A 56,018-nucleotide genomic window follows, 5' to 3' on the forward strand; every position below is an offset into this window, starting at 1 on the left:
CCGAAAAGCCTTGCAGTGCGCCCCCATGGAAAATTGGAACGAACATAAAAATGTCAGGCAGATGCATACCGCCACGATATGGATCGTTGAGGATGACGGCGTCGCCCGGATTGAGGTCGTCGCCATACCTCTCCAGCACTGCGGCCATGGCCTCGGGCACGGCACCGAGATGCAGCGCGATGGTCTTGGCCTGCGCGACCATGCGGCCATGGCGGTCGCAGAGAGCGGCAGAATAGTCCATCACGTCCTTCACGATCTCGGAGCGTGCGGTGCGCACCACCGTGTAGGCGATCTCGTCAACGATCGAGTCCATCGCATTCTTGAGAACAGCGAAGGTGATCGGGTCGGCGGTCGTGCTCATTTGCTCTTCCTCAAGCGATGTCGATGATGACGTTCCCGACGGCATCGGCGCGGAAGCGGGCATCCGGCGGCACGACAATGGTGGTGTCATAGGATTCGATGACGGCCGGCCCTTGCTGAGGCTCCGTAGTCACGTCGCCGCGTGCCATCAGCCGGGTGGAAACGGGCGGCATACCGCGCTCGAAATGCACCATTCTCGTGCCGCTCAGGCCACGGGTGGCCGCCGCATCCACCTTCGCTGTCTGGAAGGCGAGTCGTTCGGCTCTGCCGATCGCCGTCAGCCGCAGCGCAGCCACCTCGACAGGCTCTCCGGTCGCGTAGCCATAGGTCGACCGGTAATCGGCGTAAAAGCGTTCGGCGAGACTGGCGAAGCCGGCCGCGAGGATCGCCTGCGGATCGAAGGGAATGGTCAGTTCCGAGGACTGCCCGACATAGCGCAGATCGGCGGCGAAACGCAGTTCCACGCCGTCGTCGCCGTAGCCCTCCTCGGCAAGCACGGTAAGTCCCTCGGCTGCAAGATCCTCCAACCGGGGCGACAACCAGGCGGCCTCGACATCGGTGATCTTCTTCTGCACGGCGCGCACAAAATTGTGCTCGACATCGGCGGTGAGCATGCCGGCGGCGGAGAAGACTCCGGACATGATAGGCGCAATCACACGTTTGACGCCGAGTATGCGCGCCACGTCCAGCGCATGCAGCGGACCGCCGCCGCCGAAGGCGACGATGGTCATGTCGCGCGGATCACGACCACGTTCAACAGTGACGGAGCGGATAGCCCGCGCCATGCTGACATTGGCGATCTGGCGCACTCCCTGCGCGGCTTCCTCGATCGAAAGCCCAAGCGGGATGGCCACATGGCGGCGCATTGCCTCGATAGCCCTGTCGCGGTGGACAGGCAGGCTGCCGCCGGCCAGCGCCTCCGGATTCAGGTAGCCGAGGCACATATTTGCGTCTGTCACGGTTGGCCGGTCGTTGCCGCGGGCGTAGCAAGCCGGACCGGGATCGGCACCCGCCGAGGCGGGGCCGACGGTGAGCAGCCCACCTGCGTCGATCGAGGCGAGCGATCCGCCGCCCGCGCCGACCTCGGCGATGTCGACCGCCGGAACCTTCAGCATGTAGCCGCCGCCCTTGATGAAACGGCTGGGCGACGAGATTCCGTCGCGGAACTCATATTCGGTGACCAATGCCGCCTGACCGTTTTCCACGATCGACGCCTTGGCAGTGGTGCCGCCCATGTCGAAGATGATCAGGTCGCCATAGTCGAAGCCGCCCGAGAGCGAGGCGGCTCCCGTCACACCACCGGCCGGCCCCGAAGCGACGGCGAAGACAGGGAGTCTGGCTGCTACCGGCGCTCCCATCATGCCTCCGTTTGAGGCAACCACCTGGAGCGGGGCACGAATGCCGAGTTCGGCGATGCGCCGGCGCAGCCGATCGATATAGGTCTGCATCTCCGGCAGCAAATAAGCGTTCACCACTGTCGTGCTGGTGCGCTCATATTCCTTGATCTCCGGCAGAACCTCATGCGATGCAGTCACCCGCAACTCGGGAAAGGCTTCGCGCACGGCAGCCGCCGCGGCGATCTCGTGAACGGGGTTCACGTAGCTGTTGAGGAAGCAGATCGCGACCGCCTCCACTCCCTCCGCGACAAGTTCGCCGCATACGGCCACCACCTCAGCAAGGTCGATAGCTGTGACGACCGAGCCATCGGCGGCAATGCGCTCGGATATCTCGCGGCGGTAGCGGCGCGGTGCCAGAGGCTCGGGTTTCTCCCAGGCGAGATTGAACATCTCAGGGGTGCGGATGCGGCCGATCTCCAGAACGTCGCGGAAACCCTTGGTGGTGATCAGTGCCGTCTTGGCCCCTTTGCGCTGCAGTATGGCGTTCGAACCGACCGTCGTTCCGTGCACAATTTCCTTCACGGCGCCAGGTTCGATCGCCAGTCGTTCCAGCATCTCGGCCAGGCCGGTGATCACTGCTTCGCCGGGATCGGCCGGCGTGGAAGAGGTTTTGTTGACGAACAGCGTGCGGCCGCCGCGTGAAAGCACCAAATCCGTGAAGGTGCCGCCGATGTCGATGCCGATCCTGACATCAAGGGCCTCGGGTGCTGGGGCATCGGCCATGCTGTTTTCTCTCCGCTTTTATTAACTGACTAGTAAGTCAATAACGGCCAACAGTCAAGAGACCCGAAGTCGATTCGCTGCCGCGACTTCGACTGCTGGCCCCCTCGTTTGTCCGACGCGGCCAAAGCCGGGCTCAACAAAAGCGAACAGCCTCCCCCCTCACACAGACCATCTACACATTCCGGCAAGCGCGGATCACCGACCGCAGGCGTGAGGCTCAGCAATACCGGACCTCGGGCTTGAACTTCGCCATCGCGCCGATTCGACCCACATGGCGGATGCCCGTCGGGCATCCGCGCGGGAGGCGAAATTATCCCCGACGATCTCCTGACCAGGCCGACGAAGCGCCGGCGCTCGATCGTTCCCATGGTTGCGAGCCATGTTTTGGAACATTGCGCAGTGCCGGCTGTTTTTGCGTTCGAATGGAGGCTAGCGATGAGCAATCTCGACCATGCGCTGTCGCTCGCCGAAGCAGCGCATCGAGGCCAGAAGGACAAGCTCGGCAGACCCTATGTCGAGCATTGCCGGCGCGTCGTCGAAGCGGTCGACGGGCTTGACGAGAAGATCGTCGCCTATCTGCACGATGTTCCTGAAAAGGCGAAGGGCTGGACGCTGGCACGCCTTGCAGCCGAGGGCTTCAGCCCCTCGATCGTGGCGGCCGTGGACGCCATGACCCGGCGCGAGGGCGAAGACGACGCTGCATTCGTGCGCCGCGCCGCCGCCAACCGCCTTGCGCGCAGCGTCAAGCGTGCCGATCTCGAGGACAATCTACGCCAAGCCCGCGAGGCCGGCTTGCCGACGGGGAAGTACGAACGGGGACTTGGCATCCTGCGGGACGAGTTCGAAAAAGGCGGCGACGGCACATGACAGCCGTCCTGGTTGTCGAAACATCCGATGATCGTGGATCCTGGCGAACTGAACCGAAACGCCGGCGGGCGCAGGCTGGCGAATAGCCGCTCCGATCCAATCGGATCGGCCATTGGCCAAAGCATGTCTCCCGCAAGTGTGCAGTCTCGGAAAAGGACATCCGCTGGATCAATATCTACCGCGTGTCGCGACACGCAGCAGCGTGGCTAGACGGCTGCGGAGTGACGCCCGGCGCCGGAGCCGAAATAGCGATCGAAGGCAGAAGCGATGCTTCGCACGAAGGGCCGGCCGCGCGCCATCACGACGAAGCGGTTTCCCTGTCGCGCGAAGATGCCGTCCTTGTCCGCTGCGGCAAGATATTCCGCTTCGATGATGATCGGCCGAGCAGCCTCGCCGAAGCGGCTCAACAGGTCGCAGCGCGAAAACGAGAGATCGCACATCAGCCGTTCGATCACCCAGGCGCGCATGCGGTCAGTGCCCGATAGCTCGAAGCCGCGGACAACGGCCATGCCAGCCGCCGCGACACGACGTTCGTAATCGGCGGAAGCCGGCGCATTCTGCACATAGCCCTGCGGCAACTGCCCTACCGCCGATGCGCCAAGGCCGATCAGGGCCTCGGCACTTTCGCAGGTGTAGCCCTGAAAGTTCCGCCTGAGCCAGCCCTCGCGGCAGGCAATCGCCATCCTGTCGCTAGGCCTGGCAAAGTGGTCGAGGCCGACCGCATTGTAACCCGACGCGGAGATCACCGACGCAGCGCATTCGAACTGCCGGAACCGCTCCACGGGTCCTGGAAGCGCAGCTTCGTCGATCATCGTCTGGTGCTTCTTCATCCAGGGCACATGAGCGTAGCCGAACAGCGCTATGCGGTCGGGGGTGAGCGTCAAGGCCTGGGCGACGGTCGCGGCGACGCCCGCCTCGCTCTGGTGTGGGAGCCCGTAGAGCAGGTCGAGATTGACCGATGTCGCACCGCGTGCGCGGACCGCATCGACCACGGCCTTCGTCGCCTCGAAGCTCTGCTCGCGATTGATCGCCTTCTGCACCCTGCGATCGAAATCCTGGACGCCGAGGCTCGCCCGCCTCATGCCGATCGCGGCGAGTGCGTCGAAACGGGCGTCGTCCATGTCGTTGGGATCGATCTCGACCGAAACCTCCGCGTCGGGAAGGAACCGGAAGCGACTGCGCAGTTGGGCATCCAGCGCGATCATGTCGCGCGGCTCCAGCATGGTGGGAGAGCCGCCGCCATAGTGCACCGCCTCGACGCGCGCTTTACCGTCGATCAGCCCGGCGACCGTCTCGATCTCCCGGTGAAGCGCCTGCAGGTAGCGCTCGAGCGGCGCATATCGTCGCACCTGCCTGGTGTTGCAGGCGCAGAACCAGCAGAGCCGGTCGCAGAACGGGATGTGGATATAGAGCGAAAGGGTCGCGCCCGCGGGAAGCTCGCCCAGCCAGTCCCGATAGGCGTCCTCGCCCACGCCGGCATGGAAATGCGGGGCAGTCGGATAGCTCGTGTAACGCGGCGCCGGCGCCGCGTATTTCCTGATCAGTTCCTCGTCCATGCTGGGCTCCTGTTCGGCAGCCCAGATTAGGAAACGCGACGGCGAGGGCCTTGACCTCGATCAACCCGCCGGCGGGGACAAAAAGCCGCGATGTCCCCCATATGTCGACAGCGGTGAACGATATAGTGTGCGGCTCAACCGGAAATCGCCATGAACATCCGACAGGACGTCCACAACTCCGATATCCCTGCCCTGTGCCAAGCCTGCGAGGCGAGGCATCGAGGCCTGTGCGGGGCGCTCGACCCGGCGCAGCTCATCACGCTCGCGAAGCAGTCGTGGAAGCAGAAAGCGGATGCCGGTGCAGAGCTCGTCGGCGACAGCGAAAAGGTGGCCAGCTATTCCAACGTGCTCTCCGGCGTCATCAAGCTGACCAAGACGCTGGCCGACGGCCGCCAGCAGATCGTCGGCCTGCAGTTCGCCCCCGATTTCCTGGGCCGCCCGTTCAAGTCCGAGAGCGCAATCAATGCGGAGGCGGCGACCGACGTCTCTCTCTGCTCGTTCCCCAAGTCATCGATCGAGCGCATGATGAAGGCCTCGCCCGAGCTCGAGCATCGTCTGCTGGTGCAGACCTTGAAGGAGCTCGACGAGGCGCGCGAATGGATGCTGACCCTCGGCCGCAAGACCGCGTCGGAGAAGGTGGCGAGCTTTCTGCTTCTGATCGCGCGCAACATCGACCCCTACCGGGCTGACAACGTGAAGGACGTGGTGTTCGACCTGCCGCTGACCCGGGCCGACATCGCCGATTATCTTGGGCTGACCATCGAGACCGTCAGCCGGCAGCTGACCATCCTGCGCAAGGACGGCGTGATAGCGATCGAGAACAACCGACATGTGACGGTGGGCGACTTGGAACGACTGGCAAGGCGCGCCGGACGCTGATCTGTTTCGAATGCGCCCGTATGCCGATGCATCCGGGCGGCCACGCAGGCGCGGCCCTTCCGGGTTGGCCGGTTTTCGCGCCGGCGGGCGTGGGCCACGAAGTAGCGCGCTCCAACGGCCGATCATCGGCCGCCGAGTCTGGCGGTTTCCGCGATCATCGCCACGAAGTCCTGCTCGAAGGCGATGTGACGGCGCAGCGATCCGAAGAATCCCCGCAGCATGAAGCCGAGCGCCTCCGCGCCCGGCATCGGCCGGGCGTCGCCAACCTGCAGCAGCGCCTCTGCGACTTCCTCGCCATAGCTCGCATCCTCGCGATGTTCTCCCGCCAGCCGGTCCAGCGAGCCGGCGACCGCCAGACTGCCCGGGGACAGACGTTCGCAGAGGGGAAACACCACGCCTTCCTCGAATCGGTGGGCATTTTCCAGAAGCGGCACCACCGTCCGGGCGGCGGCTTCGCATTCGCTGCCGCTCACATCGGCTGGCAGTCGGTCGGCGATCGCTTCCAGCCGGTCGCAAAGGGCAAGCTTGGCCGCATGCACATTTCGCAGCAGGATCAACGGATCGCCGGGCGCCGAGGCAATGCGCTCCGCATCTCCGTCATAGCCCGTCCCGATCCTCGCCAAATCCGTTTCCTCGCGCCACCGCCGTCTGTCGTCAAAGGCTAGGAGCGGCGGCCGCTGCCGCCTTGATCCAAATCAAGGACGTTGTCGGTCGCTCCGACGATGGTGCGCCCACAGGAATCGCCTGATCCGCCATCCTTGTGGGGACCGCATATGAAATACGGAGCCGAAATCGCCGGCGTTGGCCTTGCCGCCTTTCTCGCACTGCTCGGGGCAGCGTTCGCCGCGGACGACCTCTTCCGCCAGCACATGTGGGTGCTGTTCTTCGTGCTCGCTGCGGGCACTGTGCTCCTGCTACGCAACACCGGTTTCGCTCCGGCCTCCGATCGTGCCGTCGATCATTCGCCCTATATGGACGGGCCGGTCCGCTATGGCGCAAACGCAACCATGTTCTGGGGCGTGGCGGGCCTTCTGGTCGGCGTGATCGTGGCCCTGCAACTGGCCTATCCCGACTTCAACATCGAACCCTGGTTCAGCTTCGGACGGATGCGGCCGCTTCACACGTCGGCCGTGATCTTCGCCTTCGGCGGCAACGCCCTGATCGCCACCTCCTTCTACGTCGTGCAGCGCACAAGCCGCGCGAAACTCTTCGGCGGCAACCTCGCCTGGTTCGTGTTCTGGGGCTACCAGCTCTTCATCGTCATGGCGGCGTCGGGCTATCTGCTGGGGATCACGCAGAGCCGCGAATATGCCGAGCCCGAATGGTACGTGGATCTCTGGCTGACCCTCGTGTGGGTTGCCTATCTGGCGGTGTTCCTGGGCACGATCCTGAAACGCAAGGAACCCCACATCTACGTCGCGAACTGGTTCTACCTCTCCTTCATCGTGACGATCGCGATGCTGCACGTCGTGAACAATCTCGCGGTGCCGGTGTCGTTCCTCGGCGTCAAGAGCTACTCGGCTTTCTCGGGCGTGCAAGACGCACTGACCCAGTGGTGGTACGGCCATAACGCGGTCGGTTTCTTCCTCACCGCCGGCTTCCTCGGCATGATGTACTATTTCATCCCGAAGCAGGCGAACCGCCCGGTCTATTCCTACCGGCTGTCGATCATCCACTTCTGGTCGCTGATCTTCCTCTATATCTGGGCCGGTCCGCACCATCTGCACTACACGGCGCTGCCCGACTGGGCGCAGACGCTCGGCATGGTGTTCTCGATCATGCTGTGGATGCCCTCCTGGGGCGGCATGATCAACGGCCTGATGACGCTGTCCGGTGCCTGGGACAAGATCCGCACCGATCCCATCATCCGCATGATGGTGATGGCGGTGGCCTTCTACGGCATGTCGACCTTCGAAGGCCCCGTAATGTCGATCAAGGCGGTCAACTCGCTGTCGCACTATACCGACTGGACCATCGGTCACGTCCACTCCGGCGCTCTCGGCTGGGTCGGCCTGATCTCGTTCGGCGCGATCTACTACCTCGTGCCCAAACTGTGGAACCGCGAGCGGCTGTATTCGATGCGGCTGGTCACCTGGCACTTCTGGCTGGCGACCCTCGGCATCGTCGTCTACGCGGCCGTGATGTGGGTCTCCGGCATCATGCAGGGCCTGATGTGGCGCGAATACGACGAGCAGGGTTTCCTGGTCTATTCCTTCGCCGAAACGGTCGCGGCCATGCACCCCTACTACGTCATGCGCGCCGCCGGCGGCGCGCTCTACCTCACCGGCGCGCTGATCATGGCCTTCAACATCACCATGACCATCCTCGGCTACCAGCGCGAGGAGGAGCCGGTCGCCGGCGCCGCACCCAGCCTGCAGCCGGCCGAATAGGAGCCCGACCAAATGGCCTTGATGGACAAACATGCAATCCTGGAGAAGAACGCCACGCTGCTTCTGGCGGGCTCCTTCCTGGTGGTCACGGTCGGCGGCATCATCGAGATCGCGCCGCTCTTCTACCTGGAGAACACGATCGAGAAGGTGGAGGGGATGCGTCCTTATTCGCCGCTCGAACTGGCCGGCCGCAACATCTACATCCGGGAAGGCTGCTACGTCTGCCACAGCCAGATGATCCGGCCCTTCCGCGACGAGGTGGAGCGCTACGGCCACTACAGCCTCGCTGCCGAGTCCATGTACGACCACCCGTTCCAATGGGGCTCCAAGCGCACCGGACCCGATCTCGCTCGCGTCGGCGATCGCTACTCCAACGCGTGGCACGTCCAGCATCTCATCGAGCCGCGGTCGGTCGTGCCGGAATCGGTCATGCCCAGCTATGCCTTCCTGAAGGACAAACCGTTGGCAGCGAAGGATTTTTCTACCCAGCTCGTGGCCAACGTCCGGGTCGGCGTGCCCTACAACGACGACATGATCGCCAATGCCGGGACCGACCTCAGGGCGCAAGCCGATCCTGATGCCGACACCACCGGCCTGCTCGAGCGCTACCCCAAGGCCAAGGTCGGCGATTTCGACGGCAATCCGCAGGCGCTCACCGAGATGGATGCGCTCGTCGCCTATCTGCAGATGCTCGGCACGCTGGTCGACTTCTCGACCTATGACGAAGCCGCAGGCTACCGCTGAGGAACGTCGTCATGGATTACCACACGATGCGTGAATTCGCCGACAGCTGGGCCCTGCTTGCCATGACCCTGTTCTTCCTCGGCGTCGCCCTCTTCGCATTCCGGCCGGGCAGTCGCAAGGCGGCCGACGAGGCCGCCAGGATCCCTCTCAAGGACGATTGAGCCATGAGCGACAAGCATATCGACGACATCACCGGCGTCGCCACGACCGGCCATGAGTGGGACGGCATCAAGGAGCTCAACAATCCGCTGCCGCGCTGGTGGCTGTGGACCTTCTACGCCACCATCGCCTGGGCGCTGGTCTACACCGTCGCCTATCCGGCCTGGCCGATGCTGCGCTCGGCGACCTCAGGTCTGCTCGGCTATTCGAGCCGCAGCGACATCAAGGCCGAGCTGGCGGCGGCCGAAGCCGCCAAGGGCAGCTATGTCGAAGCGGTTGGCGCCAGGAGCGTCGGCGAGATCATCGCCGACCCCTCCCTGCGCGACTTCGCCGTCGCCGCCGGCGGTGCGGCCTACAAGGTCAACTGCGTCCAGTGCCACGGGTCGGGTGCGGAAGGCTCGCCCGGCTTCCCCAACCTCAACGATGACGACTGGCTGTGGGGCGGCACTGCCGACCAGATCTACCAGACGATCGCCCATGGCATACGCTTCGCGACCGATGCGGACACCCGGGTCTCGGAAATGCCTGCCTTCGCCGACGTGCTCGAGCCCGCGCAGATCCAGGAGGTCGCCGCGTATGTCGCGACGCTCGCCGGCGACGAGGCAGACACCGCGCTGGCGACGCCGGGCAAGACGGTCTTCGCCGACAATTGCGCGGCCTGTCATGGCGAGGACGGCAAGGGCAGTCGCGAGCTCGGCGCGCCCGATCTCACCGATGCGATCTCGCTGATCGGCTCCGGCCAGGCGGCGATCGCCCGGCAGGTGCGAGCCCCCCGGCACGGCGTCATGCCCGGCTGGAGTGCCCGGCTGGGCGACACCACGGTCAAGGAGCTTGCCGTCTACATCCACTCGCTCGGCGGCGGCGAATAGGCCAGGTCACCGGTTGACCTGCATCAACGCGAGACGGCGTCTCCTGCGGCTAGATGAAAGCACGTCGCTCCGCTTGGCTCTCGTCGGCTCCGCGGCGTGCGATGAAACTGCGAGTGCCCGACATGCTCAACCAGACTGAAGTGGAAAGGCTCGAAGCGGAGGCGGTGAATTCCGCCAAGGTCCGGCAACCTCTCTACGCTCCGCGTCGCAAGATCTTCCCGAAGCGCGCCTCGGGCAGCTTCCGGCGCTTCAAATGGCTGGTGATGCTGGTGACGCTCGGCATCTATTACCTGACGCCATGGCTGCGCTGGGACCGCGGTCCCTATGCGCCTGACCAGGCCGTGCTGGTCGATCTCGCCCACCGGCGCTTCTATTTCTTCTTCATAGAGATCTGGCCGCAGGAATTCTTCTTCGTCGCAGGCCTGCTGGTCATGGCCGGGGTCGGGCTGTTCCTGATCACGTCCACCGTCGGACGCGCGTGGTGCGGCTACAGCTGCCCGCAGACCGTCTGGGTCGATCTCTTCCTGGTCGTCGAGAGGGCGATCGAGGGCGACCGAAACGCGCGGATCAAGCTCGACGCCGGCCCCTGGACCGCGCGCAAGCTCGTGTTGCGCGGCGCCAAGCACGCCATATGGCTCTTGATCGCCGTTGCAACGGGCGGCGCCTGGATATTCTACTTCGCCGACGCCCCGACCTTGCTCCTCGACGTGGTCTCCGGCAAGGCGGCGGCTGTCGCCTACATCACCGCCGCGGTGCTGACCGCCACCACCTACACGTTCGGCGGCCTGATGCGCGAGCAGATCTGCACCTATATGTGTCCCTGGCCGCGCATCCAGGCGGCTATGCTCGACGAGCATTCGCTGACCGTCACCTACAACGACTGGCGCGGCGAGCCGCGCTCGCGCCATGCCAAGAAGGCGGCCGCGGAAGGCCGGCCCGTCGGGGACTGCGTCGACTGCAACGCCTGTGTCGCCGTCTGCCCCATGGGCATCGATATCCGCGACGGCCAGCAGCTCGAATGCATCACCTGCGCGCTTTGCATCGATGCCTGCGACGCGGTCATGGACAAGATCGGCAAGGAGCGCGGCCTGATCTCCTATGCCACGCTCAGCGACTACAACGCCAACATGGCGCTGGCGACCGCGGGCGGGACGACCGCGATCGATCCGGGTCGCGTCCGCGGCACCGACGGAAAACTCACCGACAAGGTCGCCCAGTTCCATATCCGCAAGCTATTCCGCCCGCGCACCTTCATCTATATGGGCGGCTGGACCCTCATCGGTGTCGCACTGCTCTATGCCCTCCTCGGCCGCGACCGGCTCGAGATCAACGTTCTTCACGATCGCAATCCGCAATTCGTCACGCTCTCCGACGGCTCCATCCGCAACGGCTACACGGTGAAGCTTCTCAACATGATCCCCGAGCCGCGCACCATCATCCTGACGATGCAAGGGCTGCCAGGCGCGAATATGAGCGTGATCGGCTCCGACCAGCCCGAAGACCGGTCGATCGCGGTGCTGGTGGAGCCCGACAGGCTGAGGACGCTCAAGGTCTTCGTGCGGCAGCCGAAAGAGTTCGTCGACGGCACCGACGCCAGCTTCAAATTCATCGTCGAGGACAAATCGAGCTTCGAGCGCGACGACTATGTCGCGACCTTCAAGGCACCGGAGATTTCGAGATGACCAGGCGCGGAAACGGCACGTTCACCGGTCGGCACATGCTGGCCATCGTGGTCGCCTTCTTCGGCACCATCATCGCCGTCAACCTGACCATGGCGATGGTCGCGGGCCGTAGCTGGACCGGCTTGGTCGTGAAGAACTCCTATGTCGCAAGCCAGGAGTTCAACCGGAAGGCCGAACAGGGGCGCGCCCAGGCCGCGCTTGGATGGCACAGCAGCCTGACGATCGGCAGCGGAGAGATCCGCTACCGGCTCGCCGACGCATCAGGCGCAACGGTCGCACCAAGCGCCGTAACGGTGACCTTCCGCCGCCCGGCCTATGACGGCGAGGACAAGGTCATCGCGATGCAACGCCGTGCCGACGGAACGTTCCGGGCGCCGGAAACCCCGCGCGACGGCATATGGATTGTCGAGACCGATGCCGAGGTCGGCAGGGACCTGCCCTATCGCGAGGTCAGCCGGATCGTCGTTACCGCGGGAGAGCTGGAATGAGCTGCTGCGCTCCCGGCGCCGAGGGTGCCCTCGACATCGAAAGGATGGGACATGGCCTGCCTTCGGCGGAAGAGCTTAAGCTGGCCGCCCGCGCGCTCGGCGACGGTCGGCACCAGGTCGACCTTTCGGTACCTTCCGTCCATTGCGGCGCCTGCATCCGGTCGATCGAAACCGCGCTCCGTAGTCTCGATCATGTCGAAAGCGCGCGCGTCAACCTTTCGACGCGACGCGTCGCCGTGCGCTGGCGGGGCGACGACGTGCCGCCGATCCCGGCCACGCTGGCAGGGCTCGGCTACGAGGCCCATCTGTTCGACCACGAGGGAACGGAAAAGGACGCAACGCTCGCCGAACTGATCCGCGCCGTCGCGGTCGCCGGCTTCGCCGCCGGCAACATCATGCTCCTGTCGGTGTCGGTGTGGTCGGGCGCGGAAGACGCCACCCGCGACCTCTTCCATTGGATATCGGCACTGATCGCCATACCCGCCCTCGTTTTCGCCGGCCGCATCTATTTCCGATCGGCATGGTCGGCGCTCAGGCATGGACGCATGAATATGGACGTGCCCATCGCCGTCGGCGTCTCGCTCGCCTATGGCATGAGCCTCTACGAGACTATCAACCATGGCCCGCACGCCTATTTCGACGCAGCGGTGTCGCTGCTGTTCTTCTTGCTGATCGGCAGGACGCTCGACCACGTGATGCGCAATCGTGCGCGCGCCGCCGTGCTCGGCCTGTCCAGGCTCGCCCCACGGGGCGCGGTGGTGCTGACGTCAGACGGCCAACGGGACTACCGGCCGGTCGGCGAGATCGAGCCGGGCATGCGGCTTGCGATCGCCGCCGGCGACCGTATCCCCCTCGACGCGCGGGTGATCGAGGGCCGCTCCGAGATCGACGCCTCATTGATCACGGGCGAGAGCGATCCACAGCCCGTGTCCATCGGCACCACCGTCCGCGCCGGGACGCACAATCTGACGGGTCCACTCACCGTCGAGGCGCTCGCGGCTGTGAAGGATTCATTCCTGTCGGAAATGCTGCGCATGATGGAGGCGGCCGAAGGCGGACGGGCTGGATATCGCCGGATCGCCGACCGCGTCTCGAGCCTCTATGCGCCCGTGGTACATCTCACCGCCCTTCTCACCTTCCTCGGCTGGATGGCGGTTTCCGGAGACTGGCACCGCGCGACAACCATCGCGATCGCGGTGCTCATCATCACCTGCCCCTGCGCGCTCGGCCTCGCCGTGCCCATCGTGCAAGTCGTGGCGGCACGCCGGCTCTTCGAACATGGGATCATGGTCAAGGACGGGTCGGCCATGGAGCGGCTGGCCGATATCGACATGGTCGTCTTCGACAAGACGGGCACGCTTACCCTCGGCCGCCCCCGCCTCGTCAACGCGGCCTCGATCCATGCCGAGACGCTCTCCGTCGCCGCGGCTCTCGCGCGGCATTCGCGGCATCCGCTCTCCCTGGCGATCGCAGAAGCCTCTCCGGTCGCCAACGGACCTCGTCTTGCCGATATCGTCGAAATGCCCGGGCTGGGAATCGAGGCCAAGGACGGAGGCAGCACCTGGCGGCTCGGGCGAGCCGAATGGGCAACGGGTGGCAACGGGGAACCGGGGAACCGGGGAACGGTCCTGGCGCAGGATGGCATGAAGCGTGCCGCATTCGTTTTCGAGGACGTGCTTCGCCCCGATGCACGCGCGGCCATCGCTGAATTGAAGGAAACGGGGCTGCGGATCGAGATGCTCTCGGGCGACCGCGCAGACATCGCCGAAGGGGTGGCCGGCGCGCTCGAGATCGAGAACTTCGCCGCCGGACTGCTGCCTGCCGGCAAGGTCGAACGGCTGGCTGCCCTTGCCGCCCAAGGCCGCAAGACGGCGATGGTGGGCGACGGGCTGAACGATGCGCCGGCGCTGGCTGCCGCCCACGTCTCGATCGCGCCGGCCACGGCCGCCGACATAGGGCGCAACGCCGCGGATTTCGTTTTCCTGCGTGAGAGCCTGTCGGCGATACCGCTTGCCGCCGCCGTGTCGCGGCAGGCGGGCCGTCTGATCCGTCAAAACCTGGCCCTGGCGATCCTCTACAATGCGATCGCCGTGCCGATCGCCATTCTCGGCTTCGTCACGCCGCTCGTTGCGGCAATCGCCATGTCGGGCTCGTCGCTGCTCGTCATCGGCAACGCGCTGCGTCTCGGGATCGGCCGAAAGCGGCCGGAGCAGGCGGCGACACCGCGGAACGCAACCCGCCCCGCAACGCTGGCGATCGCACAATGACCACCCTCGCCTATCTCATCCCGGTCGCGCTGTTCCTCGGCGGGCTTGGCCTGGGCGCCTTTCTTTGGGCGCTTCGCAGCGGTCAATATGACGACCCCGACGGCGCTGCGGTGCGTATCCTGGCCGACGAGGAGTAGCGTCGGATAGCCGGCCAGGCGTCCAACCGCTCATTGCTTCGTTGCGAAGCCACGCGCATCACGACGAAGTCGGTTTCGGATAGAAAGCAGGCTGCCACGGGATTCGTACCATGACAGCATCGAGCCGGCCCGACCTCAGCGACATCCATGCAGGTGACTGGGTTGATCGCAGGTTGCCTTCGGCATGGCGGCCATACACGCGGCTCGCGCGCCTGGATCGGCCAGTCGGCATATGGCTCGCCCTCTTTCCCTGTCTGGCCGCGCTCATTCAAGCCTCGCACGGATTTCCGGCCTTCCGGCATTTGATCGTCTTCTCCCTCGGCGCACTGCTGATGAGAAGCGCCGGTTCCACGATCAATGACATCGCCGATCGCAAGTTTGATGCCCATGTCGAGCGGACACGCTTTCGCCCGTTGGCCAGCGGCCGGCTCAGGACCCGCCAAGCTGTAGCCTTCCTGATGGTCGAACTTGCGCTCGCCGCGTCACTCCTGTTTTTCCTGACCCCATACACACGCCTGATCGCAATATGCGTGCTGCCGCTCGTATTCGTCTATCCGCTCTGCAAGCGATTCACCCACTGGCCCCAGGCCGTACTGGGGGCAGCGTTCAATTGGGGAATGCTGATGGCATGGGCGGAGGCGGCCGGGCATATCCCTGCCGGCGCCATCATCATGTGGATCGGCGCCATCGCATGGCAAATCGGATATGACACTGTCTACGCCTACGTGGATCTGAAGGACGACACTCGCCTCGGCTTGAAGTCGACGGCAATCCTGTTCGCTCAGCGGGGAAAAGCCTGTATCGGTCTGTTCTATGCTCTCACCGTGGCGTCATGGTCGCTGGGAGGTTGGCTGTCGGGCATGTCGCTTCCATATGCCGCTGGAATGATGGTGATCGCCGCGCATCTCGCCTGGCAGGCCTGGCGCATCGATCTTCAACGCCCTGAGCTGAATTTCAAACTGTTCCTGTCGAACATTCCGACCGGCGTGTTCCTGTTGTGCTCGGCGCTCATCGGGACATGGTGAGCGACGACAGATGCCGTGAAGTCGCTCTCCTCCTCCAATCGGGCCGATCTCGACTGGGGTCACCGCCCCCGGAACCGCTGTTCCCGGCGGAAATGCAGCAAGGGCCGCACACCGGGCAGTCCGGGGCTTGCGCTCAGTGCGAAAGCAGGACCGGCAGGCGCAGATCGTCCAGCACCGCCTCGGTGGCACCGCCCAGAATGAAGTCGCGAACGCGGGAGTGGCCGTAGCCGCCCATGACGAGCAGCCCTGCGCCGAGTTGGATTGCCTGTTCCTGGAGCGTCACGCCGACCGGAGCATCGCCGGCCTTGATTCTTGTGGCTTCGGCTTGAAGACCACGCTTGCGCAACCCATCCGCCAGGCGCTCGCCTGCGTCGAGCTCGGCCAGCGGCTTCTCATCGATGACGGTGATTACCGAGACCGCTTCGCATCTGGCCAGGAGCGGCTGTGCGTCTGCCACCGCCCGGGCCGCGACGCGACTGCCGTCCCACGCGATCGCGACATGCTTCAAGGTACCGATATCGCAGTGTTCCGGTAGCAGGATCGTTGGACGTCCCGCGCCGAAGATCACCGCTTCCGCCAGGGTCCGAGACGTCGGATTGCCCTTTTCCCAACCGACCAGATCGAGGTCGAAATAGCGTGCACTCGTGGCCGCCTTCTCGTAGAGAAAGGCGGGCCCCGCCGACACTTCCTCGGTCGAGAGCGGCACGCCGGCAGCCGAGGCCTGGTGTTCGACACGGTCCAGCAGGTGCGCGCCCCTCGCCCGGCTCTGCTCCTCCGCCTGGCGGATCTTGTTCGGCAGATCGAGCAGCAGGTCCGACAACGCATTGGAGACCGGCGGGATGTCGACATTGACCACCAGCACGTGGAGGTCGGCCCCGAACTGCCTTGCGACGGCCACCGCATGCGCGGCCACGGCATCGGAATTCGGATCGGGATGGGTGACCAGCGGAAGGAAGGCTTTCAGCTTCATGACGATTCTCCTTGACCGGACATAGCTCGGCGCCCTGGCTCGGCGATAGGCGGCCGAAGGCTATTTTGGCCGGAAAGCCGGCGCTTTGACATAGCGCAATTGGCCGGTCGGACCCGTTGTCAGCCACTTGGCGGGCCTGAGACTTGTTATTCATCCCGAGGGCGATTGCGCGCGCCGCGTCCCGACAGGATCGGCTTGATCGGAGTCAATGACATGGCCACAATTCTGGAGTTCACTCGCCGCAGCTGGTCCGATTGGGCGTTGTCGGCGTTTCGCGCAGCATATCGACGAAACAGGCTGCACTGACCTTCCGACGCCCGTTGTGGCCGCAATCGAAGACAGCTGTCCTGAGAGGCAGGTGTGACGATGTTGATCAGGACACTGTCGGTCCTGGAATGCACCAAGTTGATCGCGGCAAGCCGCGTGGTGCGTCTCGCCTGCTGCAGGGACGGCCAGCCCTATGTCGTGCCGATCCACATGACCTATGCCGACCGGCACCTCTACGGATTCTCGATGCCCGGCCGCAAGATCACCTGGATGCGCGACAATCCCCGTATATGCGTCCAGGTGGACGAACCGGGTCCAGGCAGGGGATGGAAGAGTGTCGTGGTGCTGGGCCGCTACGAGGAACTGGATGATACAGCGGAGAACGAGCCGGAACGCATCCATGCGTGGCGGCTCATCAGCAGCCGGCCCAACTGGTGGGAGACAGGCAGCCTGAGCCCCGTTCATCCAATCGTCTCAGACCACTACGAGCATGTCTTCTTCAGGATCATCATCCAAGAAATCTCTGGACGCGAAGCCATCGACAGGGACGAATAGCACGCCTGCCGATCGGCACCGGCATAACTGGCTGCAGGCGCATTCCCGGGATGGCAAACCCCTGCCGGACATTCTGCGTTCGCCGCTCCGTGGCGGTTTCATACGAGATCCATCGGCCGACTCGCGAGGTGGCGAGGTGGAAATGAAAACCGACGAACTGACGGTGCGCCGTCTGCATTCCGTCTGTTGAGCCTTGGCCTGTCCCTCAGCGGCGATTCCGCAAATTCAGTCTCGCCGTCGATCCGCCGGAGGCTTGCTTCAAGATCAGCTCGCGGTGTGGATATGGTATTCCTATTCCGTGCTCCTTGAATGTGTCCCACAGGGCGATCAACACTTTGCCGCGCACATTGGTCAGGCCTTGCTGAGGATCGTGAATCCAGAACCGCAGGACGAAATCCAGCGAGGATTCGCCGAAGCCCGTAAGCCAGCAGACCGGTCGCCGGTCGGCCTCCACCCGCGAGACGCTGATCGCCGCTTCTACCGCCAGTTGGCTGACCTTGTGGGGATCAGCCTCGTAAGAGACCCCGAAATGCACGTCGAGCCGCACGAGATTGTCGCTGAACGACCAGTTGATCACCCGCTGGGTGATAAAATCCTCGTTCGGGATCAGGTATTCGCGGCCGTCTCGCGTCACCACCGAGACAAACCTCGCCCGCAATTCGCGTATCCAGCCGAATGTGTCTTCAAGCGAGATTGTGTCACCCGGCTTGATCGACTTGTCCATGAGGATGATGACGCCGGAGATGAAGTTCGAGACGACCTTTTGCAATCCGAAGCCGAGGCCGACACCCACGGCGCCGGAAAATACAGTCAGCGCCGTCAGGTCGATCCCGACGGAGGAAAGTGCGACCGTACCGGCGACCAGCACAAGGCCGATCTTGGCGACCTTGCCGATGAGAACGCGGATCGAGGGTGTCAGCTCTTCGGAGCTCCGGACGCGCTCGTCGACATAGTTGCCGACGATGACCGCAAGCCAGACGGTCGCGACAAGCAGAAGCGCGGCCTTTACCAAAGTGAGCGCCGAAAGGCGAAAATTGCCCAGGGGAAGTGCAAGACTGTCCAGGAAAACCGATGCTTCGTCATCGATGCCCAGAATGACAAGGGCGGCAAAAATCCAGGCTAGCCAGCCGAGGGTGCGTGCAACAAGCCGATTGTGGATGATGCGCGACAGCACCGACACGAACAACCAGGCAACGGACAGGGAGAACGCTATGGAGATGAAATAAGTCCGGCTTGGCCAAGTGACGCTGCGCAAGAAGGTGAGAACAGCGAGCAGGAAGACCGTGAAAAGGATCCAGTCCGTGCGCCGCAATAGCGCGATGACGACCCTCAGCAGTCCGGGATGCCCTTTGATCCGGCGTGCGCCGTCCTCGAGGATCGGCTCGACGCGACGCGCCAGAAGCTTGGCCGCCAGGAACAACAAGGCGACGACGACGAATTGATAGAGGAGCCAAGGTGTGGCGGCATAATCGAGCCATCCGCGGGCCCAGACCAGCGATTCATCGACGGCGTTGCGTAAATCCAGTTCCACACAACCGTTATGGGGCAGAGACTGTGGACGGCAAGCTTCGTCCCCGGCGGATCGTTCGGCGCAGCACGCAAAGCCGCCGGCAGGTGCGGCGCTGCCATGGCCACCTTCATCCCAGGGACAACCGCCTGCTCGAGGGAGAGACGGCCACGCCCTGCGTGCACCTCGGTTGCCATGTGCATCTGGTCGCGGCGGCGACCGACCTGTCGATCCTCCTCCTCACCGTCCCGCCGATCCAGATGGCACCCAAGCCGATCGGCGCCTCCTGCCGCAGCAACATGCAGGGCACACTCTGCCGGTCACGCCGCCCACATCCTGCCGGCACGCCTTCTTCGGTCGAACGCCCAGCGGACGATGCAGCACACCGACTGTACCGTCCTCGTCGGATTGGGAGTGCATCTGGCGGCACAGAAGAGCTGAAGATCGCCTGATATGGTCGGCGGCCGGCCTTGCCGGCCGCGTTCCGGCACTCAGCGGGCCATGAGGATGGGCAATGGCGGTTCTGCCAGCATCGATCGGGTGACACCGCCGAAAACGCGCTCGCGCAACCGCGAATGACCGTAACCACCCATGACCATGAGTTCCGCGTCCATGTCGGCGGCGCGGCGAGCAAGTACGGCGGCGACGGACTGGCCGGAGCTCGGCAGCCTGTCGACGGCGACTTTCACCCCGTGGCGCGCCAGGTAGGCCGCGGCATCCGCGCCGGGCTCCGCGCCCTGGCCGGTCTCGCCGGCCACCGGATCGACCAGGACCAGCCGGACGTCGTCCGCCGTTACGAGCATGTCGAGCGCCTCACGCACGGCACGCGCCGCCTCCAGGCTGGAGTCCCAGGCCACCAGCACCCGCTTGGGGCGCAATGTCGGGCGCGAATTCTCGGGCAGGAGCAGGACCGGTCGTCCCGATGCGAACAGCGTGCCCTCGACAACCTTGGGCCGCAAGACCTCGGAGTCCAGCAGATCCGGTCCGACAACCACCAGATCGGTGTAGCGGGCCTGCCGTCCGACCACGTCGTCGACTGCCGCAAGGTCAGGATAGTCGCTCGCCACATCGGCCGACAGCGCGCTGCCGGCGAGGAACTTCGTGATCGAAGCCACCCTCTCCTGCAACCGCTTCAGTTCGGTCTGGCGTTCCTGCGCCCAGACCTCCGCGCCCATGGCCGCATCACCCATCGGCGGCGGCGACGCGACCCCCAGAACCAGAACCGACAGATGCGCCTCTATCGGCTCGCACAATGCGATGGCATGATCGAGATCACGATCGCCGCTATCGAGGCGGGCAACGTTCAGAATAGTTCTGTAAGCCATGAAGCTGCTCCTTTAGACGCGAAGAAACCCGTCTTCAGCCGCTCGTCTAACACGCAGGTCGGGATGGTATCTTGACCCAGGTCAACTGTTGGCCAGCGCAGCGCGCCATTGATCCGGATCAAGGCGCGAAGCCGACCGTGACATAGGCTCATGCGGTGGAACGCCGTGCCCGAACAGTCGCCGCAAGGTTGCTGTTCAATCTCGCAACCGGCCTCGCCTTTCCGGCGTTCAACACCAGAGGCACGGGAAATGGATCGGAAGGCTGGGCCATGATCATCGACAACCAGAACGACGCCACTGCGTTCCTTATGGAAGCAGGTTTGCCGGGCGAGCCGGTCGAACAGATAGAGACGCATATTTCGCGGATTTTCCTGGCAGGCCAGCGCGCGTTCAAGATGAAACGCGCCGTCCGCCTGCCCTATGCGGATTTCTCGACGGCCTCGCTTCGGCTGGCTTTCTGCCAAAAGGAGGTCGAACTCAACTCGAAGACGGCACCCGGCCTATATCTCGGCGTACGGCGTATCACGCGGGAAGCGGACGGCGCGATCACGTTCGACGGTGGCGGCGAACTCATCGATGCGGTGGTCGAGATGACCCGTTTCGATCAGGAATGCCTGTTCGACAGAATGGCGGCAGCCGGCAAGCTGACGCCCTCTCTGATGACCGGCCTGGCACGGACGATCGTCCACTTCCATCGGACGGCGCCTGTCATCCATTCGGGCGGCGGCGCCGACAACATCGCAGGGGTTCTCGACATCAACGAGGCCGCTTTCGCCGGAAGCAAAGTGTTCGACGACGCCGAGGTGGCTGGATTCAACGCCGCTTTCCGCAACCGTTTGATGCGCCATTGCGAACTTCTCGACCGTCGCGAAGCGGCCGGTAAGGTGCGGCGCTGCCACGGTGACCTTCATCTCAGGAACATCTGCCTGCTCGACGGAGAGCCCAGGCTGTTCGATTGTATCGACTTCAACGATCAGATCGCCACCGTCGACACGCTTTACGACCTCGCCTTCCTGCTGATGGACCTTTGGCACGGCAGCCATCGGCACTTCGCCAACCTGGTCATGAACCGGTATCTGGACGAATCGGACGATGACGACGGTTTTGCGCTGCTGCCGTTCTTCATGGCCGTCCGCGCTGCTGTCCGGGCCCATGTGACGGCGACACAGGCCGAACAGGGCGGGGCTCAAAGGGACAAGCTCATTGCGGACGCCAGGACCTATTTCGATCTTGCGATGTCTCTGCTCGAAGTGACGCCAGCCAGGCTGATCGCAATCGGCGGATTGAGCGGGTCGGGCAAGACCACCGTGGCCGAGGCGCTCGCCCCCTCGGTCGGCGCGCCCCCCGGAGCCCGCATCGTGGAGAGCGACAGGATCCGCAAGGCCATACACGGGGTTTCGGCGGAGACCAGGCTCCCGGACAAGGCTTATCGGCCGGAAGTATCGGAAACCGTCTACCGGCAGATGGCATGGCGCGCCGAACTGATACTTGCAGAAGGCGGCTGCGTCATCGCCGATGCAACTTTCGAGAAGGAGAAGAACCGCCACCTTATCAGCGATGCCGCAGGCCGGCTCGAACTGCCGTTCGTCGGAATCTGGCTGGAAGCGGAGCCCGCATTGTTGTGGCGCCGGGTCAGCGAAAGACAGGGCGGCCCGTCCGACGCGACCATCGACATCCTTTCGCGGCAGCTCGACCGGACGTCCGGCGCGATCGAATGGCATCGCGTGGATGCGAGCGCGTCGCCGCAGGAGGTTGCCGATGAGATCCTGCGCGCCGGCGCGGGTCCGACCATCCATGCCCGCCGCGCAATGGCCTGATCTGGACCCGACATCAGCAGCCACCCGCCCTGGAGCGACGCCGCCGGTTTCGTCGAACTTCGCTCCCGCGAAAGTGCTGCCGCCCGATCCCGGACAGGGACCGGACCCGGCTTAATTCCCGGGAAGGTCGAGCGTAGCGAGCGACACGCCTCCTTCGTCAGCATGATGCCGCACGACAAAACCAAGCTCGCGCGCCATGCCGAGCATCTTTTCGTTCTCGCTCAATATGATGCCTTCGATGCGGCCTATCCCGTCGGCGCGGGCATAGTCGATGAGCTTGGTCAGCAGGGCCCAGCCGAGCCCCTGTCCCTGCAGGTCGCTGCGCACCAGCAAGGCATATTCGGCCACCTCGCGATCGGGATCACAGGCCAGGCGCCCGATTCCGGCGGCAGCGCCACTGTCGGCCTCGAGCGCGACGAAAGCCATCTCGCGGTCGTAGTCGAGTTGAGTGAGCCGTTTCAGCATGTCGTCCGGAAATTGCTTGCGCGCCCCAAGGAAGCGCAACCTGATATCCTCCGGCGAGACCTTTGCGAAGAAATCCGGATAGAGCGCGAAATCGGCCGGCTTGATCGGCCGGATGAGATAGCGGACACCTTTGGCCGAATGCTCCTGTTCCCAGCCGGCCGGATAGGGGCGGATGGCAAGTCCGGGATTGGGACCCGGCGTCTCGACCGCGCCGGGATCGATCTCGACGCGGGCGTCGAGCGCAATCACCCCATCGGCGTCGGCCAGCAGCGGATTGATGTCCATGCCCGCGATACAAGGGAAGTCCACGATCATCTGCGACAGGCCGTTGAGCGCGGTGGTGATTGCCCCCATGTTGGCGGGTTTGCGATCCCGGAACCCGGCGAGAAGCCGCCCGATGCGCGTCCGCGATATAAGATCTCCGGCCAGCACGTCGTCGAGCGGCGGCAGAGCGATTGCCGTGTCGTCTATTACCTCGACGGCGACTCCGCCCGCTCCAAACAGGATGACCGGACCGAAGATCGGGTCGCGGCTCATGCCGAGGATCAGTTCCTGCGCATGCTTTCGCGCGATCATCGGCTGGATTGCATAGCCCTCCATGTCGGCATCGGGCGCATGGCTGGCGACCCGGCTGCGGATCAGCCCGGCTGCCTCTTCCGCCGCCGCCGCGGTCTCAATATCGAGCACCACGCCGCCGACATCGGATTTGTGCGAGATTGCCTTGGACAGAAGCTTGACCACGACCTTTCGGTTTCGTTCGAGCAGTCGGGCCGCCGCCCTGCCCGCCTCTGCCGGCGACCGCGCCACGATCGTCTCCGGAACCGGGATCGAATAGGCCGCTACCGCCGCCTTGGCCTCGGGCTCGGTCAGCATGCGCCGACCCTCTTTTGCCGCCTGACGGAAGATTGCCAGCACGGCTTCGCGATCACAGGCGACGTCCTCGCTGCGGCTCGACGGCACGCGCATCAGCGCCGTCTGCGCGCGTGCCCAATCGGTAAGATAGGAGACGGCGGTCGCGGCATAGTCCGGTGTCTCGTAGCTCGGCACGCCGGCATCCTGCAGGATCTGTCGGCCCTGGCGGGCCGTCTGCCCGCCGAGCCAGCAGGTCAGCACCGGCTTGCCGCCGATCATTCCGTTCGTCGTCAGGGCCGCGACGGCCGCCGCTGCTTCCGTCGGGGAAGCGAGGCCCGTCGGACAGTTCATGACGAGCAAGGCATCCGTCCCTGGATCGGCGGCGGCGGCTTCGACGGCCGCACGATAGCGCTCGGGCGTCGCGTCTCCGATGATGTCGATGGGGTTCGCACGCGACCAGGTCGGCGGCAAGGAAACGTCCAGGCGCTCGATGGTGGCGGGCGTAAGCTCCGCGAGTTCTCCCTTGCAATCGATAAGCTGATCCACGGCCAGAACGCCTGCCCCGCCGCCATTGGTCACAATTGCAACCCGGGATCTCTGGAGGGGCCGGAACAGCGCCGTCGTCTCTGCGGCGTCGAACAATTCGCCCAGTCCGTGAACCCGCAATATGCCCGCTCGCGCAAGAGCCGCATCGACGACCCGGTCGGCGCCGGAGAGTGCGCCGGTATGGGTGGCGGCGGCCTTGGCTGCCTGCTCGTGCCTGCCGGACTTGATCGCGATCACGGGCTTCAGCCGCGCGGCGGCGCGGGCCGCCGACATGAATTTGCGCGGATTGGGAATCGTTTCGAGATAAAGCAGGATCGCCCGCGTCTTCCCGTCTCGCGCCAGCAAGTCGAGATAGTCCCCGACATCGACGTCGGCCATGTCGCCGAGCGAGACGATCTGAGAGAAGCCGACATTGTTCTCGGCCGCCCAGTCGACCAGCGACGTGACGATCGCCCCGGACTGGGACAGGAGGGCCAAGCCGCCCGGCTGCGCCGGCATGTGACCGAAGCCGGCATTGAGCTTGACCGGCGGGATCATCAGCCCAAGTGTGTTGGGGCCGATGATGCGAAAGAGATAAGGCTTTGCTGCATCGAGCATCGCCTGACGCAGGCCGTTGCCCGCAGTCAGGCCGGCGGTGATGACAACGGCCGCCCTGGTACCCTTCTCGCCCAGTTCCCGCACGATGCCGGGGACCGTTTCGGGCGGTGTGACGATGACGCCCAGATCGGGAGCATCCGGAAGAGCCGAGGTCCGGGCGTAGCATCGCCTGCCCGCGACCTCGCGATATTTGGGATTGACCGGCCAGATCTCGCCCTCGAAGCCGCCCTCGACGATGTTGCGCATGACGGTCGCGCCGACGGACCCTTCGCGGGTCGAAGCACCATAGACCGCGACCGATCCGGGATGCGCCGCAAATTCGAGATTCCGAACAGTCATATCCACTGCCCTCCGTCTTTGAACACATCTCTCATGCCAAGGCGTGGATGCTGACGCATCCAAGCGCCCCAATCGCCAGCGCGGCCCCTCCGGACCGCTTGGCTTTCGCTCCAATGGGCCACGCGGTCGCGCGCTCCAACGGTCGATATCATCGACATTTGGTCTAATCTCAATTGAGCCTCATCTTTGCGACAGATCAACTCGCAGGGTCCTCCATACGCTATTGTGCCGATGGAACCGGATTGTCCGACCGGCGTCCGTGCTGGATTGTCGCTTCCGCTACATGACCGTTTCGAGAGGAGCCGTCCATGACCACGTCAGAGCTTGCGGTCTGCAGCAACTGCGGCAGCGTGAACAGGTTGCCGACGTTCCGCAGAGCCGAAGAGGCGAGATGCGGCAAGTGCCGCAAGCATCTGTTTTCCGGTCATCCGGATGATGTCGACGGCGCGACCTTCGAACGGCAGATCACTCGAAGCACACTGCCGGTCCTGGTCGATGTCTGGGCCCCCTGGTGCGGCCCTTGCCAGGTTATGGCACCGGCCTATGAAGCGGCCGCCCGGGAACTCGAACCGCGCATTCGCCTCATCAAGCTCAACTCGGACGCCGAGCAGACGGTCGCCGCGAAACTCGGCATTCGCGGCATCCCGACAATGATCCTCTTCCACAGGTCAAAGGAGATAGGACGGGCAACCGGGGCGATGAGTGCCGGTCAGATCGTGCGCTGGGTGCGCGAACGCATCCCCCTCCATCCGGCTGACGCTTGACCAGGATCAAAGCACGCGAGGCTCGGGCGACCTAAGCAAGCCGAAGAAAGGAAGGATTCCATGACAACGCTGCAAGACCTCACGCCCCGGTTCCGCCATGTGCGCCTGCTGCTCGCCCGCGAGAGGGACCACCCGACCGGCGAGCCGGAACAGGGCTACGACCTTCTCGTTCCGCTCGACGACGAGGGGCGGCTCGATGCGGCCGAATGGAAGGTGAAACAGGCGCTGTGCCGTGTCAGACACTTCCAGGCCGGGCAGGACGACCGTATCGGTCGACTTCGGCGCAAGCCGGGCGGGCAATGGTATTTCGACTATGTCGAAGGCGAGCGCGACGACGAGGTCGGCTTCCGCCTGGGAGAGGAACGCTTCGTGACGGGGGAATATGTCTCCATCGGCAGCAACGGCGCGATGCACACCTACCAGGTCGCACGGGTGGAGAAACCCTGACGGCACCAGGCCCGCCGTTCATTCCGACCGGTCATTTCCTGCGCGCGCTGCCCCGACGCGCCGCTTCTTTTCGGCGCCGGCGCAGGATCTCGTCGGTGCCGGTCAGCTTCTTGCCTCCCCCGGCTATCAGCGTGGAAACCACCGACACCGGGTCGCTGGCAGGGAACGTATCCCTCAATCCCTCGGCGAGCTGTTCGTCGAGGGTTTCCCGATCTTCCGCCCGCCCTTCCGTCCGTCGTTTGATCTTCACGGTCATCGTGTGATCCTCCCATCTGGACTTTCAGCTGCGCGCTGAGCCTGAAGCCTCCGCCAGCCCGCTCGAATGCCTGACGGTTGCGATTCTCAAGGAACCAGGACCGCGGCTTCGGTCAACCTACCCGCGCGAAGGTCACCGAGCGCCTCATTTGCCCGCTCCAGCGGGTAGACGACCGTGTGGGTGCGCACGCCGGCCCGACTTGCCGCGGGAAAGAACTCGACTGCGTCGCGCCGGGTCAGATTGGCAACCGAGACGAGTTCGCGTTCCTCCCAGAGCAAACGATAGGGCATCGAAGGAATGTCGCTCATATGGATGCCGCCGCAGACCACACGGCCGCCTTTGCGTACAAGGCGCAAAGCTCCCGGCACGAGTTCGCCGACGGGTGCGAAGATGATCGCCGCATCGAGCATCACATCGGGCGTCCTGTCCGAGCCGCCGGCCCAAACGGCCCCCAAAGACCGGGCGAAATCCTGGGCCTGCAGATCCCCTGGGCGGGTGAACGCGTTAACCTCGCGTCCCTGCGCGACACAGAGCTGGGCCACGATATGGGCCGCCGCGCCGAAGCCGAACAGCCCTATCCGCCGGCCCTCGCCTGCCTTTTTGAGCGAACGCCAGCCGATCAGACCCGCGCAGAGCAGCGGGGCGAGCGCGACGGGATCCGCATCCGGATCGAGGTCGAAGGCATAGGAGGCGTCGGCCACGACGTGCGTGGCGAAGCCGCCGTCGCGCGTATATCCGGTGAACAGCGGATCGTCGCAGAGGTTCTCCGCGCCGGCCACGCAATAGGCACATGCCCCGCATGTATGGCCAAGCCAGGGCACGCCGACGCGCCGCCCCAGCCGCGAAGGATCGGCGCCGGCGCCGATCGAGTCCACGATGCCGACGATCTCATGTCCGGGAACCAGCGGAAGTTTCGGGTTCGGCAGATCTCCGTCGACCACATGAAGATCGGTCCGGCAGACGGCGCAGGCTTCGACCCGCAGCCGGATTTCACCCGGGCCGGGCAACGGATCGGGCCGCTCCACGGATTTGAGCGGTCGCCCTGCTTCTTCCAGCGTCATTGCCTTCATGGCATCATCAGGACCTCGTGCGCCCCGGATGATAACAGAAAAGCGGTACCAGCGGTTGCTACACTGGCGATCAGATTCGGCAGGTGATCGCGAATCCTCAGCTCTGCCCAACCGGCCGGCTCAAGACCGGTCTGCCGACCGCGCCCATGCACGCCTCTCAGTTCTTCAAGCGGTATCCGGTCCGGAATATCCAGATCGTGACGGCCAGGCAGACGAGCAGGAAGCCGAAGGTCGCGGCGAGGCTCACCTCGACCGCGACGTCGGCCGTTCCGAAGAAGCTCCAGCGGAAGCCGCTGATCAAATAGACGACCGGGTTGAACAGCGACACCGTCCGCCACGCAGCCGGCAGCATATCGATCGAGTAGAAGGCGCCGCCCAGGAATGCGAGCGGCGTGACGACCAGCATCGGTATGAACTGCAACTGTTCGAAGCCCTTCGCCCATATGCCGATGATGAAGCCGAACAGGCTGAAGGTGGTCGCCGTCAGAACGAGGAACAGGATCATCCAGAACGGATGCCGAATCTCGATCGGAACGAAGAACGAGGCTGTCGCCAGGATGATGAGACCGAGCACGATCGACTTGGTGGCGGCGGCTCCGACATAGGCCAGAACGATTTCCACATGCGAAATCGGCGCCGACAGTATCTCGTAGATCGTGCCGACGAATTTGGGGAAATAGATGCCGAAGGAAGCGTTCGAGATGCTCAGCGTGAACAGTGACATCATGATCAGCCCCGGCACGATGAAGGCGCCGTAGGGCACGCCCTCCACGGCCTGTATGTGCGAGCCGATAGCGGTGCCGAAGACGACGAAGTAGAGCGAGGTGGTGATAACGGGCGTTACCAGGCTCTGCAGTAGCGTGCGTAGCGCGCGCGCCATCTCGAAACGGTAGATCGCCCAGACGCCGCGAGGGTTGAAGATCATGCGCGCCTCGCTACCAGACTGACGAAAATATCCTCGAGCGAACTTTGATGCGTCGCGAGGTCCTTGAACCCGATGCCGAGCTTCTCCAGCTTGCGCAGCAGATCGGGAATGCCGTTGTCTTCCTCGTGGGCATCGAACGTATATTCGAGCTCCCCACCTTCCGCATTGAGGGCCAGCGGCCATTCGGAAAGTTCTGGAGGGATGGCGTCGAGCGGCTCCTGCAGGCTCAACGTAAGCTGACGCTTACCTAGTTTGGCGATCAGCGCCTGCTTGTCCTCGACCAGGATCAATTCGCCCTTGTTGATGACGCCGATGCGGTCGGCCATCTCCTCGGCTTCCTCGATATAGTGCGTGGTCAGGATGATGGTCACGCCGCCGTCGCGCAGCTCGCGCACGAGCGCCCACATGTCGCGGCGCAGCTCGACGTCGACACCCGCGGTCGGTTCGTCAAGGAACAGGATCTCCGGCTCGTGCGCCAGGGCCTTGGCGATCATGACGCGCCGCTTCATGCCGCCCGACAGCGTCATGATCTTCTCGTTGCGCTTTTCCCACAGTGAGAGCGCGCGGAGAACTTTTTCGAGATGCTTCGGATCGGCCGGCTTGCCGAATAGGCCGCGGCTGAATCGGACTGTCGCCCACACCGTTTCAAAGGCGTCCGTGGTCAGTTCCTGCGGGACGAGCCCAATCTTGGAACGCGCGGCACGATAGTCACGGGCGATGTCGTGCCCGTCCGCAGCGACTGTCCCCTCGGAAGCGGTGACAATGCCGCAGACGATGCCGATCAGTGTCGTCTTGCCGGCGCCGTTCGGGCCGAGCAAGGCGAAGATCTCGCCCTTGCGGATTTCCAGATCGACCTTCTTCAGCGCCTGGAGGCCGCCGGCATAGGTCTTGGAGAGATTCTTTATCGACAGGATCGGGCGCATCGGAGGCTGACATAGGTTGGCTGCGGCAAAAAGCCAATATGGCCACCGCGCCTTTCCTGCCGTCAGCCGTCAAGCGTCCGATGAGGCACGCCATTGCCTAATTGTCGGGCCATTCCGCCGGAAAGTCCTGCGCAGCATACAGAATACACAGAATCTCGACCGTTCGCTGCTCTATCCGGTAGATGATGACCACCCGACGCTCAAAATTGAGAGCCCGCAGACCAGCGGCCAGGTCGTCCCGGCGCGGCCCACGTTCCGGCATCTGCGACAAACACTGACAGTGCTGCTGGAGCCGTCGCACGAAAGCGATCGTTCGCTCCGGACTGTCCCGCACGATGAAGTCGTCTATGCTGTCAAGGTCGGCCTCAGCCAGAGGGTGGAACGTGACCCTAGGCGTCACGACCCGCGGCTTTCATGCGTTCGAGGTGCTTGCGTTCCAGCCGCGCGAAGACTTCGTCAGCGGGAATGCCGGCACGAGGATCATCGAGAGCTGCGCGTACCTTTTGGCGCATGATTTCGAATGGCACTGCCATGCGCACCAGCAAACCTCTGACCGTCACATTGGACAAGCAGCAGCGCAGCGTGGACGAGCGATTGGTAACAGGCGCCTACGACTCCGCCAGCGAGGTCATTCGTTCAGCCCTTCGAGCCTTGGATCGCGAGGAGAAGGCTATAAACGTTTCGTCCGGCATGAATGTTACACTGTCATACATATCTCGGATAGAGGGCCGTCGTCTCGGCAGCGCTTTGCATATTCGGGCAGCGGCCGTCTCTTCGATCAATGCACCGCCGCATACATGATCTTCTCCTCGGTCGCCTCTTCGGGCGAGAACTCCTCGACGACGCGGCCCGAACGGCAAACCAGGATGCGGTCGGAGATGTTGAGGATCTCGGGCAGATAGGAGGAGATGACCACGATCGCGAGACCGTCATCCGCCAGTTGGTTGATCAACTGGTGGATCTCGGCGATGGCGCCGACATCGACGCCCCGGGTCGGCTCGTCGAAGATGATCATCCCGGGCTTCTGGACCAGTGATTTCGATATCACCACCTTCTGCTGATTGCCGCCCGACAATTCGATGACACGCGCATTGTGGTCGATGGCCCTGATGTTGAGCGCCTTGGTCCATTCCGTCGCAAGCGCGCGCATTTCGGACATGCCGACCACGGTCTTTTCCTCCAGGCCGGCGGCCAGTTTGCCCATGAAGAGGTTCTCCGCGATCGACATGGTTTCGAAGAAGCCCTCGGTCTTGCGGTCTTCCGTGACATAAACGATGCCGTCCCGCATCGCCTGGCGCGGCACGCGATAGCGGACGGACCGGTCCCTCAGGCGAACTTCTCCGCCGTTGAAGAAGTTCCGCTTGGCGACGCCCGCGACGATCTTGGCCGTTTCTGTGCGGCCGGAGCCGATCAATCCGAACATGCCCGTGACCTGGCCGGAATAGACGGAAAAGGAGGTGTTGCGGACGATGTTGCCCATCGAAAGGTTCTGGACGCTCAGCACCTTTTCGCCCGTTGATCTCGCCCCGCCGCCGGAGTGCTTGCGGTACAATGCGCTCGAGAGCGTTCGGCCGACCATGGCGCGGATGATCTTGTCGCGGTCGAAGGCGGTCTTGACATCGCTCGCCACCAGTTCGCCGTCGCGCAGAATGGTGATGCGGTCGGCGATCTGCAGCGCCTCCTCGATGGCATGCGAGATGAAGACGATCGAGACGCCGCGACGTTTCAGCCGCTCGACCAGCGCGAAGAAATGATGCTTCTCCTCCGGCGTCAGCGAGGCGGTGGGTTCGTCGAAGATGATGACGCGCACATTCTTGCGCACGGCGCGGGCGATCTCGACCATCTGCTTGTGGGCAGCACCCAGGCTCGACACGACGGCGGTCGGATTGACGTTGAAATTCAGCGACTGGAGGAAGGTCTGCGCGGCGATGTTGAGGCCGCGTATACGGTTGAACAGGTTCTCGTCGCCGAGATAGAGGTTCTGGGCCACCGTCATCGACGGCACCAGGCTGGTCTCTTGGAAGACCATCGCGACCCCGCTGTCGAGTGCCTCGGCAGGCGTGGAGAAATTCACCGGCCTGCCGTCGAGCAGCATCTCGCCTGAGGTGAGCTGCGCCACCCCGCACATCATCTTGGTCAGCGTCGACTTGCCGGCCCCGTTCTCGCCGAGCAGGGCATGCACCTCACCCTTGGCGAGCGCGAAATCGACGTCGGTCACAGCAGGCACGCCGCGATATTCCTTGGTGACCTTCCTCATCTCGATGAGCGGCTGCATGGTCATTCTCCCGCCTGCATCCAAGCCGGTGTGGCGATCAGCAGATCGAGGGCGACGATCGCGCCGCCGCCCAGGCTTGCGGCCAGAAGCCTGCCACCGGCCTCGACACAGCTCGCGATCCCATGCCTCGTGCCGTCGGCACGCGAATGGAAGCTGCCGGTCGGACGGAAGTCGCGGTCGAGCCGCACGACAAGGCCGTAGGACCGGGTCGGCGCCCATGGCTTCAGCATGCCGAGATGCTTCTGCGCTCCGCCCTGCAGCGGTTCCAGGAACGTGCTGGATGCCTTGAGCGCCGGAGCCGCCCAGTAGTCCGGCTCGATGTCGGCCATCATGCGGCGAAGGAATTCGGGTTCCCGTTGCACGAACTCTATGAGTTGGTTGCGCGGGGCGAACACCGACAGCCAATAACCGCCTCCCGAAGCCGGCGCCAGCCGCGCCGGATAGCCGGGCAGGTCTTCGAGCACCAGCCTTGCCGGCCCGCCGTCCCGGTCGAAGAGAACGATCCGGTGACGCCAGCTCTCGCAGACCGCGATCGCGCCGTTCTGGGCAGCCGCGAGGCCGTAGGGCCAGCTCATCCGGTCGCCGATCAGGCTCGCCTTTCCGCTCGCCAGATCAACGCGGGCGACCCAACCTGTCGCGCCGCGCAGCATCAGGTCATGTTTCCATTCTCTCGCCGGCCGCGACGCCGACCCTTGCGCCACGGTCAATTCGCCAGCGGACGCGAAGAGCAGCGCCGTCGTACAGACGAGGGGGCGGTCGGACAGGCTGTCGATCACCTTTCCGTCGTGAGCTCCTCCCCGCAACAGGACCCGCCCGTCATCGAGACCGATCGCCAGCGCGCCATCCACGCCGGCGCCGAGCGCCGTGACCGTCCGGTCGAAGCGGTACAGTTCCGATGCTTGCCCGTTCGAGACGTCGAGAGCGAGCACCACGCCGCCGCTCGAAAAATAGCCGCGCGTCCCGTCGAAGACGAGGTTGTCCGGCGCTTCGGCGGCGAGCAAAGCGACGGCTTCCTCCAATGTCCGGTTGGGGCGAAGGGCGCCGTCCATCGGCGGCACGGTGACGGCCGCTTCGCCGCTGCCGCGGAAATTGTCCCAGATTCTGCGAACCGCGCCGATCACGACTTCTTCCCCCAATAGGACGAGAGCGACGTCCAGTTCGGGTCGGCTCCGGGAATCTTGTACCGGCCGACCCGGTTGTTGTAGATGCCGCCGAGATAGAGATAGCCCTTGTGCTCGCGTATCGAGGTGATCATCGGATGCGCCTCGCCGCCGAGGTCCCAAAGCACGTCGAGCACATTGCCCTCGGCATCGAACTTGATGACGCAGCCGGTGTTCATATTCGGGTAGAGCCATTCGTCGCGCGCGACCTTGAGGACCATGCGGCGGCGGAACTGCGGCATTCTCAGCGCCAGGTCGAAGACCGGAGAGCGCATGCCGCAGAGCGCGCACCAGAAAGTGCCGTCGGAGGCGCGGTTGATGTTGTCGGGGTAGCCGGGAAGGTTGTCGATCACGACTTCCTTGCGGCCCTTCTTGGGTCCGTCGAACCACCAACGGGTGATGCGGCACCCCCAGGTCTCGGCGAAGAGCAGCGACTGCCCGCCGGGCTCCACGCAGATGCCGTTCGGTAGCTGGAGGTTCGGCAGCACCGTGCACGAGGAACCGTCCTTGGGGTCGTAGCAGATGATGCGGCCGTTGCCGCGCGCTTCAAGCGCGTCGACCATCCAGTCATACATCTCATAGCGTACCGTCGCTTCGGAGAAGAAGATGCGGCCGTCGGGAGCGATGTCGAGATCATCCGCCAGCCTCAGGCGTGAATCGTCCACGACGGACAGCAGGCTGCGATTGGTCTCGTCGGAGAGCTTCACGACCTTGCGCCCGGGATTGGGCGTGATCATGTAGAGGCCCATGCCGCCCACGCAGCTGTGCAGGTTGCCCTTGGCGTCGAAGGCCATGCCCAGCGGGTGGCCGCCGATATGGGCGAAGTTCTCCCAGCGTTTGTAGTCGGGCGCGAAGAAGCGGATGATGTCGCCGTGCCGGCTTCCGCAATAGAGGTTCTCGTCCTTGTCGAAGATGACGTCTTCCGGACCATCGAGTTCGCCGAGGCCGATGGCTTCGACGCCCCGCAGCCTGTCGTTCAGTGCATAATCGGAGTTGGAACCTTCCGCCGTCTCCGGCAGCGGCGGCAGCCTGAAATAGGTCGGCGAGACATAGGCGCGCGCCAGCACCTTGTGGCGGTTCTTCAGCCAGCGCACGTCGATGGCGACGGCGAGCAGCAGGATCGAGCCCAGGACCAGCGAGCTTGCGCCGCTGCGCAGTCCCATGCGGATCAGGCTGTTCTGGACGAGCAGCACGATGATGGTACCGAGCACGGCCTTCACGACAGAGCCGCGGCCGCCGCCGAGGCTGATGCCGCCAAGCACCACGGCGGTGAGCACGGTGACCTCCATGCCCATGCCCACGTCGGACCCCGCGCTCGACAGGCGCGCCGCATAAAAGGACGCGGCAAGGCCGACCATGAGGCCGGAGATGACATAGGTAGCGCAGACCGTGCGGCGCACCTTTATGCCGGCATTGTAGGCCGACCGGCGTGATCCGCCGACCGCTAGCACATGCCAGCCGAAACGCACGCGGGTCAGCACGATATGGGCGATGATCGCAACGACCGCGGAGACGACGAGGCTCGCTGGAATGCCGAAGACGGAGCCGATCGCCATGAATTCCCACGCCGCCGAGGCATTGAAGCCGCGGCCTATGGTCATCGCATATTGCAGGAGAAGCATGTCGACGATGGCGCGCACGATGATCAGCATGACCAGCGTGGTCAGGAAGGCCCGGAGCCGCAGGTAGCCGATGAGGATGCCGTTGACGAGGCCGACCAGCCCGCCGACCAGCATGACGGCCGGGATACCGACAATGAGCGGCAGTTCCAGATAGTTTATCAGGGCAAGGGCCGCGAGATTGCACAGCGCGAAGTTCGAGCCGACGCTGAGGTCGATGCCGCCAGCCATCATGACGAAGGTCATGCCGACGGCGATGAACAGATATTCGCCGAAGACCCGCGAGATGTCGGACAAGCCCGAGGCCGACAGGAATTCCGGCATTTCGATGCCGAAATAGACCAGCACGACGCCGAGGATCAGCACCGGTATGGCATTGTCGATCCAGGTCTTCGCCAGCACCTCGCCGACCACATGGTCGGGAACGAGGCGATATCGCCAGCGCGCATAGGTTTCCGATGCCGACATCCGAAGCTCCGTCTCGGCGCAAGATGGGCCGCCATGCGCCTGTGCAATGATCTGATTGCGGGCGACAGCCGCTGCGAAGTAAAAAGCGACGACGCGGCGGAGCCGCGTCGCCAGTCAGGGCATGATCATCAGCCGCCGGAAGCCTTCAACTCGTCCAGCGTCCAGCAGGACGACGGCGTCAACGTCTCCTTGGTGATGCGCTTCAGCGGCGTGTAGAGCGCGAAGGGCGCGCTGCCCGGGGCCGGCTTGGTCTGGAGCAGGATCTTCACAGCGGAGTTCAGGTCGCGCGCCTGGCCCGGCACATCGTAGCTATAATAGGCATCGAAGTTGCCGTTCTCGATATTGTCGCAGGCGGCTGCCTTGTTGCCGCCGCCCGAGGTGACCAGGAACACCTGTTCGGACATGTTGGCCTCGCGCAGCGCCGCGGCGGTTCCGACGTCCTGCCCGTCCCACAGACCGAGGATACCGCACAGGTCCGGGTGCTGCTTCAGGATGGTCGAGGTGATGGCGTGGGCCTTGGTCGCATCCCAGTCGGCGGCCTGCGTGGCGACGACCTGGATGTCGGGATGCTGTGCGAAGACGTCGGCAGCACCCTGCCCCGAAATGGTCGCGGTGGGGGTCGCCAGCATGCCCTGGATGAAGGCGACCTTGCCGTTCTTGCCGCTCTCCTTGCCGCAGGCCTTCACCACCTCCTCGGCCTGCTTGACGCCCATCTCGTACCAGTCGGTACCGACATAGGCGTCGCCGTTGGTGACCGACTTGAGATTGATCTGGACGACGTTGATTCCCGCTGCCATGGCCTTCGGGACGATACGGTTATAGGCCTGCATGTCGAGCGGATGGAGGATCAGCACGTCGGGCTTCTCGGCTATGAAGCCGTTGGCGGCCTGGGTCCCGGCTTCGGTGTTCCAGTTGGGGTCCCGCACCTCGACCGCGTAGCCCAGCGCCTTGGCCTGGTTCTGCAGGCCGGCATTCCAGCCCTCGGTCAGGTCGAAGCCCATGGAAAGAGGCACGAAGCCGACCTTCTTGCCCTTGAGCGTGTCGTAGTAGGTTTTCGACTGACCGTCATCGAAGGGCTCCGAATGAGCCGGCGGCAAGACCGCCGTCAGCGACACGGTTGCGGCGAGCGCGAGCAGTTTCAGGCTTTTCATTTGCTTTCCTCCACTTGTCTGGTCCTTACTGGCGCGGCCGTTCCTCCACGGCCGCGGCGGGTCAGATACGGCTGCGCCGATCAGAGATACGGCTGCGCCGATCAGATATCCCCATGCTGCGCCGTCTGTTCGTCCCGGGGATTGAGAAGCGTGTCGATCACGATCGCGGCGAGCAGGATCACGCTCTTCAGGATGTTCTGCATGGTGTAGGTGAGGTTCATGATCGTCATGCCGTTGAGCAGGATGCCGATGAGCAGCGTGCCGACGATCACATTGCGGATGCCGCCCTTGCCGCCAGAAAGGCCGATGCCGCCGAGCACGACCACGAGGATGACGTCGTAGACCTGGGTCGACAGGGCGACACGTGTGTTCATGCTGGAAACCGCGGTCGCGGTGACGATGCCGGCCACGAAGGCGATCACGGCGATCAGCACATATTGCACCACCATCATCGGCCGCACGGGGATACCCGTGATACGTGCCGCCAGCGGATTGTCGCCCATGCCGTAGATGAAGCGGCCCGGCTTCAGATAGCGCAGGAACAGAAAGGCCATCAGCGCGATCGCCGCGAATATGACGACCGAAGTCGGGACCCCGAGGATGCGGCCGCTGCCGATACGATAGAACCAGCCGTCTCCCGCCGGCAGGTAGACCACGTCGACATTGACGAGCCATGTCTTGCCGAAGCCGTAGACGAGGATGCCCACGGCCAGGGTGGCGAAGATCGCCGGGATCTCGACATAGGCGACGAGCACGCCGTTGATCAGCCCGACGAGGATGACGAAACCCAGCGCCCAAAGAAGGGCGACCGGGATGGGCGCGCCGTTGTTGAGCATGTCGAGCAGCCAGGCGACCGAGAGCGCCATCGTGGCGACCATCGAAAGGTCGATGCCCCGCCCGATGATGGCCAGCGCCATACCGACACCCAGGATACCCAGGATGGAGACGTTCTGGACCAGCGACAACAGGTTCCCCGGGTCGAGAAACCCATTGAGCGAAACCGAGAAGAACAGGAACAGCGCCGCTGCGATAAGCAGGACGATGCGCTCCTGGTTCAGGCGATGGATCATGACGGCGCTCTCCTCCCGAGACCGCAGCCCCATGCCACCACAGGCGCCGGGGCATCATTAAATGAATTATGTTCACTACGAGGTAGATTTGTCAACGACAATACAGCGTCCGGCAAAAGCAAAAATTCCATGCAAGGCTTGAAAATGGCGTCGGAACCCAACAAAGGATGAACCACAGGACATCGTGCATAAAATGAATGTAATTCACCAACGGTCATCCAAGGTCCGAGCCCGAGGTTGTATGGCTCCGCGCTCCTGCGACCCGGGAGCCCTGTCGCCCAAGGGCTTGTCTTCGCTTGGCCGAACTCTTCGCCGCCGAAGATCGAGCTTCACGCATCTGCTCTCTTTTCCAGGGCAGCTCTGCGCAACCTGCGGTATATGGATCACGATGAGGGACGCGAGGATTCGGCCCGACTTGCGAAGACGGTCGCCGAATCCTAGGAAGGACATAGGCGCTCGCTTCACGCGAGCCGGCACCAGAATGGCGAACAGGAGACGTCTCATGGCGCAGACGGGCACAAGGCGGCAGGTCAATCGCCTGCCGGCCGAGCGTCGGATAGCCGATATCATGCTTGCCGCCCGCGCGGTGTTCACCGAGAAGGGCTACAATGACGCGCTGATCTCGGACATCGCCGAGCGGGCCGGCGTCGTGGAAGGCAGCATCTATCGCTTCTTCACCAACAAGCGGGACCTTCTGGTCAGGGTCGTCGAGCATTGGTACGAGGAGATGATCGCCAGCGACGACGAGCAGTTCGCCGGCGTGCGCGGCACATGGAACCGGATCCGCTTCATCATCCATCATCACCTGGCGTCGATCCGGCGCGAGCCGGCGCTGAGCCGTTTGGTCTTCCAGGAGCTTCGGCCCGATCCGGACTACCGTTCGACGCGACTCTTCCAGCTCAACCAGGCCTATACGTACCGCATCATCGACGTGGTTAAGGCAGGTGTGGCCGAAGGCGAGTTGCGCACCGACATCTCGCCGTCGCTCGTCCGCGACATGGTCTATGGCTGCATCGAACATCGCACCTGGGCATTCCTCCGCAACGAAGGCGACTTCGAGCTCGACACGACGGCCGATGGCATCACCGACATCGTCTATCGGGGCCTCGTCGTGGATCGCCAGCCGCTCCATGATCCTGTCTCCGACACCTTGTCGCGCCTGGAAAGCGTCACCGCCCGCCTCGAGCGCCTGGCTCCGTCCATTTAGAGCGGGTAGCCAGCAAGCTTCCCGTCCTCGATCCGCTCGATATATTCGGTCATTCCGTACCCCTGCCGGTTGTCCCATTCGAAGCGAGTGAAGCCTTCCGCGATGCGCGACACGAGTATCTCGCCATCGGCCTTGCGCCGGTTGCGCAGCGGAGCGAGCTTGATGATTTCGCCGGTGATCCTCGCCTTCCGCTTTGCGGTTCTCACGCCCAGCACCAGACGCGCAGGGTCCTGCGCCTGCGTCCACTCGGTCGAAACATCCATATCGACGACCTCCTCATAGTCGCCGTCGACCAGAAGCACGCCCTGGCGGCGAGAGACGCCGTTCTTGTCGGTGATCTTGAGCAGCATGAAGCCATCGCCATTGGCGAAATTGGCGATGAACAGGCGGTAGTAGAAAATCGCCTGCCAATAGCGCGGGCCCCAGGAGTGATCGCGCCAGCCGCGGCCGTCGATCGGCCAGCTTTCATGACCGACCCGGATGTCGCCCCGAACTCGCCCATGCTGGTTGAAATGGCCGAACGAGAAGTCGCGGCCGTACATCGTCTGTACGGTTTCGTCGACGGGTTCACCGCCATGGATCGGCGATTCCGCCTCATGCACCCAGGCGACCTCGCCCGGCAGCCTCGGCCCCGACGCGAACAGCGTCTGCGGTTCACGCAAGGCCTCGGGATCATCGACGATGATCAGTTCGCCGGCAAAGCGCATCGACACTTTTCTGAAAGGCTCGATCACCGAATAGGAAAGGCCGCCAGCGTCGAAACGCTCATTGCTGGCGATCGCCGGGCGCTGGAACTGGCAGGCGATGCGGCCGTCGGGCAGATAAAGACAGACCGACAGTTCCGCATAACCCTCGTTGACGCGGTTGCCGAGACGCATCCAGCCGCCCACGGGAGAGGCCGTGTTGAAGCCGTTTGTGTAGACGCTTTCATTGAAATTGCTCGACCCGTCGGGCTGATGCATCAGCTCGTCCTCGGGTCGCATCACGAACTTCTTCGCCATGGTCTGATCCCTCCTGCTGGCCATGCGCTCAGTCGGCGCGAACCACCACCTTCATGCGGCCGCGCTGCACGACCTCTTCGTTTTGATTGACGACCTCCAGCACGAAGGTCGCCAGGTTGCGGCCGGGCTTCGACGTCGGCCGCAACTCCTCGACCGTCACGCGCGACCGGATCGTGTCGCCGAGCTTCACTGGCCCCGAAAAATCCCAGTTCAGGTTGACCAGGCCGATGACCCGCTCTCCCAATATGCCGGTATGGGTGAGCATCCCGATCGCCGTGGCCATCCCCAACGGCCCATGCGCGATACGCGTGCCGTGAGGCGTCGTCCTGGCGAAGACTTCGTCCACATGGACGGGCGTGAAGTCGCCCACCAGTCCGGCAAAGAGGTTGACATCCCCCTCGCCGATCGTCCGCCCTGGCGTTACCAGCTTCACACCTTGTTCTAGAGAGTTCATGATCAAAGCCTTGTTTTCACTTACTTTCATCAAGCGTAGCGAGCCAGTTCGACACGGGCAAGCGCCTCGCGGTGGACCTCGTCCGGTCCGTCGCCAATTCGCAGGAAGCGTGTCTCCGCGAAGGCTTCGGCAAGGAAGAAGTCCTGGCTCAGCCCGCCGCCGCCATGCACCTGGATCGCGCGGTCGATCACCGCTCCGGCCATCGTCGGCACCACGATCTTGGCGATCGCGATGTCGTTCCGGGCGGCCTTGTTGCCGATCGTGTCCATCATCCAGGCCGCCTTCAGCGTCATCAGGCGGCCCTGCTCGATGTCGCAACGCGACTGGCCGATCGCCTGGCGCACCGCCCCCATCTCGGCCAGCGTCGAGCCGAAGGCCGTCCGCGATGCCGAACGCTTGCACATGATCTCCAGCGCCCGCTCGGCGAGCCCGATGAAACGCATGCAGTGGTGTATGCGGCCGGGGCCGAGCCTGCCTTGCGCGATCTCGAAGCCGCGCCCCTCGCCGAGCAGCATGTTCCCGGCCGGGATACGCACATCCCTGAACACCACCTCGCCATGGCCGAGCGGCGCGTGCTCGTATCCGTAGACCGACAGCGCCCGCTCCACCGTGACCCCTGGCGCGTCCATCGGCACCAGGACCATCGACTGCTGCTTGTGTTTTGGCGCGGACGGGTCGCTTTTGCCCATCACGATCGCCACCTTGCAGCGCTCCGACGGCGCGCCGGTGACCCACCATTTGCGGCCGTTGATCACATAGTGGTCGCCGTCGCGCCGGATCTCCGTCTCGATATTGGTCGCGTCCGACGAAGCGACCCTGGGCTCGGTCATGGCGAAGCAGGAACGGATTTCGGCCTCGAGCAACGGCTTCAGCCAGCGCTCTTTCTGCATGTCAGTCCCGTAGATCGACAGGATCTCCATATTTCCGACATCTGGCGCGTTGCAGTTGAAGATCTCCGGCGCGGCGAGGGACCGGCCGAGCACCTCGCACAGATGGCCGTATTCGTAGTTGGAAAGGCCCTGCCCTTCGGAGCCGTGATTGTAGAAGAGGTTCCACAGTCCCTGCGCCCGCGCCTTCGCCTGCAACTCGCCAAGCAGCGGACGCGGAGCCCATTTGTCCTTACCCTCGCGCGACGGCGCCAGGAGCGCGTGCTCGTTGGGATAGACATGTTCTGCCATGAAGGTCTCGAGCCGCTCCCTGAGCGCCCTGGCCCGATCCGAAAGCTCTGCGAACATCGATGCTCCTCGCCTGCGGCGCCGCGCGCCCTTCCGGACGCTTCCAGCGTCGCTTTGACATTGTTCATTCCCCGCACCGCGCCCTTCGGCGGTCGGCACGCCGGCGCCGTCAGGCGCCGCCGATCTTCTCGCGCTTCACCACGATGCCGGCGGCATCGCGGTCCCATGTGTCAGGCGTCAGGCCCTCAACGCGAAGCTTGACCTTCTCGATCTTGGCTGTCGGCGTTCGCGGCAGGGCATCGACCACGCGCACGTAGCGCGGGATCATGAAGTGGGCCATACGCGGCCGCAGGAACTCGATGAGATCGGCAGGGTCGAAAGCCTCGCCGCCGCGCAAGGCCACGACCGCCATGACCTCGTCCTCCGCGATCTCGCTCTTCACGGCGACTGCCGCCGCCTCGCGAATGGCCGGGAAGGCCAGCACTTCGGATTCGACCTCGAAGGACGAGATGTTCTCGCCGCGGCGGCGGATCGCATCCTTCAGACGGTCGACGAAGTAGAAATTGCCTTCGGCGTCGCGGCGGAAACCGTCGCCGGTATGGAACCAGCCGTTGCGCCAGGCCGCCGCCGTCGCTTCCGGATTGCCGGCATAGCCATGGTTCATCGCCCAGGGGCAATCGGTGCGCACCACCATCTCGCCTACGGCGCCGATCGGCACCTCGCAGTCGTTCTCGTCGACGATCCTCACATCGACGCCCTTGCGCGGCCGACCGGCGCTGCCAAGCGCGGTCGGGTTGGCCTCGGACACGATCGGCATCGATATCTCGGTCATGTTGAAATGGGTGTGGATGTCCGTACCGAAGCGGGCATGGAACTGCGGCGCGGTGTCGTTGAGCGGCACGTAGGTGCAGGTGCGCAGCGTGTGTGTCTTGTCGTCCGGACGCGGCGGACGCTTCAGCAGGAAACCGCCCATCACGCCGAGCAGGATCGTGGTCGTGATGCCGGTCTTGCGCACGGTCGGCCAGAAGGACTCCGTATCGAAGGCGTCGACCATCGATATCGAGCCGCCATGAATCAGCATGGCGGTGACAGGCATCACCCCGCCCGAATGGAACATGGGCAGGTTCACCATGTAACGGTCGTCACCGGACAGGAACGGCGCGGAGACCGCCATGCTGTAGAGATGGACATAGGACGACAGCACGCCCTTGGACGGGCCGGTGGTGCCGGAGGTGAAGATGATCGACTGCAGGTCCCAGGGCGCGATCTCGCGATCGAGCGCGGGCGGCGTTTCGTCATCCGATTCCATGGCGCCGGCCGGGTGCAGGACGAGGTCGCCCACCGGTTCGGCCTGGCCGCCCAGCACCACGATCTCGCGCAGCGTCTTCCTGTCGATGTCGGCGAGCCTGCGATGCAGATCGGCGTGGACTATGGCGAGACGGGTCTCGGCGAGCCCGATGGCGTGCTGCAGCAGGGTTCCCTTATAGGCGAGATTGAGCGGCACGAAGACCGCGCCGAGATAGTTGAGACCGAACCAGATGCGCAAACAATCGGGCCCGTTGGGCAGCCATACCAGGACGCGCTCGCCCTGCCTTACGCCGAGCTTGCGAAGCGCATTGGCGGTGCGGATCGCGATGCGCTGCATTTCCGCATAGGTCCATTGCCGGCCGTCCGGGAAGATCGCGAAGATCTTGTCGGGCTGCTCGGCCGCCCAGCGCTCGATCATGTAGCGCTGGATGCACTGCTCGGGCTTCGGCATGCGAGGATCGACGTGATACCCCATTCCTGACCTCCCGGCCCCTCTCTGGGCCTCGAAAAACGCTATCGCGCCGTCTTTGCGTCCGTGCCGCTGGCAATCTCGGCAAAGAGCGGCTTGCGCGTAAGCTTCATCTCGCGGGCCACATCGTCGTGGATGTGCTGCTTCAAAAGGCCGAGCGCCTGCCGCCGGGCCTCGCCTTCGCCACAGCCGTCGTGGATGGCGCAAAGCACGTCGCCGATCGCCGCGTCGAGCCTGTCTCGCTCTGCCTGAAGCGCGCCGGTCGACATCGTCGCGGGCGGCGTTCCCGCCGAGGCAGAGGGGAACTCGGGCATGAGTTCGCCGACGCTGCGCAACAGTGCGGTCTTCTCCGACACCGCCTCCAGGATCGGCTCACGCGCCCATTCGATGCGTGGCCCGATATTGTTGAGCAGGTCGATGACGCCGACCGCCTGGCCGCGCGCATATCCGTCGGTTACGTTCGGGATCACATCTGCCCGCAGCGTCGCCACGATGCCTTCGATCAGCCGCTCCAAGGGAATGTTCATGCAGCGCGCTCCATGGCCGTTTCCAGTTGCAGGAGCATGCGCGGAATCTGGGCGCCCATGCCGGCCATGCGCAGATCGTTGAAACCGCGCTCGGCGAAGCAGTGTGTCGCCCCGTAGTGCATGACCGCCAGCTTGTAGGTGCCGAAGGCCTCCCAGTAGCGGATCGCCGACAGGCTGACGTCGATGCCGGTCAATGCGGCATAGCGGTCGCGCAGTTCCTCGCGCGGGAAGAAATGGCACATATGAGGCGAGCGACCGCGCCAGGCCTGCAGGCAGATCCAGCCGAGGTCCTCGATCGGGTCGCCGAGCCGCACCAGTTCCCAGTCGAGCATGGCCGTGATGCGGCCGTCGGCTTCAAGGAAGTTTCCGATGCGGAAGTCGCCATGCACGATGGCGATCCTGGGGGCGACGGGCGCGTTGTCGCGCAGCCAGATCGCAGCCATTTCCAGCATGGGGACACGACGCGGCGACCAACGGCGCAGCAAGCCTTCCCAGAGGCCGATCTGATCGGAGGCCGTGCGATTGACGTCGGTCGAGCCGTCGATACCGGCGACCGGCGTCCCCCGCCAGTCGAAATTGTGGAGCGACGCGAGAGCCTCGACGAACTGGCCGCCGAGATCCTCGCGCCTGCGATCGTCGAAGGCGGGGCCGCCATCGTGGGTCCAGGGGATCGGCGCTTCGCCGGCGACCAGGTCGCAGACGAAGAAGGGCGCACCGAGCACGTCGCTCTCGTCGCGGTACCAATAGACCTTTGGCACCGGGACGCCGCTGCCCTGCAACGCGTTCAAAGTAAGGAATTCCGGCGAGGCCTTGTATGGAGCGAAGATCCCGTTGGGCGGCCCGACGCGCAGGATGAGATCGCGCTCGACGAGCCTCTCGCCATCATCCCAGCTTGCGCGAAATCCGTAGGTCACCCAGGAGAATCCGACGGTGAAGCGGCGAAGCGGCCCCACCGTGACGGCACCACCGATCTGGTTCCGAAGGAAGCCGGCGAGCCGGGCCCGCACGGTCTCGCCATCGAAAGGATCAAAGGTCGCCACGTTTCCTCCTGTCGTGTCCAACTGGCAAATTGTGTTCCGGCAATCAGCCACTGTCAACAAAAATGAACTATGATTCATTCTTCATTTTTGTCGTTGTGGCGACGAGGATCCGCACATCGGCGGCCAGGAGCCGGGCCATTTCCAGAAGCATCAGCGCGAAGGCCAGCGGCATCATCAAAAGGACCGGCCAGAGCGGCCAGAAATTGGTGCCCACCTGCATGGGCCTGCCGCTCTGGATGCTGCCCCAGACGAAGCGCGTCACGAACCACAGCGCGATCCCGTAAATCACGATCTCCACGGCGAGCACGAAGGCGGAGACAACGGTCCGCCAGAATGGCGACAGCGCATCCGGGAAGCTCTCGAGGCGCGGAAACGTCTTTTCGCGATGCGCCGTCGGCAGCGCCCAGAACACCATGAGCGGAAACAGGATGCGTTCGATGATGTTGTAGGCGCCCGGTATCAGGTCGAGATGCAGGACATATCTGCCGAAGACGCTGATGACGGTCATCAGCATCATCGCGAGCAGGCAGAGGCCGGCGCCGATCGAGGCCATGCCCCATTCGAATTGCCAGATCAGCTTCCAGAACCGCATGACGTTGCCTCAATTGAGATGGCTGGGGAGCCAGGTGACGACGGCAGGGAAGATCATCATCGCCGCGGTGACGACGACCGCGGCGACCGAGGAAAAGATCATCACCGGTCTGAACACCGGTCCCACCGGAACCCTGGCCGCCGTCGCCGCCGAGAAGGCGACCAGTCCGACCGGCGGCGTCAGCAGGCCGAGCGAGATCATGAAGCAGGCCATCACGCCGAACCAGATGAGGTCGATCTGCGCGGCTTCGATCATCGGCAGGACGATCGGCACCATCAGCACGATGATCGTCACCTCCTCCATGAACATCCCGGCGATGAAGATGCCCGCCAGCAGGATCACCACCAGGAGATAGGGCTGGTCGAGCAAGGGCGCGACGAAAGCGAGAATCTCGGTCGGAAGGCGGGAAAAGGACAGGAAGCGCGAGAAGATCTGCGCGCCGATCAGCAGCATCAGCAGCATGGCGCTGACCTTGACCGAATCGACCAGGGCCTCGGCGATTTCGCGAAAACCGACGCGGCGCATCGCGATCATGCCGACGAAGGCCGCGAAAGCGCCGATCGCTCCCGCCTCGCCGACCGTAACCACGCCGCCATAGATGCCGCCGAAGACCACGAGCATCAGCGCGATGACGAAGAGGAATGCGCTGAACGAACGCCTGAGCATCGCCGGGTCTTCCGGCTCGTCACCCCCAACGCCGTCGACCGCGCCCGGCCGGATCTCGCCGAAGATCCTGAGACAGAGGATATAGACGGCAACGCACAGCAGACCCGGTCCGACCGAGCCCATGAACAGGTGCCCGATCGGAATGCTGGTCAGCGAACCGTAGATCATGATGAGCAGGCTCGGCGGGATGATCACGGACAGGGATCCCGAGACCGCCGCCAGCCCGACCGAAAAGGACCTCGTATAGCCGACGCGCTCGAGTTCGGGCCCGGCGAGCGTCGCAAGCGCCGCCGCGCTGGCTGTGCCGGAACCGGAGACGGCTCCCAGCAATCCGCCGGTGACGATCGTCGCGATGCCCAGCGGGAAGCGTCGATAGCCGGCAAGCCGATGCCCGACCCGGAACAGGTCGACGATCACGCCCCCGCGCAACAGAAGCTGCGCCATCAGCAGATAAAGCGGAATGATCGAGAGGGTATAGGCCGAGGCCGTGTAGAAGATATCCTGACCCAGGATGCCGCCGAGCACCCCGGGGCCCGTCCATAGCAGGATCCCGACAATGCCCGCGCCGAGCAGCACGGTCGCAACCGCCTGCCCGAGCGTCAGGAATGCGACGAACCAGAGCGCGACGAACCAGATGATCAGGTCTTTCGACATGGTCTGTCCCGGCCAAAGGAAACGAGGAAAGGTAACGGACGCGAACGGGCGCGCCCAAGGCGCGTCAGAGCCCGAGATAGGCGGCCACGCCTTCCGGCAGCTTGCCTCCTTCGGCCATGATCAGCTCCGCATAGAGTTTTGCCGTCGCCATGGCCGGGTGGCCGTTCGCCTCTGTCTTCTCGATCCAGGCGAACCAGGTCTCGGCGCCGGCCTTGCCGATATGGTCCTGCATTTCCTTCGACAACTCGCCGACCGCAACGAAGGAGCCGCCGTCGTCGGCGATCGACTTTTCCTTCACGACGCCGACATTGGTTTCCCACATCTGGGCGTTCTCGGCCCCGATGCGGCGTGCGGTTTCGTCCCACAGCTTCTTCTGCTCGTCGGTGAGACCGTTCCACATGGCGTCGCTGACCGCCAGATAGCTCTCCCAATGCCCGATCGAGACATCAGTGATCGAATGCCGAAGGAGCTGCTGGATCGAGTAGGACGGCCAGTCCGAGATCGCGATGATGATCCCTTCGATCGTGCCGCGCGAAAGCGCTTCATAGGCCTGCGGTCCCGGCAGCGTCACCGGTGTCGACCCGAGCTTTTCCAGCACGATCGTATGGATGGCCGAACCGGCCCGCAGCGGAACGCCCTGGAAATCCCCCGGCTCCTTGAGAACCTTCTTCACGGTGGAAATGGAATAGGGGGCGGTTGCGCCGAGCGCCCAGGCGCGGATGCCCTTGTCGGCGATTTCGTACTGATAGAAAGTCTTGCCGTCCTTCAGCTCGACATCGGAATCGAGAAGCTTCTGGAAGGCCCGCGTGACCATCGGCGAATCCGTTCCGTAGGTCGGCAGCTGGGTCACGTCCGACAGCGGAAACTGGCCTTCATGATAAGGGGCAAGCAACGGCGCGGCGACCTGGATCGCCCCGCTGGTCAAGGCGTCGAGCTCGCGCCCGACCGAGGTCAGTTCGCCTGCGTAGAAACGCGTGAAGGTGATGTTCCCGTTGCTGCCCTTTTCGATCGCATCCGCGAAGGGGTTCATGTGGTGGGCCACCCACATGTGCGGCTGCCCGAGGCCGGTCGAAATGATGAGTTCAGCCGCCGTCGCGGGCGCGGCAAGTGAGGCCGCGGCCAAGGCCGCGGCGAGCAGTTTCCCGGAAAATTGGTTCATCGTCTCCTCCCTCTGTCCGCACGACACCGTTCGCGGACCGTCAGGCCCACGCGCCGGCTCTCTGCTTGTCGTATGCCGCCGGCCTCCACCGGCGCTGGCTCCGTCGAAGCCCTTGACGCTCCTCCTCGAGCACGAATGGAGCGTACCGCATTTACGTCTGAAGTAAAGCGAAATGAATCATGGCTCATAATTCATTTCATTGACACGGCTTTCGCCTGCCACTAGCTTGGGCAGTCCGTGCATTCCTTTCAGATCCAGTCATATTGCGGTCACGATGACATTAGCCAGACCCGCGAAACGTCGGCCCAACCGCGCCGAGAAGGCCGAGGCGACCCGAAACGCGCTGTTCGATGCGGCGGTCGAAATCGTCGGAGAATATGGCTACGCGGGAACGTCGATTGCCCGTATCACCGATCGCGCCGGTGTGGCCCAAGGCACGTTCTACAACTACTTCGAGTCGCGCCAGGATCTTCTCGACCAGCTCCTGCCGGCGATCAGCCGGCAGCTTCACTCCCACATCCGCGAGCGTGTGCTCGCGGCCGACGGCGCGATGGAACGCGAGCGCGCGCGCATCTCGGCCTTTTTCGAGTTCCTCGAACAGGCGCCGCATCTGTTCAAGATCCTGAGCGAGGGACCGGTACAGGCGCCGGAGGGCTTTCGCCGGCACCTCCAGCAGCAGACCGAGAGTTACCGCCGCGCGATGAAATATGAGCTCGACCGCGGCAATCTGCGCATCACCGACCCTAACGAGATCGAGGTGGTGACCCACATGCTGCTCAGCGCCCGCGAATATCTGAGCGCGCGCTTCTGTTTCGTCGACGGGCGCTACACCCGGCCGCCGGATTTCGTGGTCGACACCTACATGAAAGTCTTCGCAGGCACAGTGTTCAAATAGCCTCGCGCGGGCAGGCATGCCGGTCAGCCCTTGAAATAGTCGGGCTTGCCGATCGTCCACGTCTCGCCCCAGAGCTGAGAGCCGCCGGCGACGTTCATCACCTCGCCGGTGACATAGGCTGCCGCAGGTCCGGCGAGATAGGCGCAGGCCTCCGCAACCTCCCATGTCGTTCCGTTGCGCATCATCGGGTTCGATTTCGGATAGGCCTCGAGCGCCTTGGGGTCGTAGACGCGCCAGCCCGGCGTCTCGATCACTCCAGGCGCGATGCAGTTGACGCGGATATCGAGCGGCGCCCATTCCACGGCGAGCGCCTGCGTGAGACCAACCACGCCCGAGCGCGCTGCGATCGTATGCGCGACCCCGTGCAGTCCCTGCCGCGTCACCACGACGATGGTAACGATGCTGCCGGGCCGACCGGCGTCGCGCCACAGCCGCGCCGCGCCCTGCATCATGTGCCAGGTGCCGTTGAGGTTGGTGTTGACGACCGTATTCCAGCCCTTCACCGAGAAGTCGATCGCAGCCTGCGGGAACTGGCCGCCGGCGCTGTTGATCAGGATGTCGAAGCCGCCTGCCTCCGCGACCCGGCCATATAGGCCGGCGACGCTCTCGGGCTCGCGTATGTCGACCGTCATGCCGTCGACATCGAGCCCCCTCGCCCGCATGGCCTCAACGGCGACGGCCAGCTTCTCGGCGCTGCGGCCGGCGAGGATCAGCCTGGCGCCGAGCCTTCCCATGAGCCAGGCCGTCGCGCGGCCGATACCGCCGGCGCCGCCGGAAATGAGGACCGTCTTTCCGGCGTAGGCGCCCTCCCGATAGACGGTCGGGTGGACGGCGAGTTCGTCGTCGCCCAGCCCGTAGGCGGGCGCATCCCCTGCCGGTTCAGCCATGGCGCTTCATGTCCCCCAAAAGTTCGCCCGAGATGATCATCTTGCGCACCTCGGTGGTGCCCGCACCGATCTCCATCAGCTTGATGGAACGGTAGAGCCGATTGATCTCGGACTCCCAGATATAACCCATGCCGCCATGGACCTGGACCGCCTTGTCGAGCACGGCATGGCAGGCTTCGGCGGCATGCATGACCGAAGCGGCGGTCAGCATGTGGATGTCGCCTCGTCCGCCTCCGCCCACCTCGAGCGGCGCCGCAGCCGCGAGCGTCCGGTATGTGAGAGCGCGCATGGTCTCGACCTGCACATACATTTCCGCCAGCATCGACTGCACCATCTGGAACGAGCCGATCGGTTTGCCGAACTGCTGCCGGGTCTGCGCATACTCGACAGAGAGCTGCAACGCCCGCTCAGCGATGCCGAGGCAGAGGGGCGAGATCATCGCCCTTTCCAGGTCGAGGCCGCTCATCACGATCGAGACGCCGCGATTCTCCTCGCCGACGAGATTCTCGGCCGGAACGCGGCATTCGTCGAACACCAGCTCGCCGGTCTGGCTGCCGCGATAGCCCATCTTTTCAAGCTTCTGCGCCACCCGGAAGCCGGGATAGTCCTTCTCGACGATGAAGGCCGAGATGCCGTGGGCGCCCTTCTCCTTGTCCGTCTTGGCATAGACCAGAAGCACGTCGGCGATCGGGCCGTTGGTGATGAAGATCTTGCTGCCGTTCAGCACATAATGATCGCCCTCGCGCCGGGCGGTGGTCCGCATGGAGCCCAGCGCGTCGGAACCTGCGCCGGGCTCGGTGAGGCCGAGCGCGCCGATCTTGCGGCCAGAGCAGAGGCCGGGAAGATATTTGTTGCGCTGGGCCTCGCTGCCGTTGCGATAGATGTTGTTGGCACAGAGATTATCGTGGGCTACCCAGCCCAGCGCCAGCGCGTGGTTCCACCGCCCCAGCCCCTGCAGCACGAGGCCGGCGGCCATCAGGTCGAGGCCCGCGCCGCCATACTTCTCCGGGATGCTCACGCCGAAGAGGCCGTTGTCGCCGATCTTGGCGAAGGCGTCCTCGGGCCACCATTCCTCGGCGTCCATGCGCTCGGAAAGAGGATAGAGCTCGTTGCGCGCGAAGCGGTCCGCCTGGTCGAGGATATTGCGCTGATCCTCGTCCAGATCGAATGCGGAAGCACGATTGCCTCCCATGAGATTCGCATCGTGGGTGTCCAACTTATCTACCTCCCGCATCCGCTCACCTCCCGCAGGAGGTCGCGGCCGTCTGCAAACAGCGACCGACCGCTTCTGCCTCGCGTCTGTAATGAATACACTTCATCAATGGAAAGATGCTGGTTGTCAACCGCAAATCGTGACCGATGTCGCCAGTTTCGGCCAACCTCGTCCAAATATGAAGAAATCTACAGCCAGCTCGATCTATCGCCGCTCCCAGGAGTTGACATCGCTGATGAATTGAAATCATTTATATCTCGGGACGGTCGGAGACCGGGCGCAGCAAGCACCAAAACGGAGCCAGGGACGAAAGTGACAGAACCGGTACGCATCGAGCGCAAGGGCGCAACGCTGACCATCGTCATCGATCGCGAGGCGCGCCGCAACGCGCTGAACGAAAGCGTCGCGCTCGGCATCGCCGCCGGGATCGACCAGGGCGAGGCCGACCGGAGCATCCGCGCCATCGTGCTCACCGGTACCGGCGACAAGGCCTTCTGCGCGGGCGGCGACCTTCAGCCGGCGGCCGACGGAACGCCGTTCAACATCGATGCCGCCGACCCCCGCCATTATGTGGCGCGGCTGTTGCGACGCATGGATGCCTGCCGGCTGCCGCTGATTGCGCGCGTCAACGGCCATGCGCTCGCCGGTGGTTTCGGGCTGGTCTGCGCCTGCGATCTGGTCGTGGCGCGCGAAGATGCCCTGCTGGGCGTCACCGAGGTCAAGGTCGGCCTGTTCCCGATGATGATCCTGCCCTACCTGCTGCGCGTCGTGCCCTACCGGGCGATGATGGAGCTGTGCGTGACCGGCGAACCGATCACCGCGACCGAGGCGCTGGACCATGGCTTCGTCAACTACGCCGTCCCTGCGGAAGACCTCCACGCAAGGACGGAATGGCTCGTGGAGCGCGTCGTCACGAAGTCGCCGACCGGCATCCGTCTCGGCAAGCAGGCGCTGACCAAGATCCGCGAGATGTCGACCGACAGCGCACTGGAATACGCGCAGTTCATGCTCGCCAACATGGCCCGCACCAGGGACGCCCGGGAAGGTTTCGCGGCCTTCAACGACAAGCGCAAACCTGAATGGACGGCGGAGTAGGCAGCCATGAAGGAGATCGTCAGGATCGGCTGCGGCGCCGGCTTCTGGGGCGACAGCCCCGACGGACCACGCCAACTCGTACGCGCCGGCGGCATCGACTATCTCGTGCTCGATTATCTGGCCGAGATCACCATGTCGATCCTTGCCCGGATGAAGGCCAAACGCGCCGACCTCGGCTATGCGACCGATTTCGTGACCATGGTCATGCAGCCGCTGGCCAGGGAGATCGCCGCCAAACGAATTCGCGTCGTGACCAATGCAGGCGGTGTCAATCCCGAAGCCTGCCGCGATGCCCTGGCCGCGGTGTTCAAGGCCGCCGGCGTGGATCTCAAGATCGCCGTGGTGCGTGGCGACGACCTTTCGGGACGGATCGAGGATTATCGGCGCGACGGCGTGCGTGAGATGTTCAGCGGCGCGGCACTGCCCGAGCGTATCGCCAGCGTGAACGCCTATCTCGGCGCCTTCCCGATTGCTGCCGCGCTCGACGCCGGTGCCGACATCGTGCTCACCGGGCGTTGCGTGGATTCGGCGATCGTGCTCGGGCCGCTGATCCATGAATTCGGCTGGAAGCAAAGCGACTATGATCTGCTATCGGCCGGCAGCCTCGCCGGCCATGTCGTCGAATGCGGCACCCAGGCGACCGGCGGCATCATCACCGATTGGCGCGACGCGGCGGCCGGCTGGGACAATATGGGCTTTCCGATCGCCGAGTGCCGCGCCGACGGGACATTCGAACTGACCAAGCCGGCGGGAACCGGCGGACTGGTCAGCCCGATGACCGTCGGCGAGCAAATCGTCTACGAGGTCGGCGACCCCGCCGCCTATGTGCTCCCTGATGTCACCTGCGACTGGACCAGGGTGAAACTGGAGCAGACGGGCAAGGACCGGGTGCACGTCTCCGGCGCCAGGGGACGCTCGCCGACGGGTTCCTTCAAGGTAAGCGCGACCTATGCCGACGGCTATCGCGCCGCCGTCACCATGATGATCGCCGGTCGCGACGCGGTCGAGAAGGCCGAGACGGTCGGCAAGGCGATCCTCGCCCGGTCGACAAGTCTCATGCAGGAGGCCGGCCTGCCCGGCTTCTCGGAGACCTCGATCGAGGTGCTGGGCGGCGAAGCGAGTTATGGCAGATCGAGCAGAGCGCGGACATCACGCGAGGTCGTGCTCAAGATCGCCGTGCGTCACCCAAGCAAGGAAGCCCTGCAGATCTTCGGCCGCGAGATTTATCCGGCAGCGACCGCAATGGCCCAGGGGCTGACCGGCTTCGCCGGCGGCCGGCCCGAGCCGCAACCCGTCGTCCGGCTGTTCTCGTTCCTCGCCCAGAAAGGCGGCGTGCCGGTCGAGGTGGAGATCGACGGCAAGACCATTCCGGTGGCAGCCTCCCTCGGCAGCCCGGCGGCATCACCCGAGCGAGGAGAAAAGCCAGATCGCGATGCCGATACCGCCCCGTCTCTGCCGGCGCCGGACGAAACGGGAGACCAGAGGATCGCGACCGTCCCCCTTGTCGCGCTTGCCCACGGCCGAAGCGGCGACAAGGGCGACATCGCCAATATCGGCGTGCTGGCCCGGCGCCCCGAATTCGTGCCCGTCCTGAGGCAGGCTCTGACACCCGATACGGTGGGTGCCTATCTCGCCCACTTCGCCAAGGGCAAGGTCGAGCGTTACGAATGGCCGGGCCTCGATGCCTTCAACTTCCTTCTTCACGAAGGGCTCGGCGGCGGCGGCATCGCCTCGCTGCGGCACGACCCGCAGGGCAAGGCGATGGCCCAGATCCTGATGGACATGCCGGTCAGTGTGCCCGCGGCCTGGCTGGTGCCGGGCGGCCCTCTTGCCGGCTGGAAAGAACAGGGCGCAATGCAAGGAGCCGGCAAATGACCAGGCATGTGGTGGCGCCCAGCGCCGAGACGCCGCTCGCGCCGGCCCCGTTCCTGAAAGTGCTCATCGCCAATCGCGGCGAGATCGCCTGCCGGGTCATCCGCACGCTGCGCGAGATGGGCATTGCGTCGGTTGCGATCCATCATCGCGTGGAATCCGGAGCGCGCCATGTGCGCATGGCCGACGAGGCGATCGAGATTGCCGGCGACACACCGGTTGCCGCTCATCTGGACGGGAACCAGATCGTCGCGGCAGCCCTTTCCTGCGGCGCCGACGCGATTCATCCCGGTTATGGATTCCTCTCCGAAAATGCCGGCTTTGCCGAAGCGATCGCCAGGGCCGGCCTCACCTTCATCGGGCCGGACGCCGAGACGATAGGGCTGATGGGCGACAAGATCTCCGCGCGCAATTTCGCGCAGGCGCACGGCGTCCCCGTGGCCCCCTCGGTCATGCCGACCGGCGACATCGAAGTCTTCGTCGAGCAGGCGGCGGCAATCGGCTTCCCACTGCTGATCAAGGCCGCGGCCGGCGGCGGCGGCAAGGGCATGAACATCGTGCGTTCGGCGTCGGAGCTCAAGGAGGCCGCCCGTATCGCCACCAGCGAGGCCAAACGCTATTTCGGCGACGGCCGGGTCTATGCCGAAACCTATGTCGAGCGCCCACGCCACATCGAGGTTCAGGTGCTGGGCGACGGCCAGGGCAACGCCATCCACCTCTTCGAACGCGAATGCTCGGTACAGCGCCGCTTCCAGAAGATCGTCGAGGAAGCACCGGCCGCAAGCCTTCTGCCTGAACTGCGCGACGAAATCTGCGCAGCGGCCGTGAAGCTCGCCGCAGCCGCGCGTTACAAGAATGCCGGGACCGTCGAGTTCATCCTCGGGGCGGACGGCCGTTTCTTCTTCCTCGAAATGAACACCCGCCTCCAGGTGGAGCATCCCGTGACCGAGATGATAACCGGGCTGGATCTCGTGCGAGCCCAGCTGGAGATCGCGGCAGGGCGGGGTTTGCCGGCCACGCAGGAAGAAGTCGTCATCGCCGGTCACGCGATCGAGTGCCGTATCTGCGCCGAGGATCCGGGGCGTGATTTCATGCCGGAGACCGGCGCGATCCAATATCTCGGCGTGCCCGAAGCGCCGTTCATCCGCTTCGAGAACGCCCTGCAGAACGGGCAGAAGATCACAGCCGATTTTGATCCGATGCTGGCCAAGCTGGTCGTCTATGGCGCTGACCGCAACGAAGCAATCGACCGTTCGGGCGCCGCTCTCCACGAACTCGCTCTGCTCGGCGTCACCACGAACACCGACTACCTCGCCAGGGTTCTCGACCATCCTGCGTTCCGGTCCGGCAGCCTGCATACGGGCTTTGTGGCCGAGCATGCGTCCGCCCTCGCCGCCGGCGAGATCGACACGGCGACCCTCGACAATGCGCTGATTGCCGCCGCGCTGGGCTTCCGCGAATTCCACGACATGGCCTTCGACGTGCCCGAGCCGCACGCCACCATCGGGTACTGGAGAAACTGATGGCGTTCAAACTTACGGTCGACGGCCATCCGCATACGATCGAAATCGTGCGGCGACGGCCACACCTCGTCCTGCGGATCGACGGGCGGGAACACGAAATCTCACTGACCGGCAACTCCGGCGACGGCCGCCAGACTATCCAGATCGCAGGCATTCCCTTCCATTTCACCAGGGCCCATGCCGGAGATCGCCAGATCGTCCGGTTCGGCGGGCACACCTTCCTCACCGGAATTGTCGATCCCCGTTCTGAAGCCGAAGGCGGCGGCAGCACGCAGGATCACATCAAGGCGCCGATGCCCGGAGCGGTGGTCTCGGTCCACAAGGCCGCCGGCGATGCCGTCAAGCGGGGCGAAACCATCGTGACCATCGAAAGCATGAAGCTGCAGACGGCGCTGGCGGCGCCGCGCGACGGGGTCGTCGCCGAGATCCTGCGTGAAGAAGGCGCGACCTTCGAGAAGGACGAGATTATCGCACGGCTTGAAGAAGAAGCCGGAAAGGCTTGATACCATGCGCAGAATTTCTTCTCTGATAAGTACGTCGAGTGCCGACTTCCGCCGCAACGAGGCTCACAACCGCAAACTGGTCGCGGCCTTCCGCGAGAAGCAGCAAGCGGCACGCCACGCCCGGCCGCAACGCGACCTCGAGCGGTTGAGCAAGCAGGGCAAGCTGCGCCCGCGCGAGCGCATCGAAAAGCTGCTCGACCCGGGCACGCCTTTCCTGGAACTCTCCTCGCTCGCCGCCAACATGGCCTATGGGGGCGAGTCGCCGTCGGCCAGTTCGATCGTCGGCATCGGCGTCGTATCGGGACGCGAAGTCGTGATCCGCGCGGACGACCCGACCGTCAAGGGTGGCGCCTGGTATCCGCTGACGGCAAAGAAGATCGTACGCGCCCTCGACATCGCCATGGAGAACCGGCTTCCCGTCGTGCATCTGTGCGATTCCGCGGGCGGCTTTCTTCAGCTCCAGTCCGAGGTCTTTCCGGACAAGCACATGGCCGGACGGATCTTCCGGAACCAGTCGATCCTGTCGAAGATGGGGGTGAAGCAACTGGCGCTGGTGTTCGGCCACTGCACGGCCGGCGGCGCCTATATTCCCGGGCTTTCCGACTACAATGTCATCGTGCGCGGCACCGGCGCGGTCTTCCTCGGCGGGCCGCCGCTGGTGCGGGCTGCAACCGGCGAGGATGTGACGGTGGAGGAACTCGGCGGCGCCGACATGCACACCAGCGTCTCAGGCACCTGCGACTATCCGGCCGGCAGCGAGGAAGAGGCGATCCATATCGGCCGCGAGATTGTCGCGCAGTGGGAAAAGCCGCGGAAATGGGAGTGCCAGCGCGAAACGCCGGAGGAACCCGCCTATGATCCCGAGGA

54 protein-coding genes (2 of these 54 cut by a window edge) are annotated in these 56,018 nt (G+C 64.3%); 24 read left to right on the forward strand and 30 right to left on the reverse strand.

The features are described from left to right. Positions 1 to 361 carry the 5' end (the start) of a hydantoinase B/oxoprolinase family protein gene (locus JN302_RS25130; RefSeq protein ID WP_202306646.1) on the reverse strand. 1,376 nt of this gene lie to the left of the window's left edge, so 361 of the gene's 1,737 nt are visible here — the first part of the coding sequence; it begins with the start codon at positions 359 to 361; its stop codon lies beyond the left edge, outside the window. A 10-nt stretch (positions 362 to 371) separates the two neighbouring features. Next, the gene (locus JN302_RS25135; protein WP_202329520.1) at positions 372 to 2,480 is read right to left on the reverse strand and encodes a hydantoinase/oxoprolinase family protein; all 2,109 of its coding nucleotides are present in this window, start codon (positions 2,478 to 2,480) and stop codon (positions 372 to 374) included. 435 nt (positions 2,481 to 2,915) lie between these two features. Here JN302_RS25135 and JN302_RS25140 point away from each other — a divergent pair, with 435 nt between their 5' ends. Next, positions 2,916 to 3,347 carry an HD domain-containing protein gene (locus tag JN302_RS25140; RefSeq protein WP_202329521.1) on the forward strand — a complete coding sequence of 144 codons (432 nt, stop codon included), beginning with the start codon at positions 2,916 to 2,918 and terminating at the stop codon, positions 3,345 to 3,347. Between the two features lie 206 nt (positions 3,348 to 3,553). Here JN302_RS25140 and hemN read toward each other — a convergent pair whose 3' ends face one another. Then, positions 3,554 to 4,903 (reverse strand): oxygen-independent coproporphyrinogen III oxidase, encoded by a 1,350-nt coding sequence (gene hemN, locus JN302_RS25145; protein ID WP_202329522.1) that lies wholly within the window; start codon positions 4,901 to 4,903, stop codon positions 3,554 to 3,556. A 150-nt stretch (positions 4,904 to 5,053) separates the two neighbouring features. Between hemN and JN302_RS25150 the strand changes: the two genes are divergently transcribed. Further along, the gene (locus tag JN302_RS25150; RefSeq protein ID WP_202329523.1) at positions 5,054 to 5,782 is read left to right on the forward strand and encodes a Crp/Fnr family transcriptional regulator; all 729 of its coding nucleotides are present in this window, start codon (positions 5,054 to 5,056) and stop codon (positions 5,780 to 5,782) included. A 122-nt stretch (positions 5,783 to 5,904) separates the two neighbouring features. Here the strand turns inward: JN302_RS25150 and JN302_RS25155 are convergent, their stop codons facing one another. Continuing rightward, positions 5,905 to 6,405 (reverse strand): hemerythrin domain-containing protein, encoded by a 501-nt coding sequence (locus tag JN302_RS25155; RefSeq protein WP_244845894.1) that lies wholly within the window; start codon positions 6,403 to 6,405, stop codon positions 5,905 to 5,907. Positions 6,406 to 6,555: 150 nt separating this feature from the next. On the opposite strand from JN302_RS25155, the gene ccoN reads away from it, so the two are divergent. The 9 genes from ccoN (at position 6,556) to ubiA (ending at position 15,543) form a co-directional block, all read left to right on the forward strand. Then, entirely contained in the window at positions 6,556 to 8,172 is a 1,617-nt protein-coding gene (ccoN, locus tag JN302_RS25160) for a cytochrome-c oxidase, cbb3-type subunit I (RefSeq protein WP_202329524.1), read from the forward strand. A gap of 12 nt (positions 8,173 to 8,184) precedes the next feature. Beyond that, positions 8,185 to 8,916 carry a cytochrome-c oxidase, cbb3-type subunit II gene (gene ccoO, locus JN302_RS25165; protein WP_202329525.1) on the forward strand — a complete coding sequence of 244 codons (732 nt, stop codon included), beginning with the start codon at positions 8,185 to 8,187 and terminating at the stop codon, positions 8,914 to 8,916. An 11-nt stretch (positions 8,917 to 8,927) separates the two neighbouring features. After that, complete coding sequence (locus JN302_RS25170; RefSeq protein ID WP_202306655.1) at positions 8,928 to 9,077, forward strand: cbb3-type cytochrome oxidase subunit 3; 150 nt, start codon at positions 8,928 to 8,930, stop codon at positions 9,075 to 9,077. 3 nt (positions 9,078 to 9,080) lie between these two features. After that, positions 9,081 to 9,944, forward strand: coding sequence for a cytochrome-c oxidase, cbb3-type subunit III (gene ccoP, locus JN302_RS25175; RefSeq protein WP_202329526.1), 864 nt, complete (start codon positions 9,081 to 9,083; stop codon positions 9,942 to 9,944). A 122-nt stretch (positions 9,945 to 10,066) separates the two neighbouring features. Then, positions 10,067 to 11,626 (forward strand): cytochrome c oxidase accessory protein CcoG, encoded by a 1,560-nt coding sequence (ccoG, locus tag JN302_RS25180; RefSeq protein ID WP_202334448.1) that lies wholly within the window; start codon positions 10,067 to 10,069, stop codon positions 11,624 to 11,626. Then, entirely contained in the window at positions 11,623 to 12,114 is a 492-nt protein-coding gene (locus JN302_RS25185) for a FixH family protein (RefSeq protein ID WP_202329527.1), read from the forward strand. Before ccoG ends, JN302_RS25185 begins: the two co-directional genes overlap by 4 nt. Beyond that, positions 12,111 to 14,381 (forward strand): cation-translocating P-type ATPase, encoded by a 2,271-nt coding sequence (locus tag JN302_RS25190; RefSeq protein WP_202329528.1) that lies wholly within the window; start codon positions 12,111 to 12,113, stop codon positions 14,379 to 14,381. Before JN302_RS25185 ends, JN302_RS25190 begins: the two co-directional genes overlap by 4 nt. Next, a complete protein-coding gene (ccoS, locus tag JN302_RS25195) occupies positions 14,378 to 14,518 on the forward strand; it encodes a cbb3-type cytochrome oxidase assembly protein CcoS (RefSeq protein ID WP_202329529.1) in 141 nt (46 codons plus the stop codon). The genes JN302_RS25190 and ccoS overlap by 4 nt, the downstream gene beginning before the upstream one ends. Before the next feature lie 110 nt (positions 14,519 to 14,628). Further along, positions 14,629 to 15,543: a 4-hydroxybenzoate octaprenyltransferase gene (gene ubiA, locus JN302_RS25200; protein WP_202329530.1), complete on the forward strand. Its 915-nt coding sequence runs from the start codon at positions 14,629 to 14,631 to the stop codon at positions 15,541 to 15,543. A gap of 133 nt (positions 15,544 to 15,676) precedes the next feature. Here ubiA and JN302_RS25205 read toward each other — a convergent pair whose 3' ends face one another. Continuing rightward, a complete protein-coding gene (locus tag JN302_RS25205; protein WP_202329531.1) occupies positions 15,677 to 16,513 on the reverse strand; it encodes a universal stress protein in 837 nt (278 codons plus the stop codon). 366 nt (positions 16,514 to 16,879) lie between these two features. On the opposite strand from JN302_RS25205, the gene JN302_RS25210 reads away from it, so the two are divergent. Further along, positions 16,880 to 17,335, forward strand: coding sequence for a pyridoxamine 5'-phosphate oxidase family protein (locus JN302_RS25210; RefSeq protein ID WP_202329532.1), 456 nt, complete (start codon positions 16,880 to 16,882; stop codon positions 17,333 to 17,335). Between the two features lie 205 nt (positions 17,336 to 17,540). Here JN302_RS25210 and JN302_RS25215 read toward each other — a convergent pair whose 3' ends face one another. Continuing rightward, complete coding sequence (locus JN302_RS25215; protein ID WP_202334449.1) at positions 17,541 to 18,860, reverse strand: mechanosensitive ion channel family protein; 1,320 nt, start codon at positions 18,858 to 18,860, stop codon at positions 17,541 to 17,543. Positions 18,861 to 18,889: 29 nt separating this feature from the next. Between JN302_RS25215 and JN302_RS25220 the strand changes: the two genes are divergently transcribed. Then, on the forward strand, positions 18,890 to 19,294 hold the full coding sequence (locus JN302_RS25220) for a hypothetical protein (RefSeq protein ID WP_202329533.1): 405 nt from the start codon (positions 18,890 to 18,892) through the stop codon (positions 19,292 to 19,294). 39 nt (positions 19,295 to 19,333) lie between these two features. On the opposite strand, the gene JN302_RS25225 is transcribed toward JN302_RS25220, so the two are convergent. After that, positions 19,334 to 20,167 (reverse strand): universal stress protein, encoded by an 834-nt coding sequence (locus JN302_RS25225; RefSeq protein WP_202329534.1) that lies wholly within the window; start codon positions 20,165 to 20,167, stop codon positions 19,334 to 19,336. Between the two features lie 269 nt (positions 20,168 to 20,436). On the opposite strand from JN302_RS25225, the gene JN302_RS25230 reads away from it, so the two are divergent. After that, complete coding sequence (locus JN302_RS25230) at positions 20,437 to 21,984, forward strand: bifunctional aminoglycoside phosphotransferase/ATP-binding protein (protein WP_202329535.1); 1,548 nt, start codon at positions 20,437 to 20,439, stop codon at positions 21,982 to 21,984. A gap of 111 nt (positions 21,985 to 22,095) precedes the next feature. On the opposite strand, the gene JN302_RS25235 is transcribed toward JN302_RS25230, so the two are convergent. Further along, the gene (locus JN302_RS25235) at positions 22,096 to 24,783 is read right to left on the reverse strand and encodes a bifunctional acetate--CoA ligase family protein/GNAT family N-acetyltransferase (protein WP_202329536.1); all 2,688 of its coding nucleotides are present in this window, start codon (positions 24,781 to 24,783) and stop codon (positions 22,096 to 22,098) included. Between the two features lie 308 nt (positions 24,784 to 25,091). On the opposite strand from JN302_RS25235, the gene trxC reads away from it, so the two are divergent. Then, entirely contained in the window at positions 25,092 to 25,547 is a 456-nt protein-coding gene (gene trxC, locus JN302_RS25240; RefSeq protein WP_202329537.1) for a thioredoxin TrxC, read from the forward strand. Between the two features lie 60 nt (positions 25,548 to 25,607). Continuing rightward, entirely contained in the window at positions 25,608 to 25,994 is a 387-nt protein-coding gene (locus JN302_RS25245; RefSeq protein WP_202329538.1) for a hypothetical protein, read from the forward strand. A gap of 31 nt (positions 25,995 to 26,025) precedes the next feature. Here the strand turns inward: JN302_RS25245 and JN302_RS25250 are convergent, their stop codons facing one another. The 6 genes from JN302_RS25250 to JN302_RS40025 all read right to left on the reverse strand — a co-directional run bounded on the left by JN302_RS25250 (position 26,026) and on the right by JN302_RS40025 (position 29,701). Beyond that, entirely contained in the window at positions 26,026 to 26,250 is a 225-nt protein-coding gene (locus tag JN302_RS25250; RefSeq protein ID WP_202329539.1) for a hypothetical protein, read from the reverse strand. Between the two features lie 86 nt (positions 26,251 to 26,336). Further along, positions 26,337 to 27,320, reverse strand: coding sequence for a zinc-dependent alcohol dehydrogenase family protein (locus JN302_RS25255; protein WP_202329540.1), 984 nt, complete (start codon positions 27,318 to 27,320; stop codon positions 26,337 to 26,339). A 157-nt stretch (positions 27,321 to 27,477) separates the two neighbouring features. Next, on the reverse strand, positions 27,478 to 28,245 hold the full coding sequence (locus JN302_RS25260) for an ABC transporter permease (protein WP_202329541.1): 768 nt from the start codon (positions 28,243 to 28,245) through the stop codon (positions 27,478 to 27,480). Then, entirely contained in the window at positions 28,242 to 29,168 is a 927-nt protein-coding gene (locus tag JN302_RS25265; protein ID WP_202329542.1) for an ABC transporter ATP-binding protein, read from the reverse strand. Before JN302_RS25265 ends, JN302_RS25260 begins: the two co-directional genes overlap by 4 nt. 97 nt (positions 29,169 to 29,265) lie before the next feature. Continuing rightward, a complete protein-coding gene (locus tag JN302_RS40020) occupies positions 29,266 to 29,568 on the reverse strand; it encodes a type II toxin-antitoxin system RelE/ParE family toxin (RefSeq protein WP_202329543.1) in 303 nt (100 codons plus the stop codon). Continuing rightward, positions 29,558 to 29,701, reverse strand: coding sequence for an antitoxin PaaA2 family protein (locus JN302_RS40025; RefSeq protein WP_446720769.1), 144 nt, complete (start codon positions 29,699 to 29,701; stop codon positions 29,558 to 29,560). The genes JN302_RS40020 and JN302_RS40025 overlap by 11 nt, the downstream gene beginning before the upstream one ends. Between JN302_RS40025 and JN302_RS39830 the strand changes: the two genes are divergently transcribed. After that, positions 29,700 to 29,969, forward strand: coding sequence for a type II toxin-antitoxin system ParD family antitoxin (locus tag JN302_RS39830; protein WP_202329544.1), 270 nt, complete (start codon positions 29,700 to 29,702; stop codon positions 29,967 to 29,969). The genes JN302_RS40025 and JN302_RS39830 overlap by 2 nt on opposite strands. Here JN302_RS39830 and JN302_RS25280 read toward each other — a convergent pair. The 5 genes from JN302_RS25280 to JN302_RS25300 form a co-directional block, all read right to left on the reverse strand. Continuing rightward, complete coding sequence (locus tag JN302_RS25280) at positions 29,947 to 31,443, reverse strand: sugar ABC transporter ATP-binding protein (RefSeq protein ID WP_202329545.1); 1,497 nt, start codon at positions 31,441 to 31,443, stop codon at positions 29,947 to 29,949. The two genes, JN302_RS39830 and JN302_RS25280, sit on opposite strands and share 23 nt — an antisense overlap. Positions 31,444 to 31,445: 2 nt before the next feature. Next, positions 31,446 to 32,564, reverse strand: coding sequence for a strictosidine synthase (locus JN302_RS25285; protein WP_202329546.1), 1,119 nt, complete (start codon positions 32,562 to 32,564; stop codon positions 31,446 to 31,448). Next, the gene (locus tag JN302_RS25290; protein ID WP_202329547.1) at positions 32,561 to 34,690 is read right to left on the reverse strand and encodes an ABC transporter permease; all 2,130 of its coding nucleotides are present in this window, start codon (positions 34,688 to 34,690) and stop codon (positions 32,561 to 32,563) included. The genes JN302_RS25285 and JN302_RS25290 overlap by 4 nt, the downstream gene beginning before the upstream one ends. Before the next feature lie 128 nt (positions 34,691 to 34,818). Then, positions 34,819 to 35,841, reverse strand: coding sequence for a sugar ABC transporter substrate-binding protein (locus JN302_RS25295; RefSeq protein WP_202306680.1), 1,023 nt, complete (start codon positions 35,839 to 35,841; stop codon positions 34,819 to 34,821). A gap of 101 nt (positions 35,842 to 35,942) precedes the next feature. Then, positions 35,943 to 36,911, reverse strand: a complete 969-nt coding sequence (locus tag JN302_RS25300) for an ABC transporter permease (RefSeq protein ID WP_244742101.1) — start codon at positions 36,909 to 36,911, stop codon at positions 35,943 to 35,945. A 502-nt stretch (positions 36,912 to 37,413) separates the two neighbouring features. Between JN302_RS25300 and JN302_RS25305 the strand changes: the two genes are divergently transcribed. Beyond that, a complete protein-coding gene (locus JN302_RS25305) occupies positions 37,414 to 38,118 on the forward strand; it encodes a TetR/AcrR family transcriptional regulator (protein WP_202329548.1) in 705 nt (234 codons plus the stop codon). Here the strand turns inward: JN302_RS25305 and JN302_RS25310 are convergent. The 9 genes from JN302_RS25310 to JN302_RS25350 all read right to left on the reverse strand — a co-directional run bounded on the left by JN302_RS25310 (position 38,115) and on the right by JN302_RS25350 (position 47,163). Further along, positions 38,115 to 39,119 carry a DUF7064 domain-containing protein gene (locus tag JN302_RS25310; protein WP_202329549.1) on the reverse strand — a complete coding sequence of 335 codons (1,005 nt, stop codon included), beginning with the start codon at positions 39,117 to 39,119 and terminating at the stop codon, positions 38,115 to 38,117. The two genes, JN302_RS25305 and JN302_RS25310, sit on opposite strands and share 4 nt — an antisense overlap. Positions 39,120 to 39,147: 28 nt before the next feature. Beyond that, the gene (locus JN302_RS25315) at positions 39,148 to 39,573 is read right to left on the reverse strand and encodes a MaoC family dehydratase (protein ID WP_202306685.1); all 426 of its coding nucleotides are present in this window, start codon (positions 39,571 to 39,573) and stop codon (positions 39,148 to 39,150) included. Positions 39,574 to 39,602: 29 nt separating this feature from the next. Further along, positions 39,603 to 40,808 carry an acyl-CoA dehydrogenase family protein gene (locus JN302_RS25320; protein ID WP_202329550.1) on the reverse strand — a complete coding sequence of 402 codons (1,206 nt, stop codon included), beginning with the start codon at positions 40,806 to 40,808 and terminating at the stop codon, positions 39,603 to 39,605. A 109-nt stretch (positions 40,809 to 40,917) separates the two neighbouring features. Next, positions 40,918 to 42,531 (reverse strand): AMP-binding protein, encoded by a 1,614-nt coding sequence (locus JN302_RS25325; RefSeq protein WP_202329551.1) that lies wholly within the window; start codon positions 42,529 to 42,531, stop codon positions 40,918 to 40,920. A 38-nt stretch (positions 42,532 to 42,569) separates the two neighbouring features. Further along, positions 42,570 to 43,052: a hypothetical protein gene (locus JN302_RS25330; protein WP_202306688.1), complete on the reverse strand. Its 483-nt coding sequence runs from the start codon at positions 43,050 to 43,052 to the stop codon at positions 42,570 to 42,572. Then, a complete protein-coding gene (locus JN302_RS25335) occupies positions 43,049 to 44,092 on the reverse strand; it encodes a phosphotransferase family protein (RefSeq protein ID WP_202329552.1) in 1,044 nt (347 codons plus the stop codon). The genes JN302_RS25330 and JN302_RS25335 overlap by 4 nt, the downstream gene beginning before the upstream one ends. A 67-nt stretch (positions 44,093 to 44,159) precedes the next feature. Next, complete coding sequence (locus JN302_RS25340; protein WP_202329553.1) at positions 44,160 to 44,684, reverse strand: TRAP transporter small permease; 525 nt, start codon at positions 44,682 to 44,684, stop codon at positions 44,160 to 44,162. A 9-nt stretch (positions 44,685 to 44,693) separates the two neighbouring features. Next, a complete protein-coding gene (locus tag JN302_RS25345; RefSeq protein ID WP_202306692.1) occupies positions 44,694 to 46,004 on the reverse strand; it encodes a TRAP transporter large permease in 1,311 nt (436 codons plus the stop codon). Positions 46,005 to 46,068: 64 nt separating this feature from the next. Further along, a complete protein-coding gene (locus JN302_RS25350) occupies positions 46,069 to 47,163 on the reverse strand; it encodes a hypothetical protein (RefSeq protein WP_202329554.1) in 1,095 nt (364 codons plus the stop codon). Positions 47,164 to 47,437: 274 nt separating this feature from the next. Here JN302_RS25350 and JN302_RS25355 point away from each other — a divergent pair, with 274 nt between their 5' ends. Then, positions 47,438 to 48,058: a TetR/AcrR family transcriptional regulator gene (locus JN302_RS25355; RefSeq protein ID WP_202329555.1), complete on the forward strand. Its 621-nt coding sequence runs from the start codon at positions 47,438 to 47,440 to the stop codon at positions 48,056 to 48,058. Positions 48,059 to 48,081: 23 nt separating this feature from the next. Here JN302_RS25355 and JN302_RS25360 read toward each other — a convergent pair whose 3' ends face one another. Continuing rightward, entirely contained in the window at positions 48,082 to 48,945 is an 864-nt protein-coding gene (locus tag JN302_RS25360; RefSeq protein ID WP_202329556.1) for an SDR family oxidoreductase, read from the reverse strand. After that, a complete protein-coding gene (locus JN302_RS25365; protein WP_202329557.1) occupies positions 48,938 to 50,161 on the reverse strand; it encodes an acyl-CoA dehydrogenase family protein in 1,224 nt (407 codons plus the stop codon). Before JN302_RS25365 ends, JN302_RS25360 begins: the two co-directional genes overlap by 8 nt. 309 nt (positions 50,162 to 50,470) lie before the next feature. Between JN302_RS25365 and JN302_RS25370 the strand changes: the two genes are divergently transcribed. The 5 genes in view from JN302_RS25370 to JN302_RS25390 are tightly spaced (at most 6 nt apart) and all read left to right on the forward strand, a layout consistent with a single transcriptional unit that may run on beyond the window. After that, on the forward strand, positions 50,471 to 51,253 hold the full coding sequence (locus JN302_RS25370) for an enoyl-CoA hydratase-related protein (RefSeq protein WP_202329558.1): 783 nt from the start codon (positions 50,471 to 50,473) through the stop codon (positions 51,251 to 51,253). A 6-nt stretch (positions 51,254 to 51,259) separates the two neighbouring features. After that, positions 51,260 to 53,128: an acyclic terpene utilization AtuA family protein gene (locus JN302_RS25375; RefSeq protein ID WP_202329559.1), complete on the forward strand. Its 1,869-nt coding sequence runs from the start codon at positions 51,260 to 51,262 to the stop codon at positions 53,126 to 53,128. Then, positions 53,125 to 54,648, forward strand: coding sequence for an acetyl-CoA carboxylase biotin carboxylase subunit (locus JN302_RS25380; RefSeq protein ID WP_202329560.1), 1,524 nt, complete (start codon positions 53,125 to 53,127; stop codon positions 54,646 to 54,648). The genes JN302_RS25375 and JN302_RS25380 overlap by 4 nt, the downstream gene beginning before the upstream one ends. Further along, positions 54,648 to 55,151, forward strand: a complete 504-nt coding sequence (locus JN302_RS25385) for an acetyl-CoA carboxylase biotin carboxyl carrier protein subunit (protein ID WP_202329561.1) — start codon at positions 54,648 to 54,650, stop codon at positions 55,149 to 55,151. Before JN302_RS25380 ends, JN302_RS25385 begins: the two co-directional genes overlap by 1 nt. 4 nt (positions 55,152 to 55,155) lie before the next feature. Next, positions 55,156 to 56,018: the 5' portion of an acyl-CoA carboxylase subunit beta gene (locus JN302_RS25390; protein ID WP_202329562.1), read on the forward strand. It continues 745 nt past the right edge of the window; the window shows 863 of its 1,608 coding nt (coding positions 1-863); its start codon is at positions 55,156 to 55,158; the stop codon falls past the right edge of the window.

Origin of the sequence: Mesorhizobium sp. L-8-3 (genome assembly GCF_016756615.1) — a bacterium.
Taxonomy (GTDB): domain Bacteria; phylum Pseudomonadota; class Alphaproteobacteria; order Rhizobiales; family Rhizobiaceae.

What these genes read in the sequence shown, in the direction of transcription:
- JN302_RS25135 (WP_202329520.1), bottom strand. Translation starts at nt 2,480, where the DNA reads ATGGCCGATGCCCCAGCACCCGAGGCCCTTGATGTCAGGATCGGCATC.
- JN302_RS25140 (WP_202329521.1), top strand. Translation starts at nt 2,916, where the DNA reads ATGAGCAATCTCGACCATGCGCTGTCGCTCGCCGAAGCAGCGCATCGA.
- hemN (WP_202329522.1), bottom strand. Translation starts at nt 4,903, where the DNA reads ATGGACGAGGAACTGATCAGGAAATACGCGGCGCCGGCGCCGCGTTAC.
- JN302_RS25150 (WP_202329523.1), top strand. Translation starts at nt 5,054, where the DNA reads ATGAACATCCGACAGGACGTCCACAACTCCGATATCCCTGCCCTGTGC.
- ccoN (WP_202329524.1), top strand. Translation starts at nt 6,556, where the DNA reads ATGAAATACGGAGCCGAAATCGCCGGCGTTGGCCTTGCCGCCTTTCTC.
- ccoO (WP_202329525.1), top strand. Translation starts at nt 8,185, where the DNA reads ATGGCCTTGATGGACAAACATGCAATCCTGGAGAAGAACGCCACGCTG.
- JN302_RS25170 (WP_202306655.1), top strand. Translation starts at nt 8,928, where the DNA reads ATGGATTACCACACGATGCGTGAATTCGCCGACAGCTGGGCCCTGCTT.
- ccoP (WP_202329526.1), top strand. Translation starts at nt 9,081, where the DNA reads ATGAGCGACAAGCATATCGACGACATCACCGGCGTCGCCACGACCGGC.
- ccoG (WP_202334448.1), top strand. Translation starts at nt 10,067, where the DNA reads ATGCTCAACCAGACTGAAGTGGAAAGGCTCGAAGCGGAGGCGGTGAAT.
- JN302_RS25185 (WP_202329527.1), top strand. Translation starts at nt 11,623, where the DNA reads ATGACCAGGCGCGGAAACGGCACGTTCACCGGTCGGCACATGCTGGCC.
- JN302_RS25190 (WP_202329528.1), top strand. Translation starts at nt 12,111, where the DNA reads ATGAGCTGCTGCGCTCCCGGCGCCGAGGGTGCCCTCGACATCGAAAGG.
- ccoS (WP_202329529.1), top strand. Translation starts at nt 14,378, where the DNA reads ATGACCACCCTCGCCTATCTCATCCCGGTCGCGCTGTTCCTCGGCGGG.
- ubiA (WP_202329530.1), top strand. Translation starts at nt 14,629, where the DNA reads ATGACAGCATCGAGCCGGCCCGACCTCAGCGACATCCATGCAGGTGAC.
- JN302_RS25205 (WP_202329531.1), bottom strand. Translation starts at nt 16,513, where the DNA reads ATGAAGCTGAAAGCCTTCCTTCCGCTGGTCACCCATCCCGATCCGAAT.
- JN302_RS25210 (WP_202329532.1), top strand. Translation starts at nt 16,880, where the DNA reads ATGTTGATCAGGACACTGTCGGTCCTGGAATGCACCAAGTTGATCGCG.
- JN302_RS25225 (WP_202329534.1), bottom strand. Translation starts at nt 20,167, where the DNA reads ATGGCTTACAGAACTATTCTGAACGTTGCCCGCCTCGATAGCGGCGAT.
- JN302_RS25230 (WP_202329535.1), top strand. Translation starts at nt 20,437, where the DNA reads ATGATCATCGACAACCAGAACGACGCCACTGCGTTCCTTATGGAAGCA.
- JN302_RS25235 (WP_202329536.1), bottom strand. Translation starts at nt 24,783, where the DNA reads ATGACTGTTCGGAATCTCGAATTTGCGGCGCATCCCGGATCGGTCGCG.
- trxC (WP_202329537.1), top strand. Translation starts at nt 25,092, where the DNA reads ATGACCACGTCAGAGCTTGCGGTCTGCAGCAACTGCGGCAGCGTGAAC.
- JN302_RS25245 (WP_202329538.1), top strand. Translation starts at nt 25,608, where the DNA reads ATGACAACGCTGCAAGACCTCACGCCCCGGTTCCGCCATGTGCGCCTG.
- JN302_RS25250 (WP_202329539.1), bottom strand. Translation starts at nt 26,250, where the DNA reads ATGACCGTGAAGATCAAACGACGGACGGAAGGGCGGGCGGAAGATCGG.
- JN302_RS25255 (WP_202329540.1), bottom strand. Translation starts at nt 27,320, where the DNA reads ATGAAGGCAATGACGCTGGAAGAAGCAGGGCGACCGCTCAAATCCGTG.
- JN302_RS25260 (WP_202329541.1), bottom strand. Translation starts at nt 28,245, where the DNA reads ATGATCTTCAACCCTCGCGGCGTCTGGGCGATCTACCGTTTCGAGATG.
- JN302_RS25265 (WP_202329542.1), bottom strand. Translation starts at nt 29,168, where the DNA reads ATGCGCCCGATCCTGTCGATAAAGAATCTCTCCAAGACCTATGCCGGC.
- JN302_RS39830 (WP_202329544.1), top strand. Translation starts at nt 29,700, where the DNA reads ATGCGCACCAGCAAACCTCTGACCGTCACATTGGACAAGCAGCAGCGC.
- JN302_RS40025 (WP_446720769.1), bottom strand. Translation starts at nt 29,701, where the DNA reads ATGGCAGTGCCATTCGAAATCATGCGCCAAAAGGTACGCGCAGCTCTC.
- JN302_RS25280 (WP_202329545.1), bottom strand. Translation starts at nt 31,443, where the DNA reads ATGCAGCCGCTCATCGAGATGAGGAAGGTCACCAAGGAATATCGCGGC.
- JN302_RS25290 (WP_202329547.1), bottom strand. Translation starts at nt 34,690, where the DNA reads ATGTCGGCATCGGAAACCTATGCGCGCTGGCGATATCGCCTCGTTCCC.
- JN302_RS25295 (WP_202306680.1), bottom strand. Translation starts at nt 35,841, where the DNA reads ATGAAAAGCCTGAAACTGCTCGCGCTCGCCGCAACCGTGTCGCTGACG.
- JN302_RS25300 (WP_244742101.1), bottom strand. Translation starts at nt 36,911, where the DNA reads ATGATCCATCGCCTGAACCAGGAGCGCATCGTCCTGCTTATCGCAGCG.
- JN302_RS25305 (WP_202329548.1), top strand. Translation starts at nt 37,414, where the DNA reads ATGGCGCAGACGGGCACAAGGCGGCAGGTCAATCGCCTGCCGGCCGAG.
- JN302_RS25310 (WP_202329549.1), bottom strand. Translation starts at nt 39,119, where the DNA reads ATGGCGAAGAAGTTCGTGATGCGACCCGAGGACGAGCTGATGCATCAG.
- JN302_RS25315 (WP_202306685.1), bottom strand. Translation starts at nt 39,573, where the DNA reads ATGAACTCTCTAGAACAAGGTGTGAAGCTGGTAACGCCAGGGCGGACG.
- JN302_RS25320 (WP_202329550.1), bottom strand. Translation starts at nt 40,808, where the DNA reads ATGTTCGCAGAGCTTTCGGATCGGGCCAGGGCGCTCAGGGAGCGGCTC.
- JN302_RS25325 (WP_202329551.1), bottom strand. Translation starts at nt 42,531, where the DNA reads ATGGGGTATCACGTCGATCCTCGCATGCCGAAGCCCGAGCAGTGCATC.
- JN302_RS25330 (WP_202306688.1), bottom strand. Translation starts at nt 43,052, where the DNA reads ATGAACATTCCCTTGGAGCGGCTGATCGAAGGCATCGTGGCGACGCTG.
- JN302_RS25340 (WP_202329553.1), bottom strand. Translation starts at nt 44,684, where the DNA reads ATGCGGTTCTGGAAGCTGATCTGGCAATTCGAATGGGGCATGGCCTCG.
- JN302_RS25345 (WP_202306692.1), bottom strand. Translation starts at nt 46,004, where the DNA reads ATGTCGAAAGACCTGATCATCTGGTTCGTCGCGCTCTGGTTCGTCGCA.
- JN302_RS25350 (WP_202329554.1), bottom strand. Translation starts at nt 47,163, where the DNA reads ATGAACCAATTTTCCGGGAAACTGCTCGCCGCGGCCTTGGCCGCGGCC.
- JN302_RS25355 (WP_202329555.1), top strand. Translation starts at nt 47,438, where the DNA reads ATGACATTAGCCAGACCCGCGAAACGTCGGCCCAACCGCGCCGAGAAG.
- JN302_RS25360 (WP_202329556.1), bottom strand. Translation starts at nt 48,945, where the DNA reads ATGGCTGAACCGGCAGGGGATGCGCCCGCCTACGGGCTGGGCGACGAC.
- JN302_RS25375 (WP_202329559.1), top strand. Translation starts at nt 51,260, where the DNA reads ATGAAGGAGATCGTCAGGATCGGCTGCGGCGCCGGCTTCTGGGGCGAC.
- JN302_RS25380 (WP_202329560.1), top strand. Translation starts at nt 53,125, where the DNA reads ATGACCAGGCATGTGGTGGCGCCCAGCGCCGAGACGCCGCTCGCGCCG.
- JN302_RS25385 (WP_202329561.1), top strand. Translation starts at nt 54,648, where the DNA reads ATGGCGTTCAAACTTACGGTCGACGGCCATCCGCATACGATCGAAATC.